Annotated in this window: 49 protein-coding genes, 2 pseudogenes and 1 riboswitch (1 of these 52 running past the window's edge); of the genes and pseudogenes, 31 read left to right on the top strand and 20 right to left on the bottom strand. The window is 60.9% G+C overall.

All coding sequences use genetic code 11. From position 1 onward, the window contains the following. From cyoE to ABIN98_RS14010, 6 genes are all read left to right on the top strand, one after another. Positions 1-875: the 3' portion of a heme o synthase gene (gene cyoE, locus ABIN98_RS14035; protein WP_346910875.1), read on the top strand. It extends 64 nt beyond the left edge of the window; the window shows 875 of its 939 coding nt (coding positions 65-939); its start codon lies beyond the left edge, outside the window; its stop codon occupies positions 873-875. Positions 876-882: 7 nt separating this feature from the next. Continuing rightward, entirely contained in the window at positions 883-1,038 is a 156-nt protein-coding gene (locus ABIN98_RS14030; protein ID WP_346910873.1) for a hypothetical protein, read from the top strand. Positions 1,039-1,046: 8 nt separating this feature from the next. Continuing rightward, positions 1,047-1,661 carry a cytochrome c oxidase assembly protein gene (locus ABIN98_RS14025; RefSeq protein ID WP_346910871.1) on the top strand — a complete coding sequence of 205 codons (615 nt, stop codon included), beginning with the start codon at positions 1,047-1,049 and terminating at the stop codon, positions 1,659-1,661. Between the two features lie 50 nt (positions 1,662-1,711). Next, positions 1,712-2,584, top strand: coding sequence for a cytochrome c oxidase subunit 3 (locus ABIN98_RS14020; protein WP_346910869.1), 873 nt, complete (start codon positions 1,712-1,714; stop codon positions 2,582-2,584). 102 nt (positions 2,585-2,686) lie between these two features. Continuing rightward, positions 2,687-3,079: a DUF983 domain-containing protein gene (locus ABIN98_RS14015; RefSeq protein WP_346910867.1), complete on the top strand. Its 393-nt coding sequence runs from the start codon at positions 2,687-2,689 to the stop codon at positions 3,077-3,079. A gap of 58 nt (positions 3,080-3,137) precedes the next feature. Continuing rightward, the gene (locus tag ABIN98_RS14010; protein WP_346910886.1) at positions 3,138-3,845 is read left to right on the top strand and encodes an SURF1 family protein; all 708 of its coding nucleotides are present in this window, start codon (positions 3,138-3,140) and stop codon (positions 3,843-3,845) included. A gap of 58 nt (positions 3,846-3,903) precedes the next feature. Here the strand turns inward: ABIN98_RS14010 and ABIN98_RS14005 are convergent, their stop codons facing one another. Further along, positions 3,904-4,386: a peroxiredoxin gene (locus ABIN98_RS14005; RefSeq protein WP_346910865.1), complete on the bottom strand. Its 483-nt coding sequence runs from the start codon at positions 4,384-4,386 to the stop codon at positions 3,904-3,906. A gap of 99 nt (positions 4,387-4,485) precedes the next feature. Further along, on the bottom strand, positions 4,486-5,316 hold the full coding sequence (locus ABIN98_RS14000; RefSeq protein ID WP_346910863.1) for a protein-disulfide reductase DsbD domain-containing protein: 831 nt from the start codon (positions 5,314-5,316) through the stop codon (positions 4,486-4,488). A gap of 191 nt (positions 5,317-5,507) precedes the next feature. Between ABIN98_RS14000 and ABIN98_RS13995 the strand changes: the two genes are divergently transcribed. From ABIN98_RS13995 to ABIN98_RS13975, 5 genes are all read left to right on the top strand, one after another. Continuing rightward, positions 5,508-6,104, top strand: coding sequence for a YqgE/AlgH family protein (locus tag ABIN98_RS13995; RefSeq protein WP_346910861.1), 597 nt, complete (start codon positions 5,508-5,510; stop codon positions 6,102-6,104). Between the two features lie 166 nt (positions 6,105-6,270). Further along, positions 6,271-7,677 carry a threonine synthase gene (thrC, locus tag ABIN98_RS13990; protein ID WP_346910859.1) on the top strand — a complete coding sequence of 469 codons (1,407 nt, stop codon included), beginning with the start codon at positions 6,271-6,273 and terminating at the stop codon, positions 7,675-7,677. Between the two features lie 36 nt (positions 7,678-7,713). Further along, complete coding sequence (locus ABIN98_RS13985) at positions 7,714-9,153, top strand: M16 family metallopeptidase (protein WP_394701503.1); 1,440 nt, start codon at positions 7,714-7,716, stop codon at positions 9,151-9,153. Next, positions 9,039-9,656, top strand: coding sequence for a GNAT family protein (locus tag ABIN98_RS13980; RefSeq protein WP_346910884.1), 618 nt, complete (start codon positions 9,039-9,041; stop codon positions 9,654-9,656). Before ABIN98_RS13985 ends, ABIN98_RS13980 begins: the two co-directional genes overlap by 115 nt. Before the next feature lie 58 nt (positions 9,657-9,714). Next, the gene (locus ABIN98_RS13975) at positions 9,715-12,597 is read left to right on the top strand and encodes an EAL domain-containing protein (protein ID WP_346910855.1); all 2,883 of its coding nucleotides are present in this window, start codon (positions 9,715-9,717) and stop codon (positions 12,595-12,597) included. Between the two features lie 22 nt (positions 12,598-12,619). Here the strand turns inward: ABIN98_RS13975 and ABIN98_RS13970 are convergent, their stop codons facing one another. The 4 genes from ABIN98_RS13970 to ispH are packed head-to-tail and all read right to left on the bottom strand — an operon-like array spanning position 12,620 to position 16,003. After that, positions 12,620-13,546, bottom strand: coding sequence for a diacylglycerol kinase family protein (locus ABIN98_RS13970; RefSeq protein WP_346910854.1), 927 nt, complete (start codon positions 13,544-13,546; stop codon positions 12,620-12,622). After that, complete coding sequence (gene rnhA / locus ABIN98_RS13965) at positions 13,543-14,022, bottom strand: ribonuclease HI (RefSeq protein WP_346910852.1); 480 nt, start codon at positions 14,020-14,022, stop codon at positions 13,543-13,545. Before rnhA ends, ABIN98_RS13970 begins: the two co-directional genes overlap by 4 nt. Continuing rightward, a complete protein-coding gene (thrB, locus tag ABIN98_RS13960; RefSeq protein WP_346910850.1) occupies positions 14,019-14,984 on the bottom strand; it encodes a homoserine kinase in 966 nt (321 codons plus the stop codon). The genes rnhA and thrB overlap by 4 nt, the downstream gene beginning before the upstream one ends. An 8-nt stretch (positions 14,985-14,992) precedes the next feature. Continuing rightward, positions 14,993-16,003, bottom strand: coding sequence for a 4-hydroxy-3-methylbut-2-enyl diphosphate reductase (gene ispH, locus ABIN98_RS13955; RefSeq protein WP_346910849.1), 1,011 nt, complete (start codon positions 16,001-16,003; stop codon positions 14,993-14,995). Positions 16,004-16,322: 319 nt separating this feature from the next. Here ispH and ABIN98_RS13950 point away from each other — a divergent pair, with 319 nt between their 5' ends. The 6 genes from ABIN98_RS13950 (at position 16,323) to gcvPB (ending at position 22,372) form a co-directional block, all read left to right on the top strand. After that, positions 16,323-16,952, top strand: a complete 630-nt coding sequence (locus ABIN98_RS13950) for a hypothetical protein (RefSeq protein ID WP_346910847.1) — start codon at positions 16,323-16,325, stop codon at positions 16,950-16,952. 147 nt (positions 16,953-17,099) lie between these two features. Continuing rightward, a riboswitch (glycine riboswitch) is annotated at positions 17,100-17,191 on the top strand. 186 nt (positions 17,192-17,377) lie between these two features. Beyond that, positions 17,378-18,532: a glycine cleavage system aminomethyltransferase GcvT gene (gcvT, locus tag ABIN98_RS13945; protein WP_346910845.1), complete on the top strand. Its 1,155-nt coding sequence runs from the start codon at positions 17,378-17,380 to the stop codon at positions 18,530-18,532. 27 nt (positions 18,533-18,559) lie between these two features. Continuing rightward, a complete protein-coding gene (gene gcvH, locus ABIN98_RS13940; RefSeq protein ID WP_346910843.1) occupies positions 18,560-18,931 on the top strand; it encodes a glycine cleavage system protein GcvH in 372 nt (123 codons plus the stop codon). A gap of 2 nt (positions 18,932-18,933) precedes the next feature. Then, positions 18,934-19,419 carry an OsmC family protein gene (locus ABIN98_RS13935; protein ID WP_346910842.1) on the top strand — a complete coding sequence of 162 codons (486 nt, stop codon included), beginning with the start codon at positions 18,934-18,936 and terminating at the stop codon, positions 19,417-19,419. 17 nt (positions 19,420-19,436) lie between these two features. Continuing rightward, a complete protein-coding gene (gene gcvPA / locus ABIN98_RS13930; RefSeq protein ID WP_346910840.1) occupies positions 19,437-20,783 on the top strand; it encodes an aminomethyl-transferring glycine dehydrogenase subunit GcvPA in 1,347 nt (448 codons plus the stop codon). Then, the gene (gene gcvPB / locus ABIN98_RS13925; RefSeq protein WP_346910838.1) at positions 20,780-22,372 is read left to right on the top strand and encodes an aminomethyl-transferring glycine dehydrogenase subunit GcvPB; all 1,593 of its coding nucleotides are present in this window, start codon (positions 20,780-20,782) and stop codon (positions 22,370-22,372) included. The genes gcvPA and gcvPB overlap by 4 nt, the downstream gene beginning before the upstream one ends. A 226-nt stretch (positions 22,373-22,598) precedes the next feature. Here the strand turns inward: gcvPB and ABIN98_RS13920 are convergent, their stop codons facing one another. Beyond that, the gene (locus tag ABIN98_RS13920; RefSeq protein ID WP_346906329.1) at positions 22,599-23,540 is read right to left on the bottom strand and encodes an IS110 family transposase; all 942 of its coding nucleotides are present in this window, start codon (positions 23,538-23,540) and stop codon (positions 22,599-22,601) included. A 267-nt stretch (positions 23,541-23,807) separates the two neighbouring features. Then, entirely contained in the window at positions 23,808-24,395 is a 588-nt protein-coding gene (locus ABIN98_RS13915; RefSeq protein ID WP_346910836.1) for a hypothetical protein, read from the bottom strand. 279 nt (positions 24,396-24,674) lie between these two features. On the opposite strand from ABIN98_RS13915, the pseudogene ABIN98_RS13910 reads away from it, so the two are divergent. Both ABIN98_RS13910 and ABIN98_RS13905 read left to right on the top strand, forming a co-directional pair. Beyond that, positions 24,675-26,547 (top strand): annotated as a pseudogene (locus tag ABIN98_RS13910) (feruloyl-CoA synthase). Continuing rightward, positions 26,547-27,746 carry a thiolase family protein gene (locus ABIN98_RS13905; protein ID WP_346910832.1) on the top strand — a complete coding sequence of 400 codons (1,200 nt, stop codon included), beginning with the start codon at positions 26,547-26,549 and terminating at the stop codon, positions 27,744-27,746. Before ABIN98_RS13910 ends, ABIN98_RS13905 begins: the two are co-directional and overlap by 1 nt. A gap of 280 nt (positions 27,747-28,026) precedes the next feature. On the opposite strand, the gene ABIN98_RS13900 is transcribed toward ABIN98_RS13905, so the two are convergent. Continuing rightward, positions 28,027-29,139, bottom strand: a complete 1,113-nt coding sequence (locus tag ABIN98_RS13900) for a C4-dicarboxylate TRAP transporter substrate-binding protein (protein ID WP_346910830.1) — start codon at positions 29,137-29,139, stop codon at positions 28,027-28,029. 304 nt (positions 29,140-29,443) lie between these two features. On the opposite strand from ABIN98_RS13900, the gene ABIN98_RS13895 reads away from it, so the two are divergent. From ABIN98_RS13895 to ABIN98_RS13875, 5 genes are all read left to right on the top strand, one after another. Beyond that, complete coding sequence (locus ABIN98_RS13895; protein WP_346910828.1) at positions 29,444-29,929, top strand: MarR family transcriptional regulator; 486 nt, start codon at positions 29,444-29,446, stop codon at positions 29,927-29,929. A 137-nt stretch (positions 29,930-30,066) separates the two neighbouring features. Continuing rightward, positions 30,067-30,675 (top strand): hemerythrin domain-containing protein, encoded by a 609-nt coding sequence (locus ABIN98_RS13890; protein WP_346910826.1) that lies wholly within the window; start codon positions 30,067-30,069, stop codon positions 30,673-30,675. Between the two features lie 7 nt (positions 30,676-30,682). After that, on the top strand, positions 30,683-30,805 hold the full coding sequence (locus tag ABIN98_RS13885) for a hypothetical protein (protein WP_346910825.1): 123 nt from the start codon (positions 30,683-30,685) through the stop codon (positions 30,803-30,805). Between the two features lie 97 nt (positions 30,806-30,902). Then, entirely contained in the window at positions 30,903-32,183 is a 1,281-nt protein-coding gene (tyrS, locus tag ABIN98_RS13880; RefSeq protein WP_346910823.1) for a tyrosine--tRNA ligase, read from the top strand. 154 nt (positions 32,184-32,337) lie between these two features. After that, complete coding sequence (locus ABIN98_RS13875; protein WP_346910821.1) at positions 32,338-33,492, top strand: IS4 family transposase; 1,155 nt, start codon at positions 32,338-32,340, stop codon at positions 33,490-33,492. Positions 33,493-33,682: 190 nt separating this feature from the next. On the opposite strand, the gene ABIN98_RS13870 is transcribed toward ABIN98_RS13875, so the two are convergent. The 5 genes from ABIN98_RS13870 to ABIN98_RS13850 all read right to left on the bottom strand — a co-directional run bounded on the left by ABIN98_RS13870 (position 33,683) and on the right by ABIN98_RS13850 (position 36,779). After that, positions 33,683-33,826, bottom strand: coding sequence for a hypothetical protein (locus tag ABIN98_RS13870; protein ID WP_346910819.1), 144 nt, complete (start codon positions 33,824-33,826; stop codon positions 33,683-33,685). Positions 33,827-33,848: 22 nt separating this feature from the next. Next, positions 33,849-34,070, bottom strand: a complete 222-nt coding sequence (locus ABIN98_RS13865) for a hypothetical protein (protein WP_346910818.1) — start codon at positions 34,068-34,070, stop codon at positions 33,849-33,851. 220 nt (positions 34,071-34,290) lie between these two features. Continuing rightward, positions 34,291-34,497: a cold-shock protein gene (locus ABIN98_RS13860; protein ID WP_394701501.1), complete on the bottom strand. Its 207-nt coding sequence runs from the start codon at positions 34,495-34,497 to the stop codon at positions 34,291-34,293. Positions 34,498-34,824: 327 nt separating this feature from the next. Next, positions 34,825-35,964: a site-specific DNA-methyltransferase gene (locus ABIN98_RS13855; RefSeq protein ID WP_346910816.1), complete on the bottom strand. Its 1,140-nt coding sequence runs from the start codon at positions 35,962-35,964 to the stop codon at positions 34,825-34,827. A 131-nt stretch (positions 35,965-36,095) separates the two neighbouring features. Further along, entirely contained in the window at positions 36,096-36,779 is a 684-nt protein-coding gene (locus ABIN98_RS13850) for a DNA-3-methyladenine glycosylase I (RefSeq protein WP_346910815.1), read from the bottom strand. A gap of 242 nt (positions 36,780-37,021) precedes the next feature. Here ABIN98_RS13850 and ABIN98_RS13845 point away from each other — a divergent pair. The 5 genes and pseudogenes from ABIN98_RS13845 to ABIN98_RS13825 all read left to right on the top strand — a co-directional run bounded on the left by ABIN98_RS13845 (position 37,022) and on the right by ABIN98_RS13825 (position 44,479). Continuing rightward, positions 37,022-38,071 (top strand): annotated as a pseudogene (locus ABIN98_RS13845) (IS110 family transposase). A gap of 506 nt (positions 38,072-38,577) precedes the next feature. Continuing rightward, positions 38,578-40,056 carry an AMP nucleosidase gene (locus ABIN98_RS13840; RefSeq protein WP_346910880.1) on the top strand — a complete coding sequence of 493 codons (1,479 nt, stop codon included), beginning with the start codon at positions 38,578-38,580 and terminating at the stop codon, positions 40,054-40,056. 490 nt (positions 40,057-40,546) lie between these two features. Then, positions 40,547-41,593, top strand: coding sequence for an IS110 family transposase (locus ABIN98_RS13835; RefSeq protein WP_346910813.1), 1,047 nt, complete (start codon positions 40,547-40,549; stop codon positions 41,591-41,593). Between the two features lie 529 nt (positions 41,594-42,122). After that, positions 42,123-42,614, top strand: a complete 492-nt coding sequence (locus tag ABIN98_RS13830) for a MarR family winged helix-turn-helix transcriptional regulator (RefSeq protein WP_346910811.1) — start codon at positions 42,123-42,125, stop codon at positions 42,612-42,614. After that, positions 42,611-44,479, top strand: coding sequence for an FUSC family protein (locus ABIN98_RS13825; protein ID WP_346910809.1), 1,869 nt, complete (start codon positions 42,611-42,613; stop codon positions 44,477-44,479). Before ABIN98_RS13830 ends, ABIN98_RS13825 begins: the two co-directional genes overlap by 4 nt. A gap of 820 nt (positions 44,480-45,299) precedes the next feature. On the opposite strand, the gene ABIN98_RS13820 is transcribed toward ABIN98_RS13825, so the two are convergent. Then, positions 45,300-46,391, bottom strand: coding sequence for an MBL fold metallo-hydrolase (locus ABIN98_RS13820; protein ID WP_346910808.1), 1,092 nt, complete (start codon positions 46,389-46,391; stop codon positions 45,300-45,302). A 304-nt stretch (positions 46,392-46,695) separates the two neighbouring features. Between ABIN98_RS13820 and ABIN98_RS13815 the strand changes: the two genes are divergently transcribed. Together ABIN98_RS13815 and ABIN98_RS13810 are read left to right on the top strand one after the other, a co-directional pair. Next, a complete protein-coding gene (locus ABIN98_RS13815; protein WP_346910806.1) occupies positions 46,696-47,478 on the top strand; it encodes an AraC family transcriptional regulator in 783 nt (260 codons plus the stop codon). Positions 47,479-47,818: 340 nt separating this feature from the next. Continuing rightward, positions 47,819-52,234 (top strand): ATP-binding protein, encoded by a 4,416-nt coding sequence (locus ABIN98_RS13810; protein ID WP_346910805.1) that lies wholly within the window; start codon positions 47,819-47,821, stop codon positions 52,232-52,234. Positions 52,235-52,303: 69 nt separating this feature from the next. Here ABIN98_RS13810 and ABIN98_RS13805 read toward each other — a convergent pair whose 3' ends face one another. The 5 genes from ABIN98_RS13805 to ABIN98_RS13785 all read right to left on the bottom strand — a co-directional run. After that, on the bottom strand, positions 52,304-53,509 hold the full coding sequence (locus tag ABIN98_RS13805; protein ID WP_346910803.1) for an ABC transporter permease: 1,206 nt from the start codon (positions 53,507-53,509) through the stop codon (positions 52,304-52,306). Beyond that, positions 53,509-54,195, bottom strand: coding sequence for an ABC transporter ATP-binding protein (locus ABIN98_RS13800; RefSeq protein ID WP_394701502.1), 687 nt, complete (start codon positions 54,193-54,195; stop codon positions 53,509-53,511). Before ABIN98_RS13800 ends, ABIN98_RS13805 begins: the two co-directional genes overlap by 1 nt. 58 nt (positions 54,196-54,253) lie before the next feature. Beyond that, positions 54,254-55,600, bottom strand: coding sequence for an efflux RND transporter periplasmic adaptor subunit (locus tag ABIN98_RS13795; protein ID WP_346910799.1), 1,347 nt, complete (start codon positions 55,598-55,600; stop codon positions 54,254-54,256). A 357-nt stretch (positions 55,601-55,957) separates the two neighbouring features. Continuing rightward, positions 55,958-56,443 carry a bacterioferritin gene (gene bfr / locus ABIN98_RS13790; RefSeq protein ID WP_346910797.1) on the bottom strand — a complete coding sequence of 162 codons (486 nt, stop codon included), beginning with the start codon at positions 56,441-56,443 and terminating at the stop codon, positions 55,958-55,960. Positions 56,444-56,838: 395 nt separating this feature from the next. Next, positions 56,839-57,350 (bottom strand): 2OG-Fe(II) oxygenase (locus ABIN98_RS13785; protein ID WP_346910795.1); only part of this gene is annotated, 512 nt, incomplete at its 5' end.

Below are 57,350 nucleotides of genomic sequence, written 5' to 3'. Positions count from 1 at the left end.
GATCGGTCGGCGACTACATCGCGCTGTTGAAGCCGCGTGTCATGTCGCTGGTGATCTTCACGGCCTTCGTCGGCATGATGCTCGCGCCTGGCCAGATTCATCCGGTTCTGGCGGGCGTAGGCCTTCTGTGCATCGCTATCGGCGCCGGCGCCTCCGGAGCGCTGAACATGTGGTATGATGCCGATATCGACCGCATCATGTCGCGCACCCAGAAGCGTCCGATACCCGCAGGCAAGATCACTCCGGACGAGGCCCTGGCATTCGGCCTGACGCTCTCGCTCGGTTCCGTCCTGACGCTTGGTCTCGTGGTAAACTGGTTCGCCGGGGCCTTTCTCGCTTTTACGATCTTCTTCTATGTGGTGATCTACACCATGTGGCTGAAGCGCTCCACGCCGCAGAACATCGTCATCGGTGGCGCGGCCGGCGCTTTCCCTCCGATGATCGGCTGGGCGGCCGTGACCGGCAATGTCAGCCTGGAAAGCCTGGTCCTGTTCCTGATCATCTTCATGTGGACGCCGCCCCATTTCTGGGCGCTGGCTCTGTTCAAGAGTGGCGACTACCGGGCCGCCGGTATCCCGATGATGCCGGTCGTGGCGGGCGAATCATCCACCCGTACGCAGATCCTCGCCTATGCGGTCATCCTTGCGCCGATCGTGGTCAGTCCGTATCTGCTCGGTTTCGCGAGCCCGGTATATGGCGCCGTGTCGTCTGTCTTGAGTGCCGTGTTCGTTGCGCTCGCCTTCAACGTCTGGCGGAAGCGCGAAGGCGACGCCGCGCGCAAGGCCGCGGTTCGGCTCTTCAGCTATTCGATCCTTTATCTCTTCCTGATTTTCGCTCTTCTTCTTGGCGAAAACCTTCTGGCACGGCTGGTCTGAGGTGGTCATGGAAGACAATGGCGTGAAATTGACCGAGAAGCAGCAGAAGAACCGTCGATCGCGGTCGATCGCGATCGCGCTTGTGCTTGCCGCGCTGGTTGTTCTGTTTTACGTGGTCACCATCGTGAAGATGGGGCCTGACGTTCTCACCAGGCCTTTGTGAGGATCGATATGACCAACCGCCCCGCCCCACAGTCTGATCAGTCTGCGCGCCGGAACCGGATCGTCGGTCTTGTCTGCTTTGGCCTGTTCGTCTCGATGATCGGTGCGGCCTACGCCGCGGTCCCGCTTTACCAGCTTTTCTGCCAGGTGACCGGCTATGGCGGCACGACCCAACGGGCCGAAGCCGGCTCCGATGTGATCATCGACCGTGAAATCACGGTTCGGCTCGACGGCAATGTCAATCCGGGATTGCACTGGACGTTCAAGCCCGAGATAAAGACCGTCAAACTGAAAATGGGCGAAACGGCCCAGATGATCTATCTGGCCACCAATGATGCGGACCACCGGACCATCGGCACGTCGGTTTTCAATGTCACGCCGAATGAGGCCGGATCCTATTTCAACAAGATCCAGTGCTTCTGCTTTACCGAGCAGGCTCTCGAGGCAGGCGAAACAGCGGAAATGCCCGTTGTCTTCTTCGTCGATCCTGAAATGGCGAAGGATCCGAATCTGACACACGTGAAGGAAATCACGTTGTCATATACATTTTACCCGGTCGAAGAACCGGTTAAACCAGTTGCGGCGCGGACCCAAAATGGTCCGGTCGCGGAAGATAGGCTATAGAACCGTGGCGATGGACGCGACGGTATTTGGGAACTCTGGGGAGCACGCCTATGGCTGAGGCACACACCAAAAATCACGACTATCATCTGGTCGAGCCCAGTCCGTGGCCGTTTACCGGCTCGGTCGGCGCTTTCGTTATGGCCATTGGCGCCATTGGCTGGATGAAAGGCCTTCAGGACAAGGAATTCTCCATTTTCGGTATCGACTTGACCGGCTGGGGTATCTTTGCGGTTGGCCTGCTGATCGTGCTCTACACCATGTTCGGATGGTGGCGTGACACGATCCGTGAAGGCGGGGAAGGCCATCACACGCGCGTCGTTTCGCTCCATCTGCGCTACGGCATGATCCTGTTCATCGCTTCGGAAGTGATGTTCTTCGTTGCGTGGTTCTGGGCTTATTTCGACGCGTCCCTGTTTTCCGGAGAGGCGATCCAGTTCACCCGCGCCGAAGTGACCGGCGGCCATTGGCCCCCGGCAGGTATCGAAACCTTCGATCCCTGGCACCTGCCGCTGCTGAACACGATCATCCTGCTGACCTCGGGCACGACCGTGACCTGGGCCCACCACGCGCTGCTGCACAACGATCGCCAGGGCCTGAAATGGGGCCTGACGCTGACCGTCCTGCTTGGCGTTGTGTTCACCATGACTCAGGCATTCGAATACGCACATGCTGCCTTCGACTTCGGCGGCAACATCTATGGCGCGACCTTCTTCATGGCGACCGGCTTCCACGGCTTCCATGTGATCGTCGGTACGATCTTCCTGCTGGTCTGTCTGATCCGTGCTTTGAACGGCGGCTTCACCCCCGAAAAGCACTTCGGCTTCGAAGCCGCAGCCTGGTACTGGCACTTCGTTGACGTGGTTTGGCTGTTCCTGTTCGCCTCCATCTACGTCTGGGGTGCGGGCGTGCCTGCCGCCCACTGATCCGGGCACAAGAGAAATTGCCAGGCGCCCGGTCCACGCAAAGGATCGGGCGCTTGTCGTTTGACAACACAGTTCGAAACGGTGGGGGCCGGTCGAAAGCTTATGAAAGGCTCAGACGTGACAGATAAAGCCCATTATCCGCCGGTCAACCCGATCTCAGCCGGTCTGTCCGGACGCTGTCCCCGTTGCGGCCAGGGAAGGCTGTTTTCCGGATTTCTCACCATCGCAAAGTCCTGCCGCAACTGCGGTCTGAACTTCGACTTCGCCGACAGCGGCGACGGTCCGGCCGTGTTTGTCATCATGATCGTCGGGTTCATCATCGTCGGTCTGGTGCTCGCCGTGGAACTCGCCTTCCAACCGCCGATCTGGGTTCACCTCGTTGTCTGGCTGCCGCTGACGGTCATTCTGGCGGGAGGTGTTCTGCGCCCCCTGAAGGGTGTCCTGATCGCCATGCAGTACAAGCACAATGCCGAGGAGGGCCGTCTTGACCAGTAAGACGGCCGTTGGAAGTAGCAGTCCTTTCAGAAAATTACTGTGGCCCTTTCTGGCGACGGTGTGCGCGTTGGCCATCCTATTGAAGCTCGGTTTCTGGCAGCTCGATCGTCTGGCCTGGAAGGAAGCCCTGATCACCAAGGTCGCCGAGGACCTTCGGCTCGATCCGGTGCCCGCTCCGGGGCCGGATCGCTGGCCGGCAATGGACATGGAAGACGCCGATTACCGCCATGTCATGACCAGCGGCCGGTTTCTGGAGGGTGCTGCGCTGTACTATATCGCGCTCTCTCCGGCGAAAGGCCGATATTCCGGACCGGGATACTTCGTCTACAGCCCGTTTGAGACCGGTGACGGCTGGCTTGTCATGGTCAACCGGGGTTTTGTTCCGCAGGATGCGCCCACGGAGGTCAGGTCGGCCGCCTTGACGCCGCCGCCTGGAACGATGCGTATCGAAGGCGTGTTGCGCCGGTCCGAAAAACCGAACTGGGCGACCCCGGAAACCGATGTGAAAAACCGGACCTGGTTCGCGCGGGACACCGACGACATGGCCGCCGTGCTGGGCGTGCCGGACGAGAAGATCGCCCCGTACAGCATCGATCTGGACGCGACGTTTACACCGGCCTCGGGCCTGCCCCAGGCCGGCGAGACGATCGTGAAGTTCAAGAACGATCACTTGGGCTATGCCTTGACCTGGTTCGGCCTTGCCGCGACCCTGGTCGGTGTCTTCCTCACCTATGCGGTGAGCCTCCTCGGCCGAGCGCGGGCATAAAAAAACGGGGACGCTTAGGTCCCCGTTTTCAATTCGGACGAACCGTCTGGTTTATGGTTCAGGAAAGCGCCTCAAGAATGGCGGCTGCACCGGACTGGGTCACTTCCCGGCCGTCTTCGGTGCCCAGATAGGTTACGACGCCGTCCTTGGCAATCAGCGCGAACCGTTGGGCGCGGGTGTGGCCCAGGATCGGCGCTTCCATCGACAGGCCGATTTCCTTGACGAAGTCGCCGGAGGTATCGGACAGGAATTCGATCTTGCCGTTGGCGTTGGTCGCCTTGGCCCATGCGTCCATGACGAACAGGTCGTTGGTCGCAAGCACGGCAATGGTATCGACACCCTTGGCCTTGATGGTGTCGCCATGTTCCACGAAGCCGGGCAGGTGGTTCATGTGGCAGGTGGGCGTGAAGGCGCCGGGCACGGCAAAGAGCACGACGGTCTTGCCGGCGAAGACGTCGTCCGTGCTGGTTTCGCCCGGGCCATTCGCCGTCATGTGATGAAATTTGGCCTGCGGAATTTTGTCGCCGACTTTGATGGTCATTCAGGTATCTCCCCAAGTGTCTGAAGTCAGTAATACGACTTAGGGCCTGGCATGGCCTACGTCGAGGTCCGATGCGAATAAATCTGTATCGACGAGCTGCTAATTCAGCAGGTCCGCCGAGAGTGCGTGCCGGCTTTCCACCGCTTTGTCGCCGTCGACAAGAACGAGCGTCAGATCGGAGCCTCCGTCGGTCCGCGCCAGCCCGTTGGTCGAAAGCGTCCAGACCGCCGTGCTTCCAACCCGTGACTGAAGGGCAGGGACGCCGATATAGGAGCCTTCCGGTCCTTCGGCAAAAAGCCCGGGTTCAGATGTGTCCGGATCGACCTTGGCCGTGATCTTCAAAACCGGAGCGTTCTTGCCGGGCTCACTCGCAATGGAAACGATCCCGGAAGCAGGTCCTTCTACAGTTTGAGGCACCAGCGCCAGGTCACGGTCGATCAGCAACGCGGAGACCTTGTCTTCAGGGGCCGTCGGTTCCAGCGTGAGGTCGAACTCCCCGTCGCCGGGCACGCAGATATCCTTGCAAATCCCGAAGAACAGGGATGCCTTTAACCGCACAGGGGCTTGGGGATCCTTCGGCGTAATCAGGATCGGCAGCACGACGTTCTCGTCATAGACGATCGAGGTGGAAAAACCGTCGTTGTAGCGTCCGGGTGCCGGATAGCTGACCTTCGTCCCGGCAAGGTTCTGTGAGCCGGAAAAATCGAAGGTCGGCGGAACACCGGCCTCGCCCGGATAACGCCAGTATGTATGCCAGCCGGGGTCTAGGGAAAATTCCAGGCCCGCGCGATAGGCTCCGTTTTCCAAGGGGCCTGACGTTATCAGCCTTACCGCGCCGCCGGTGACAGAGACCCAGTCCGTGGTCGCTGCCTTAACGGGCTGGCTTGCAAGCCAAAGTGAGGCGAAGAGGAGGAAAAGTCGGGTTTTCATGATCGAATATCTACACCATGGGACAAACGGCGTCACGGGAAGGCTAAACGCAATCCGGTCATTTCGGTGTGACAGAGACGTGAGCACATTGCATGGTCGAACCGCGTCGGAAGGCGTTAACAATCGCGATGGAACAGGTTAGGGTGACGTCGCGCGCTGGAGTTTGGGAGTGATCAACCGGTGAGGTGTAGATGACGGATCAGTCGACCGCGGATTCTCTTGAGGGGCAGCTGTTGGTTGCCATGCCGAACATGATGGACGGGCGGTTCGATCACTCCGTTATCTATCTGTGCTCCCATTCCGAACAGGGAGCGATGGGTCTGATCCTGAACCAGATTGCTCGTCACCTGTCCCTGGAGGAACTGCTGATCCAGCTCAACATCCTCGATGACGAAACTGCGATCCGTCTGCCGTCGAAAATCCGCGAGATGAATGTCCACAAGGGGGGGCCGGTCGAGGTCGAACGCGGGTTCGTGCTCCACAGCGACGATTTCGTCATCGAACGCTCGACGCTGTGCATCGCCGACGGCATCTGTCTGACGGCGACCCTGGAAATCCTGAAGGCCATGGCCGAAGGCGGCGGGCCGGAGCAGGCGATGCTTGCGCTCGGCTATTCCGGCTGGGCGCCCGGGCAGCTTGAGAATGAAATCCAGGCGAACGGCTGGCTCACCTGTCCGGCAAACCCGCAGCTCGTTCTCGATCCGGTCTATGACGACAAATGGCAGCGCGCGCTGATGTCGATCGGTATCGATCCGGCCATGCTGTTCGGCGACGCCGGTCACGCCTGAACCGGGAAGGGCCAATTCTTCAAACGAAAAATCCACTGTCGGGGTCAACTTACCCCTGACAGGCCTATGGTTTTGTTTTAAATCCGGCAAAGTTTGATTTAGGGTGAGCGAAAACCGGAAGCGCGTTGTTTCCGGGACGAAAGAGAGTTTGGAGGCAATTGGCGCGGTGAGATATTTCAGTACGCGTGGCGAAGCACCTGTCCTTGGATTTTCAGACGTTCTTCTCCAAGGCCTGGCACGGGACGGCGGGCTCTACCTGCCGGAATCCTGGCCGAGCTTTGACGCGGCCAAGATCGCTTCCTTTGCCGGTAAGCCTTACGCGGATGTTGCGTTCGAAGTCATCGCGCCCTTCGTCGGCGACGCCGTTCCGGCCGACAAGCTCCGCAAGATGATCGCGGACACTTACGCGGAATTTCGCCACGAGGCCGTAACACCGCTGGTGCAGATCGCACCGAATGCCTTCGTCCTGGAACTGTTCCATGGCCCGACGCTCGCCTTCAAGGATGTGGCGATGCAGTTCCTCGGCCGGATGATGGATCATGTCCTGACCGAGCGGGGCCTGCGGGCGACCATCGTGGGCGCCACGTCCGGCGACACCGGCGGTGCCGCCATCGAGGCCTTCCGCGGACGGGAACGCACGGACGTCTTTATCCTCTTCCCCGACGGCCGGGTATCGCCGGTGCAGCGGCGGCAGATGACGACGCCGTCGGAAGCCAACGTCCATGCCCTGGCCCTCAGCGGAAATTTCGACGACTGCCAGACGATCGTCAAAGGCATGTTCAACAACTTCGCCTTCCGCGACCGGGTGGCGCTGTCCGGCGTGAACTCGATCAACTGGGCGCGGATCCTGGCGCAGATTGTCTATTATTTCGTTTCCGGCGTGGCCCTAGGCGCCCCGCACCGCCCGGTGTCCTTCACCGTTCCGACCGGCAATTTCGGCGATATATTTGCCGGCTATGCCGCCATGAAAATGGGCCTGCCGGTGGAGAAGCTGGTGGTGGCGACCAACGTCAACGATATTCTGGCCCGCACGCTGGAGACCGGATCTTACGAAATGCGCGGGGTGACGGCGACCACGTCTCCGTCCATGGATATCCAGATTTCCTCCAATTTCGAGCGCCTCCTGTCGGAAGTCTACGGTCATGACGGAGAGGCCGTGCGCGGGCTGATGAACCGCCTTGGTCAGTCCGGCAGCTTCACCATTGCCGACGCTCCGCTGGCGAAGATCCGGGAACGGTTTGCCGCCGGGCGCTGCGACGAGGCAGAGACGGCTGCGACCATCGCCGACACGTTGAAGGGCAGCGGTTATTTACTCGATCCGCATACGGCAATCGGGGTCCATGTCGCCAGGGATCATGCCCACGACGGCGTGCCCATGATCGTGCTCGGCACGGCGCATCCGGCGAAATTCCCGGATGCGGTGGAAGCAGCCTGCGGTGTCCGGCCGGAACTGCCGGCCGAACTTCAGCCGATGATGACGGCGGAAGAGCGCCAGCAGGTCCTTGCGGCCGACCAGTCGGCGGTGGAAAGGCATATCGAGACCCATGCCCGCGCCGTACATAGCGGGGTTTGATTGATGGAGGTCCGGACAAGCACACTTTCAAATGGCATGACGGTCGTCACCGACCGGATGCCCCATTTGAAGACGGCAGCCCTTGGGGTCTGGGTGAGAACCGGATCCAGGGCGGAGAACCTGGACCAGAACGGCATTACGCATCTGCTGGAACATATGGCCTTCAAGGGGACCCTGTCCCGGTCGGCGCGCGAGATCGCCGAGCAGATTGAGGCGGTCGGCGGCGAACTGAATGCCGCCACCAGCATAGAGCACACCAATTACTACGCCCGGATTCTGGCCGAAGACCTGCCGCTCGCAGTCGAGCTTCTGTCGGATATCCTGCAGAATTCCACCTTCGATGAGGAGGAGCTGACGCGCGAGAAGCACGTCATCCTGCAGGAGATCGGGGCCGCGCACGATTCTCCGGAAGATCAGGCCTTCGACCTGTTTCAGGACACCGCCTGGCCGGATCAGGCCATCGGCCGGCCAATCCTCGGCACGCCGGAGACGGTCAAAGGGTTCAGCCGGGACGCCTTGAACCATTATCTTCGCTCCCGTTATCGCGGACCGGACATGATCCTGTCCGCCGCCGGTGCCGTTGACCATGATGTCCTGGTCGCCCTGGCCGAGGAAAAGTTTACCGCTATCGGCTCCGAGCCGGCGGAAAACGGAACCCGGGCCCAGTATCGGGGCGGCGAACAGAAGCTGCAGAAGGATCTGATGGAAGCGCAGATCCTGATCGGCTTCGAGGGTAGGCAGTACAAGTCGCCGGACTATTACGCGATCCAGATCCTGGCCTCCGTGCTCGGCGGCGGAATGTCGTCCAGGCTGTTCCAGGAAATCCGCGAAAAGCTGGGTCTGTGCTACGCGATCTACAGTTTCCACTGGGCGTTCTCCGACACCGGCCTGTTCGGGCTGCATGCGGCGACGAGCCAGGAAGACATCGCCGAACTGATGCCGGCGATCGTCGATGAACTGAAGTCGGCCTGCGAAACGGTCACCGACGAAGAGGTCGCCCGGTCCCGTGCCCAGATCAGGGCAGGTCTGATGATGGCGCTGGAAAGCCCGGCAGCCCGGGCCGGACAGATCGCCCGGCAGATCCTCGTCCATGGCCGCACGCTGACCCTTGAGGAAATTTCCGAAAAGATCGAAGCCGTGACGGCGGCCGACATTCGCCGCGTGGCTCATGAAACATTCACCGGATCGACGCCAACCCTGACGGCCGTCGGCCCGGTTGGCGATATAATGAGTGCTCGAAGAGATTTCACAACGGCTGAACGCACCGCTGTTGAAAGCGGTATCGATGTAGGGCGCGATCTCATTCAGGAGGTCGAGGTCCAGGAAAGGGGACGTCAGGCATGTCACTCTTGCGCTCCACGATCGCGCTGGAAGCCGAGCCCCGCATCGAATCGAGCACCCACTATCTGCGCCCGCCCGTCATCGGCGACTTTCGCGCCTGGGCCGAACTCAGGGCCGCGAGCCGCGAATTCCTGAGACCCTGGGAGCCCCTGTGGCCGAGAGACGACCTGACAAAGTCAGGTTTTCGCCGCCGCTTGAGGAAATACGCCAGGGACCGGCGTGACGGACGCAGCTATCCCTTCTTGTTGTTCAGTATGCGAACAGGCGAACTGCTCGGCGGCCTGACACTCTCCAACATCCGCAGGGGCGTGTGCCAGTCCGCCACCATGGGGTACTGGATGGGTGCACCCTTCGCCGGAAACGGCCACATGAGCCATGCTGTCAGTCTGGTCCTGCCCTACTGCTTCGATGTCCTGGGGCTGCACCGGGTGGAGGCCGCCTGCCTGCCCAACAATGACCCTTCCATCCATCTCCTTCAAAAAGCCGGATTTCGGCGCGAAGGCTATGCCCGCAAATATTTGCTGATCAACGGTAAATGGCAGGATCATCTTTTGTTTGCCTGTCTTGCCGAAGATCATGCGCTTGCTTGCGAACCGCCCATCATGTCGGGTGGGAGAACAATGAAAGAAATCTTGTGACATGCGGCGCAACCCGATACTCATTCGGCCCATGTCAGAATGGATACCGGAACGGCTCGTGGGCATTCGTAAATTTCTTGCCGCATTACTCCTTGGATTGATTGGGTTTTTTGTCACCGCACCGGCATGGGCGGTGGAGCCGATCCCGGTGCCGATCGATGCCGATGCCCTCGACCTGACCAATATGGTCGAAATTCATGCCAATGCCGGTCCGCGGCTGCAGGTCTCCACCGCGCCGGGCGCCGACGGGATCGTGCGCCGGATCGAGGTTGCCTCCAGGGACGGTGAGAACAAGAGCTGGGCGGTTTTTGCGCTCGCCAACACCAGTGACGAGCAGATCGACCGGCTTCTGGTCGCGCCCTATTTCCAGCTGGTCGGCTCCAAATTGTTCTGGCCGGATCTCGGCTCGTCGCGGATTACGGCGATCACCCCAAGCCAGGGGATCGCGCCGACACGGCAGAAGAGCCTGGAGGCGGACGTCTTCCTGGTGACGCTCGATCCGGGCTCGGTCGTGACCTTCGTTGCCGAACTGACGTCACCGAACCTGCCGCAGTTCCGCCTCTGGGAGCCGGACACTTATACCGAGAAGGTGAACGCCTACACGCTCTATCGCGGCATCGTGCTCGGCATTTCCGGGCTACTGGCGCTGTTTCTGACCATTCTGTTCGTGGTCAAGGGGACGGTGATGTTCCCGGCGACCGCAGCGCTTGCCTGGGCGGTACTGGCCTATCTGTGCATCGATTTCGGCTTCTGGAACCTGGTGTTCAATCTGCAGGAGGGCGGGGACCAGCTTTACAGGTCCTACGCGGAGGTGATGCTGGCCGCCAGCCTGATCATCTTCCTCTATGCCTATTTGAACCTGAACCGCTGGAACATTCACTATTCGCACCTGGCGCTGACGACGCTGGTCCTGCTGCTCGGCCTGATCGGCGTCGCGGTCTGGGATCCTTCGGTCGCTGCCGGCGTCGCCCGTCTGGCGCTGGGGATCATCGGCGTTCTCGGTTTCATTACGATCATGGTGCTCGCCTTCCAGGGCTACGACCGGGCGATCATGCTCATCCCGACCTGGTGTCTGCTGATCGCCTGGCTTGTCGGCGCGGCCATGACGATCACCGGGGCACTGGCGAACGACATCGTGCAGCCGGCCCTCGGCGGCGGGCTTGTCCTGATCGTACTTCTGATCGGCTTTACAGTGATGCAGCACGCCTTCGCCGGCGGCGCCATCGCCCAAGGCCTGATTTCCGATGTGGAGCGCAGGGCGCTCGCGCTGACGGGCGCCGGCGACATCATCTGGGACTGGGATGTGGACCGGGACCGGATCTTCACCGGGCATGAGGTGGAGGATCTCCTCAACCTGCGCCACGGCACACTCGAAGGGCCTGCCCGTGACTGGCTGGAAGTCCTGCATCCCCAGGACCGTGACCGGTTCCGAGCCACTCTGGACGCGGTGATCGACCAGCGCCGGGGCAAGGTCGTCCAGACCTTCCGCCTTCGCTCCGAAGACGGCCATTTCCGCTGGTTCCGTCTGCGCGCCCGGCCGATCATCGGGTCCGACGGCGAAGTGATCCGCTGCGTGGGCACGCTGCTGGACGTGACCGAGGAAAGAACCGCCGAGGAACGCCTGCTCCACGACGCGGTTCACGACAATCTGACCGGGCTGCCGAACCGGGAACTGTTCATGGACCGCCTGCAGGCGGCCCTTGCCAATGCCCGGGCGGACGGCAACAGCAAGCCGGCGGTGATGATCCTGAACCTCGACCGGTTCAAGCAGGTCAACGACAGCATCGGCCTGTCCGCCGGCGACAGCATTCTGCTCACGGTCGCCCGGCGTCTCGTGCGCATGATCGGCGAACAGGATACCCTGTCGCGCATCAGCGGCGACCAGTACGGCCTGCTCGTGCTGTCGGAGCCGGAACCGGACCGGATCGTTGCGCTCGCCGACGGTCTGAGAAAGGCGGTCCGCTCGCCGATTACCTTCGGCGACCGCGAAATCTTCCTGACCTGCTCCGTCGGCATCTCGCTTTACGAGGACGAAAAGCAGACGTCTGAAGACCTGATCACCGACACGGAAATCGCGCTCAATCATGCCAAACGGCTGGGCGGCGACCGTCAGGAGGTCTTCCGTCCGATCCTGCGCCCGCTCGGCAAGAACGTCATCGACATGGAAACCGACCTGCGTGAGGCGATCCGCAAGGAAACGCTCGGGGTCTTCTATCAGCCGATCATTCGCCTGGAAGACCGGACAATCGCAGGCTTTGAAGTGCTCGCGCGTTGGAACCACCCGAAGCGCGGCAAGATCTCACCCGCCGAGTTCATTCCCGTCGCCGAGCAGTCCGGCCTGATCAACGAACTCGGCATGTACATGCTGGAAAAGGGCGCACACCAGCTCGCATACTGGCAGCGGGAGAACGCGATGCCGCGGCCGTTGTTCGCATCGGTCAATCTCTCGTCCAGGCAATTGCTGAAACACGATCTGATCAATGACGTAAAGGCGGTGCTGTCACGCTCTTCGCTGGCGCCGGGAACCTTGAAGCTGGAACTGACGGAATCCCTCGTCATGTCCAACCCGGAATATTCCGCCAAGGTTCTTGAGCGGCTGCGTGCACTGGGGGCGGGCCTGTCGCTGGATGATTTCGGCACGGGCCATTCGTCGCTGTCCTACCTGCAACGGTTCCCCTTCGACACGATCAAGATCGACCAATCTTTCGTGAAGCCGAACGGCAAGTCGGCACGGCCCGTCCTGCTCAGGACGATCGTCGCCATGGGACACGATCTCGGCATGTCGGTGGTGGCCGAAGGCGCGGAAAGCGAGGCGGACGCGCTGGAGCTTTACCAGCTCGGCTGCGAATACGCCCAAGGCTTCCACTTCGGCCAGGCCGTTTCCGCGGACGAGGCGAGCAAGCTGCTGCGCCGTCAGCCGGCGGAAGCCCACACGGCCTAAGCCGCCTTCATCGAAATTTGCCTCAGGGAACGATGATCGCGAGATGACCGGGAGCCGGTTCGATCTCGACCGGCGTCGTCCCGAACGGATCGCCGTCTATCTGCACGGGGACCGGGCGATTGGCCAGGATACGCGCACGCTGGAAACTGCGGACCGTGACGCCCTTGGCCTTGTGAACCCGCCCCATTAGCAGGGCCAGCCCGAACCGGAAACTGGAAAGCGGGTCGTCCTTCTCCAGCATGAGCAGTTGCAGACCGGCCTTCGTCACGGATGCGTCCGGGCTGATGACGAAGGGACCGCCGTAGAAACGGCCGTTGGTCGCAACCGCCAGTTTGCCGTGCAGTGTCTCGCCGTCGATCTCCGCCGTCAGGTCGCTGGTCTCGCGGGTCAGGCCGATCCGGATGGCGGTGATCACGTACGCCAGCTTCCCGAGCCGGCGTTTCAGCGCCAGCGGGATGCCGTGGACGACTTCCGCATCGAAGCCGGAGGACGCCATCAGAACGAAGGGGTGGCCGTTGGCAAGACCTGCATGCAGCGGCTTGGTCCGCCGCCGCAGGATCGCGCCCGCAATGGCGCCGGAGCGTCTCGGCAGGCCCAGTTCGCAAGCCAGCACATTGGCCGTGCCGAAGGGAATGACCGCAAGGTCGGGCGGGGCCGGATTGGATTGGAAACCGGCCAGGGCCTCGTTGATCGAGCCGTCGCCGCCGGCAATGACGAGCAGACCGACGGCCAGTTTGGGATCGGCGCAGACCTCGCCGATCTCGCCGGCATGGGTGGTCAGATGCAGGGTGACCTTGCAGCCACCGGCCTGAAGTTTCTCTTTAACCTTGGCGAGCAGCTTCGGGCGATATCCCCCCGCGGTCGGGTTTGCCATGATCAGGACATCGCAGTGCGCTGTCCGGAGGGACGCGGCGGGGGACGGCCGGTCGTTGCGCCGGAAGAACCTCAAGAAAGATCCTCCGCCAGTTCGGCAGTCCCACCCGGTTTGAATGGCGCCATTCCCATTCTGGCAAGCTCGTCGGCACGCTCGTTTTCCGGGTGCCCGGCGTGTCCCTTGACCCAGTGCCAGGACACGTCATGGCGCAGGCGCGCTTCGTCCAGAGCCTGCCAAAGGTCGGCATTCTTCACCGGTTTCTTGGCTGCCGTCCGCCAGTTCTTGCGTTTCCAGCCATCGAGCCACTCGGTGATGCCGCTGCGCACATAGGTCGAATCCGTATAGAGATCGACGGCGCAGGGGCGCTTGAGGGCATTGAGCGCTTCGATCGCGGCGGTCAGTTCCATGCGGTTGTTCGTTGTCTCGCCAGCGCCGCCGGAAAGCTCCTTCTCGTGCTCGCCGAACCGCAGGATCGCCCCCCAGCCGCCCGGGCCCGGGTTTCCCGAACAGGCTCCGTCCGTGTAGATGGTCACTCTGTTTGGTGCGCTCATATATCCAGTCCGTAGGCGCCGGCATTGTCGACGCTCTGGTGAAACCGCAGTTTCTTCAGGTATTCACGCGGATCCTTCGGCGTGACGAGGGCGCCTTCTGGAACGCTGAGCCAATCGTAAAGCCGTGTCAGCAGAAACCGCAGCGCCGCCCCGCGCGCCAGCAGAGGCAGGACGTCGTATTCCCGGTCGGTGAGCGGACGGACCCTGGAATAGCTGTTGAGCAGGGCGCGCGCCTTGGTCACGTTGAACGCGAGATCCGGCTCGAAACACCAGGCGTTCAGGCAGATCGCTACATCGTAGGCGAAGGCATCGGTGCAGGCGAAATAGAAGTCGATCAGGCCGGACAGCTCGTCCGACAGGAAGAAGACGTTGTCGGGAAACAGGTCCGCATGAATGATCCCCGACGGCAGATCGGACGGCCAGTTCGCTTCCAGGAAATCAAGCTCCCGGGTGATTTCCGCTTCGAGGCCGGGCACGACCGTATCGGCGCGGCCGTCGCATTGCAGAAACAGCGGGCGCCAGCCGTCGACGCTCAACGCGTTTTTGCGCGTCATCCCGAAGTCGGCGCCGGCCAGATGCATCTGGGCCATACCCTCGCCGAGCGCGCTGCAATGCTCCGGCTTCGGCCGCCTCACCCACATGCCATCCAGAAAGGTGACGAGGGCTGCGGGGCGGCCCGCGAGCGTGCCGAGCACCTCACCTTTGTTTGTCTGGACCGGGGTCGGGCAACTCAGTCCCTTGGTCGCCAAATGCTGGAGCAGGTTCAGGAAAAACGGCAGATCGTTTGGATCCACCCGCTTCTCGTAGAGCGTCAGGATATAATAGCCACTTTCCGTGTGAACCAGGAAATTGCTGTTTTCGACGCCCTCGGCAATGCCCTTGAAGGAGAGCAGCTTGCCGATGTTGTAAGTGTCGATGAACGCGGCGAGCTCTTCATCCGCGACTTCTGTGTAAACGGCCATTCTTCGGTCTACTCTGCTGCCGCGTCTTGAGCGCTGTTGTGAGCGCCCGCCACATCCCGCAATTCGCGGGGCAGATTGAACGCGATGGTTTCCTCGGCTGTCCGGACGGTCTCGACGGAAACGGCAAACCGGTCCGCGAATGCGGCAATCACTTCTTCAACGAGGGTTTCCGGCGCGGACGCGCCGGCGGTCAGCCCGAGGGAGGAGATCGCGCCGAACCGGCTCCAGTCTATGTCGGTGGCGCGCTGGATCAGCATGGATGTCTTGCACCCGGCCCGCTCTGCCACTTCGCGCAAGCGTTGGGAATTGGAAGAGTTGGGGGCGCCGACCACGATCATGGCATCCACCTTGGGCGCAATCGCCTTGACCGCTTCCTGGCGGTTTGTGGTGGCGTAGCAGATGTCTTCCTTGTGCGGCGCGACGATATCGGGGAACCGCTGGCGCAGGATGTCGACAATACCGGCGGTGTCGTCGAGCGACAGGGTCGTCTGGGTGATATAGGCCAGCTGGCGTTCTGTCTTCGGCTGGAACGCCTTCGCATCCGTCTCGGTTTCGATCAGCGTCACCGTTCCTTCCGGCAACTGGCCCATCGTACCGATGACTTCCGGATGGCCCGCATGGCCGATCAGCACGATCTCGCGGTCCCGGCGGAAATGGATTTCTGCTTCCTTGTGGACCTTGGAGACCAGCGGACACGTGGCGTCGAGATAGAACATGTTCCGGCTGCCGGCATCGGCAGGAACGGATTTCGGAACACCGTGGGCGGAGAAGATCACAGGACGGTCGGTGTCGCCTGCCGGGATCTCGTCCAATTCTTCGACAAAGACGGCGCCTTTCGACTTTAGGCCGTCCACGACGAACTTGTTGTGAACGATCTCGTGGCGCACATAGACCGGGCTGCCGTATTTCTCCAGGGCCAGTTCCACGATCTGGATGGCCCGGTCGACGCCTGCGCAGAAACCGCGCGGCGCGCACAGAAGCACGGTCAGTTCAGGCTTTGCGGCTTTATGTTCGCTCATCGTTTCCTGGCCCGGTTTCTCACATAGTCTACGGACAGCATCCCATTTCGGCGAGCCGGTATCTGGTGACAGACCCGTAGAGCATTGCCGCCGTAATGGTCAAGCCGCTTTCGCCCCCGGCCGCAGACAGAAACACGGCCTCTTTTTGCGGCCTGAAGCCGGTGTGGCGCACCTGGCCTGTGCTGGCCTGTTGTCGGTGCGCAACAGGGGGCAGAACATGAGCCGAACCGCACATGCGCGCCTCAGTCTCGCCAATGTTTCTCTCTCCTGCTATGAAGCAACGCCAAAAGGCAGCTAATTAGACAGGTGATCAATGAAAATGGGCGTCAATGCCTCCTGGCTCAAAGCCGTAATGGCCGGCACGTTGTGCGCCGGTGTCCTGAGTGGGTGCATGGGTGGCGGTTCGGATGAACTCGCCGGCAGCGGTGCCGCAGGGCAGGCGCAAACAGGCAACACCCGCGGAACCTTCGCGACGATCGTGGCCGGCGGTCAGCAGCCGATCCAGGTCGATCCGGACGCGTTCGCGACGAAGGTCTATTGCCCGCCGATCCAGCTCAAGCCCGATACGTATCTCATTTCGAAATACGCCCGCGGCAAGGAGAACGAGCCGGAAGGCCTGCTCTATCAGGCGGCGGTCGAAGAATGGGCCAGAAGCTGCACCCGGGAGGGAGCCGACCAGACGCGTATCAAGATCGGTTTTTCAGGTCATGTGACGCCGGGACCTGCCTGGAAGGGCGGAGAGGTCGACCTGCCGATCCGTGTGGCGATTCTTCCTCCTGATGAAGGCGAAGCCCCGATCCTCTCGGAGTTGCTTGCCGTTCCGGTCACGATCGGGGAGGGGCAGCCAAGCGAAGCCTGGACCCTGGTCGAGAACAAGTTCCTCGTTCCGCAGAATAAGCAAATGAAGATTGTCTTCGGCTTCGATGAGGGCCGTAAGAAAGGCCGGTAAAACCCCGGCATGGTCCGAATGTATAAGGTCGGGTTATTGACAATAAGCAGGCCTCAGTGAACAATCCCGGCACTGGCTCGGGTCGTTAGCGAGCCGCCGGAATGGGTAGCGGGAAACCTTTGCGAAGGATGCTCGCCGACCGTTTCAAAAGCCCAAGCGGGAGAGACCGGGTGAAACAGACCGGAGCCGAAGGAGCAACCGCCCCGGAAACTCTCAGGCAAAAGGACCGCTTGGACATCGACGCTCTGGAAAGCAGTTTTCCGCCCTGGCCTCAATCGGGACGGAACGGCTCACCGAAGGAGTAACCGTTTTTGCCGGCAGACAGGCCGGCAGGACGCGGGAAATCTCTCAGGTACTCGGACAGAGGGGGTGCAAAAGGACGATGCGAATCGTCATTTGCGCACTCTATAACCCGAGGAGTTCACATGGCTGAACCGGACGTCCCAGGCGACTTGAAAAGAACGCCACTTTACGATCTTCACATCGAACTCGGTGCGCGCATGGTGCCTTTCGCCGGCTATGAAATGCCGGTGCAATATCCAAGCGGCATCATGAACGAGCATCTGCACACGCGTGCGGAGGCAGGCCTGTTCGATGTCTCCCACATGGGTCAGGCGATCCTGCATGGTCCGGATCACGAGACCACGGCCCGCGCGCTTGAGGCGCTGGTGCCTTCCAACATGCTGGAACTCAGCCGGGGCAAGCAACGCTACACGGTTCTGCTCAACGGCGAAGGCGGTATCGTCGACGATCTGATGGTCACGCGACCGCTCTCCGAGGAGCGTGACGGCCAGTTGTTGCTCGTGGTCAACGCCTCCCGCAAGGATGTCGACTACCCGCTGATTGAGGCCGGGTTGCCGGAGAATGTCCGTCTGGAGATCCTGGAGGACAAGGCCCTGATCGCCGTGCAGGGGCCTTCGGCCGTGGAGGTTGTCGCGGCCCACGCGCCGGTGGCTGCGGATCTCGCCTTCATGTCCGGCGACTTCATGGAATTCGACGGCATTGCCTGCCATATCGCCCGCGCCGGCTACACCGGCGAGGACGGGGTGGAAATGTCCGTGCCGGCCGGTGCGGCTGAGCCGATCGCCCGTGCGCTGCTGGCTGACGAGCGGGTGAAGCCGATCGGGCTTGGCGCACGTGATAGCCTGCGTCTGGAAGCCGGTCTCTGCCTTTATGGCCATGACCTCGACGAAACCACCTCGCCGGTCGAAGGGGCGATCACCTTCGCCATGCAGAAACGCCGGCGCGAGGAAGGCGGTTTTCCGGGTGCGGAGCGCATCCAGGCGGAACTGCGCGACGGACCGGGGCGCCTGCGCGTCGGCCTGAAGCTGGAGGGCAGGGCGCCCGCCCGCGAGGGTGCGGAAATCCGCCTGCCCAATGGCCCGACCGTCGGCACCGTCACCTCAGGCGGCTTTGCGCCGAGCCTCGGCGCGCCGATTGCCATGGGTTATGTCGCCGCCGAACATGCCGCCGTTGGAACGAAGCTTAATCTGGTCGTGCGCGGCAAGGACCTGCCTGCGGAAGTCGTCGACATGCCTTTCGTGCCGAACCGCTATTATCGCAAACCGAAAACCACATAATCAACTTCCAGAACTCCGGGATAAAACATGACCACCTATTACTCCAAAGACCACGAATGGATTTCCGTCGACGGCGACACCGCCACCATCGGCATCACCGGCTATGCTCAGGAACAGCTCGGCGATGTCGTTTTTGTCGAGCTGCCTGAAGTGGGCAAGGTCCTGACCAAGGGCGACGAAGCCGCCGTCGTGGAATCGGTTAAGGCCGCCAGCGAAGTCTATGCCGCCGTCGGCGGTGACGTCGTCGAGGCGAATGATGCCCTGGTCGACGAACCGGCCAAGGTCAACGACGACCCGGAAGGCGCCGCCTGGTTCATCAAGGTCAAGCTCGCCGATGCCGGCGAACTGGAAGGCCTGATGGATGCGGCCGCCTACAAGTCCTACGTGGACACCCTCTGATCATGGCCGGACACCTCTACACCGCTGAAGTCGTCTGGCGCTGCGAGGGCGACTTCGCGAAGGGACAGTATTCCCGCGGTCACCTGTGGCGTTTCGACGGCGGAGTGGAGGTGCCGGCCTCGGCATCGCCCTCCGTGGTGCCGCTGCCCTATTCGAAGGAAGCCGCCGTCGACCCGGAAGAGGCCTTCGTGGCTGCGCTTTCGTCCTGCCACATGATGAGCTTCATCGATCTGGCCCGCCACGCCAAGTACGTCATAGACAGCTACACGGATAAGGCGGAAGGCGTCATGACCCGGATCGGCCGCGGCCGGATGGCGGTCACCAAGGTGACGCTCCGGCCCCAGGTCACGCTGCGGGCCGATAAGATGCCCGATCCGACCTGGTTCGAGGACCTCCACGAGAAGGCGCATGAAATCTGTTTCATCGCCAATTCCGTCAAGACGGAGATCGTGATCGAGCCCGAACCGCTGCGTCTCGTTTCTCCCTAACTTAAAAGAGCTGCACCATGCGCTATCTGCCCTTGAGCGATACGGACCGCGGCGACATGCTGGCACGTATCGGCGTCGACACGATCGACGACCTGTTTGCCGATGTTCCCGAAAAAGCCCGTTTAAACGAACTTCTCGACCTGCCGCGCCGCGCCGGCGAACTTCAGGTCGAACGGCAACTGTCGACCCTGGCGGCGAAAAACGTCGCCGCCGGGTCGGTCCCCTTCTTCGTCGGCGCCGGTGCCTACAAGCACCATGTGCCGGCAACCGTCGATCACCTGATCCAGCGGTCGGAGTTCCTGACCTCCTACACGCCCTACCAGCCGGAAATCACCCAAGGCACACTGCAGTACCTGTTCGAGTTCCAGACACAGGTCGCACGCCTCACGGGCATGGATGTGGCCAATGCCTCCATGTACGACGGCTCGACCGGCACGGGCGAAGCCGTGCTGATGGCCCACCGGGTGACACGCCGCAACAAGGCGGTCCTGTCCGGCGGGCTTCATCCGCAATATCGCGACGTGGTCGAGGACATCTCCGGCATGGCCGACGATACGGTCGTCTCCCTGCGGGCGGATCCGACCGGCACGGAGGATATTCTCGCCCAGATCGACGACGACACCTCCTGCGTCGTCGTTCAGTCGCCGTCCTTCTACGGCCAGCTGATCGACCTGAAGCCGATTGCCGAAAAGGCCCATGCCCATGGCGCCCTGCTGATCGCCGTCTTCACCGAGGTCGTGTCCCTCGGCCTGATCGAACCGCCGGGGGCGCAAGGCGCCGATATCGTCGTCGGCGAAGGCCAGTCCATCGGCAACGGCCTTAACTTCGGTGGGCCTTACGTGGGCCTCTTCGCCACCAACCAGAAATTCATCCGTCAGATGCCCGGGCGCCTGTGCGGCGAGACGGTCGACGCGGAAGGCCGGCGCGGCTTCGTGCTGACGCTTTCGACCCGCGAACAGCATATCCGCCGGGAAAAGGCGACCTCGAACATCTGCACCAACTCCGGACTCTGTTCGCTCGCCTTCACCATCCACATGTCGCTCCTGGGCGGCGCGGGGCTGAAGAAGCTGGCGCGGATCAACCACGCCAATGCGGTGAAGCTGAAGAAGGACCTGTCGGCGGTGCCGGGCGTAGAGGTTCTGAACACCGCCTATTTCAACGAGTTCACCGTCAGGCTGCCGAAACCCGCCCACGACGTGGTCGAGGCGCTCGCCGAAAAAGGCATCCTCGGCGGCGTGCCGGTGTCGCGGCTCGTGCCGGGTGACGCGTCGCTTGAAAACCTGCTGGTGGTAGCCTCTACGGAAGTGAACACCGACGAGGACCGCGCGGCCTTTGCAAGCGCGCTGAAGGAGGTGCTGGCATGAGCATGAACACCCAAGGCCGCCCGACGGCCCCGGGCGAAGCGGAAACCAGCTACCGCCCGAAGACCTTCACCGGCAATCGCGGTCTCGACATGGAAGAGCCGCTGATCTTCGAATTCGGCCATTTCGACACCATGGGCGTCGACCTGGACGAACCGCAAGACTTCGCGCCCGAGCTTGGGCAGCACGCCCGCGTGGCGGAGCTGGAATTGCCCGGCCTCGCAGAACCGGAAGCCATGCGCCACTACGTGCGCCTGTCGCGCAACAACTATGCGATCGACAGCGGGCTTTATCCGCTCGGCTCCTGCACCATGAAGCACAATCCGCGCCTCAACGAGAAGATGGCACGGCTGCCGGGCTTCGGCGACATCCATCCGCTGCAGCCGCTGTCCACGGTTCAGGGTGCGGTCGAACTGATCGACGAACTGGCCCGCTGGCTGATGGTCTCCACAGGTACCTCCGCCGTTGCCATGAGCCCCAAGGCGGGCGCCCACGGCGAGCTGTGCGGCATGATGGCGATCAAGGCGGCGCACAAGGCCGCCGGCCGTGATCCGAAGATGGTGCTGGTGCCCGAAAGCGCCCACGGAACCAACCCGGCAACGGCGGCGCTCCTCGGCTACAAGGTCGTGTCCATCGATGCCAAGGACGACGGCACGGTGGATCTGGCCTCCGTTAAGGCGACCCTTGCCGAGCATGCCGGCAACGTGGCGGCGATCATGCTGACCAATCCGAACACCTGCGGGCTGTTCGAGCGCGAGATCATCGAGATTGCCGACGCGGTCCACGCGGCGGACGCTTACTTTTACTGCGACGGGGCCAACTTCAACGCCATCGTCGGCAAGGCGCGGCCAGGGGACCTCGGCGTCGACGCCATGCACATCAACCTGCACAAGACCTTCTCCACGCCCCACGGCGGCGGCGGTCCGGGCTCCGGTCCGGTGGTCCTGTCGGAACGGCTCGCGCCGTTCGCGCCGCTGCCCTTCATCCGCAAGACGGACGACGGGCCGGTGCTGGTCGAAACGGAAGCGGACACGCTCGAAGGCGAGCAGCCTTTCGGCCGCATGACCGCCTTCCACGGCCAGATGGGCATGTTCGTGCGTGCGCTCGCTTACATGATGAGCCACGGCTCCGACGGGCTGAAACAGGCCTCCGAGGATGCGGTGCTCAACGCCAACTACGTCCGCGTCGGCCTGCAGGACCTGATGAGCCTGCCCTTCGGCGAACGGCCCTGCATGCACGAGGTCCTGTTCGACGACAGCTTCCTCAAGGACACCGGCGTCACCACCCTCGACTTCGCCAAGGCGATGATCGACGAGGGCTACCACCCGATGACCATGTATTTCCCGCTGGTCGTCCATGGCGCCATGCTGATCGAGCCGACGGAATCGGAAAGCCGGGCGGCGCTCGACCTGTTCATCGCCACCATGCGCGATCTGGTCATGAGCGCGCAGCGCAAGGAAACCGACCGCTTCTCCGGCGCTCCCTACCTTGCCCCCCGGCGCCGCCTGGATGAGACGGCCGCCGCCCGCAAGCCGGTCCTCAAATGGACCCCACCCGCCCCGGCGGAGGTCACCCCGGCCGCTGCGGAGTAGGGACATCCCGAACGAAAGTGAGAAAGCCCGGTCATACGATCGGGCTTTTTTATTGCCAAGAAGCCAACACCATCCTCTCGAAGTCATCCCGGAAAAGCCGTCAGGCTTTATCCGGGACCGGCGAGCCTCTGCGCTATCGGTCTGGTTTCGATCTTCAACGACAGACCTCGGCTCCCCGGTCCCGGCTCTCCGCTTACGCTCCGGCCAGCAACTGTATCGCGACCTGTCAAGCAGATTGCTCTATAAAGGGCCGATTTTCGCTGATCATGGCGTTTAGGGCCAGGAGCAGTTTGCGAGCAACGGCGATACGGACCTTCTTTGTTTGCTTGCCGGCGTCTTCGAGACGCTTTGCAAAGGCGGCAAATGCAGGATGCTTGGCCGCGTGCCGAGCAGCCAGGAAGAGGAGCGTGCGGAGCTTTCGGCGCCCACCCCAGATGCGCCTCTGTCCTCGCCATCGGCCGGAATCGCGTGACAACGGCGCCAGACCGACCAGTGCGGTGATCGCCTTGGCCGAACGCCTGCCCAATTCAGGTAGAAAGGCAATGAGGCTGGCGGCCGTCACCAGAGCCACTCCGGGGGCGGAAGACAAAAGACGGGCGACATGCTCGTGCTCGGGATGGGTCTTGAGATGGACCTTGATCTGCTGCTCATAGGCCGCGACCCGGTCCGAGATTTCGATGAGGAAGGTCTCCATCTCGGCCCGGATCGCCGCATCGTCCACCTGCTTGAGGCGCGTGGCCTCCTGTTTGCGCATGGTGACGAGCTGGTTGCGCCGGTCGATGAGACTGCGCAAAGCCTGGCGTTCCGGTGCGAGCGGCTCGGCCGCGGCAAGAGGGATCCGGCGGGCATATTCGGCCAGCATGGCGGCATCAACGCGGTCGGTCTTGGCCAGGAAACCTGCAGCCTTGGCGAACTCGCGCGCCTTGCGCGGATTGGCCCGGTGGTAGGCAAGCCCCGCCTTTTCCAGCGCCGCCATCAAACGGCGGTCATAGACGCTGGTGGCTTCGAAGATGACGAACGCCTTAAGCTGGCGTGCTCTCTTCACGATCGATGCCACGCCGCTGGTATCGTTAGGGATCCGGCGGCGCCAGACTGTGGGCCAGCCGTCGGTATCCAGATAGTCTTTCGAGATGTCGATGGACAAAATGGAGTGTGGTAGAGTGCTCATCGCCCGTCCTTGTCCTGCGAGACGCCGCCAATCACGGCTCTCATGCAACTGTTCGGGATGACTAGGGTACGCGAGCGGACGCCACGCTGGCCGACGGTTCTTACCAACCGGGGATGACTCGGCGCTCCGCTCGCTCCCATTCACACCCAACTCACCAAACTAAACAAGCCGGGTGCCTCGATAGACAGGGATGACGATGGAAAGGGCAGGTATTGTCTGCAGTTTGTAGGCTTGTGGTCAGTCGACCTGGCTTTCTATTGTGTCCTGTCAAAGTCTACCGATGCTTTGATGCATTTTAGCAACGAATGGGTTTCCGGGGCTGGCAGCATTGTAATAAATTACGTCGACATTCCAGTTTGGATGATTTTCATCCAGGGTTTTGAAAAGTTGGTCCGAGTATTTCCGATATCGCTTCATCATTTTGGCAATCGCGGCATCAGGATCATTCAAATCGCGCTTTTTCAGGCAAGCCGATGGCCCCATGAAGATTTGCCATCTGCTGCCAAAAGACAAACTGTACACGTCACAAGGGTATCGGAATACGGCCTCTGTCCAGTCCCTGGCATCGCATCCCGAATTCAAAAGACTTACCAATTCCGGAGTGCTTCGGGATCGTTTGATTTTGAAGAAAAATTGCCGGTTGGAGGGCAGGTAGGAGATTTCGAACTGGTCGACGTACTTCGACGTATCCTCGCGGATAAGGTGTCTAAAATACATCTGGTTATGCGGGTCCCAGCCGGTTTCATAGATCGGATGGTCCACAAAGCCCCGGGATGCCTCCATCTCCGCGATCTGTTCGGCGACGCCCAGAAAGATTTGCTTGTGCGGGCTTCTTCTTTTCTTCGTTTGCGACATGCGTGTCGGTTCGGCCTTTTGTTTGCCTGAGTCCGGCGCCTTGATCGACGCGGTTGTGCAACGCCAAGGGCTCTCGTATTCCGCATTTCTAACAAGCCGTTCGTTCGATGGAAATAAAGGAATTCCGTCCGAGTGAACGTATTTTTATGAGACGGGCCATCAGACGATCGAACCCCGCCAGAAAGTCCTTGCATTCAGACCCTCTCCCGGACAATAGTTTACAAGGAAAGTAAATCGAGACGCGCCGGGGGGAGCCGGAGCGTCTGGGAGGAGAAGAGAATGAGCACCTGGTCCGGAAGGCGGGGCGAACCCTTGTTCGCGCCGCCAAGTGTTGTGAAGTCCGTGCAAACCTCGGGCGCGATCCTGCTGGAAAGCAGCATCCCCCTGCCGGCCTACGAACGCTGCGTTGGAGAATGGCTGGTGCGCTGGGCGGAGGAGCGCCCCGACACCACCTTCCTGGCCGAACGGGATGCCGACGGCGGCTGGCGTAAAGTCAGCTATTCGCAAGCCCTGACCCGTGTGCTCGGGCTCGCCGGCTGGTTGTTATCGACCAGCGCCTCACCGGAGCATCCGGTTCTGGTCCTGTCGGAAAACACCGTCGACCATGCGCTGCTAGCCTTGTCCGCCATGCATGTGGGTGTGCCGGTCGCCACGGTTTCGACCGCCTATTCGCTGCTGTCGCAGGACCATGCCAAGCTGAAAGCCATGGTCGAACTGGTCGACCCGTCCGTGATCCACGTCTCCGACCCGGATGTCTATGCCGGCGCCCTTGATGCGATCGACGATCTGCACGACGCGGTTGTTCTGGTCGGGAAGGCACCGGAAAAGACAAGTCGTAAGGTCCAGCTTCTCCAGGAGGCCGATCTGCCCGAGGCCTCTTCTGCCGTCTCATCTGCATTTCATGGCATCGGCCCGGATACGGTCGCCCGGCTGCTGTTCACGTCCGGCTCGACCGGCACGCCAAAGGCGGTGATCAACACCCAAAAGATGGTGACGTCGAACCAGGCAGCGAACCTGGCCGTCTGGACCTTCCTGGAACAGAACCCGCCGGTGGGTCGTGGACTGGCTGCCGTGGTCGCATACCTTCGGCGCGAATTTCACCTTCAATGCTGTTTTGAGCAATGGCGGTTCGCTTTACATCGATGCCGGCAAGCCGGCACCGGGCCTGATCGACCGGACCATCGCCAATTTCAAGGACGTGAAGCCGACCCTCAGCTTCAACGTTCCGCGCGGCTACGATCTTCTGGCGCAGGCATTGGAAAAAGACGCGGAGTTGCGCGAGGTCTTCTTCAATATGGACCTCGTCATGAATGCCGCCGCCGCCCTGCCGACGACGGTCTGGGAAAATCTCAAGCGGCTCAGCCGCGAGACGATCGGGCGCGAGATCCCGATCGTCGGCTCCTGGGGCTCCACCGAGACCGCGCCGCTTGCCACCCACTGTCATTTCCAGGTGGAGAACATCGCCAATATCGGCCTGCCCGTGCCCGGCGTGACGCTGAAGCTGGTCCCGAACGGCGACAAGCTGGAGGTCCGCGTCAAGGGGCCCGGCGTGACGCCCGGCTATTACCGCCATCCCGAACTCACCGCCTCGGCGTTCGACGAGGAGGGGTTTCTACATCATCGGAGACGCGGTCCGCTTTGCCGATCCGGAGGATCCGTCGAAGGGGCTCTTCTTCGACGGCCGGGTGAGCGAGGACTTCAAGCTGGCGTCGGGAACCTGGGTCAGCGTCGGCGAACTGCGCGTTGCCGGGATCGATGCCCTCGCACCCCTGGTGCAGGACGTTGTCGTGTCCGGTCACGGCCGGGACGAAATCGGCTTCCTGCTCATTGCCAACGAAGCAGCCTGCCGCGCCAGTGCGGGCCTGGCCGCCGATGCGCCTCTGGCAGATGTCCTGGCATCCGAGGCGGGTGCGCGACCGGGTCGCCGAAGGCTTGCGCAGTCTGCAAGGCGCAAGGAGGCGGCTCGTCCCGCTATGCCACGCGGGCACGGTTCCTGCTGGCACCGCCCAACCCGGATGCCGGAGAAATTACCGACAAGGCCTATCTGAACCAGCGCCAGATCATCGCCAATCGCGCCGCTGATGTGGAGGCGTTGTTCGGCGACCGGCCGGGTGAGTTTATCGATCTCAAGCCGGCAGAGGTGCCAGCCTGATGAACGCCTATATTCCTTACGGCGCCTACTGGAGCACGCCCTTTGCCCGCTGGCAGGGCGAGTTCGCTCATCTGCATTCCATGGAATTCGCCGCCCATGTGGCGCGCGAGGAACTGGAAAAGCGCAAGCTTCCGCTGAGCGCTTTCGACTATGCCGCCTACGGCATCACCGTCATGCAGAACCGCAGCTTCTACGGTCTGCCGTGGTTCACCGGGTTGCTGGGCGCCGAACACCTGCCCGGACCGACCGTGAACCAGGCCTGTGCCACCGGCGCACGTCTTGTCGCGACGGCCGCCGGCGAATTCGCCATGGGAACGACGGCAACCGCGCTGCTGGTGTCCGGCGACCGGACCTCCAACGGACCCCATGTCTATTATCCCGCGCCCGAGGCGCCGGGCGGAACGGGGGTGAGTGAAAACGTCGTACTCGACAGTTTCAACGTCGATCCCTTCGCCCGCTGCGCCATGGTGGACACGGCGGACAACGTCGCCCGCCGCGAGGGTATCGACACCGCCGAACAGCACGAGCTGACGCTCTACCGGAATACCCAGTATGCTGAGGCGCTGAAGGACGACCGCGCGTTCCAGAAACGCTACATGGCTGCGGAATTCGCTGTCCCGGATGCCCGCTTCCGCAAGACGGTGAAGACCGTGAACGGCGACTGCGGCGTCTATCCGGCGTCGGCGGAAAAAATGGCGGCGCTGAAGCCTGTCCGCGAGGGCGGCAGCGTCACTTTCGCTGCCCAGACCCATCCGGCGGATGGCAATGCTGGTCTCGTCATGACCGCCGACCCGGGCCGCGCCCGCGAGCTGTCGTCGGTGTCCGGTGGCCCGGAGGTGCAGGTGATTGCGGTCGGTCAGGCGCGGGTGGAAAAGGCCCACATGCCGGCCGCCCCCATCGATGCGGCCCGCAAGGCGCTGGAACTTGCCGGACTGACCATCGCCGACATGGCGGCGGTCAAGTCGCACAATCCCTTCGCGGTCAACGACATCGCCTTCGCCCGTGCCTTCGGCATCGACTGGAGGATCATGAACAACTACGGCTGTTCGCTGATCTGGGGCCATCCGCAAGGCCCGACCGGACTCAGGGCGATCATCGAGATGATCGAGGAACTGGAAATCAAGGGCGGCGGCTACGGCCTGTTCCAGGGCTGCGCCGCCGGCGACTCCGCCATGGCCGTCATCCTGCGCGTGGGGTGAGGCGGCGCAGTTGCCAGCGGACTCTAAACAATAAAAGGCTCAACCGCTTGTTCCCCGTCTCCCCCCTTGAGGGGGAGATGTCCGCGTGAGCGGACAGAGGGGGGTACCGGGCCTCTCTGCAAATAACAACGTCGAGATATGAAGCCAACGCTGTCACCCCCCTCTGTCACCTTCGGTGACATCTCCCCCTCAAGGGGGGAGAGGGGTGCAGGGGGCAGAGCTGCGACAAGAAAAAAGGGCGGCCGTCGTAACGGCCGCCCTTGTTGTTATGATCCGGATCTCAAAGCCCGTAGGTCGAATAGTCGACCTTGGACCAGACTTCTTCCTGAACCTTGGCCGCGATGGCGTCCGGGTCGGAGCCGGTTTCGGCGACAATCCCGTTCCACTTGTCGACGAGTGTCAGGAACTGCTTCACCATGGCGTCGGCTTCCTTGATGCCGTCACGCTCTGCGTAAAGCTTGGCGACGGCTTCGGCATCCTTGGCCGCATAGGCCTTGACCGCCTCGGCCATTTCGGCCGAAGGCTCGGTGAATTTGATCCCGGCCTTTTCCGCCGCAGCCGTTGCGGCCGCCGTCAGTTCGTGTGCCCAGCGTTGGGTGGTGTCCGCATTCGCCCGGTTCGCCGCCCGTGCCAGGGCCGCCCGGTCTTCCGGCTTCAGGCCGGCCCAGGTCGGGCCGTGCACGGTGAAATAGGACGTGGCGTGATAGGTGCCCAGGTTGATGGTGTTGATGTCCTTGGTGACTTCGACCAGCCGGAAGGACAAGAGGTCGCCGTAGGATGTGGCGGTGCCCTCGATGGCCCCCTGTGACATGGCCTCGAAAGTTTCGCCGACCGGCATGCTCACCGGCACCGCGCCGAAGGCTTCGGCAAAACGGGACCAGGGCGATCCGCCAGAGCGCAGCCGGAGGCCTTTCAGGTCTTCCAGGCTCGTGACCGGCTTGGTCGTCAGCAGGTGATAGATGTCCGTCGAGCCAGAGCCCAGAAACACCACCCCGAAGTCTTTCATCTCCTTCTGGCAGGGCTCGCAGGTCACGACGAACTCGGTCATCGCCGCGCCCATCGCATCTGGAGACGTCCCAACCAGAGCGACTTCGGACGGAATGCTGATATAGAGGAAGTCTGCCGGGAAATAGAGCGGCAGCAGCAGCCCGACCTGGGTGACACCGGCCTGCAGCGCTTCCTTCATCTGGCCGAGGCTGACGACTTCCGGTCCGATCAGGGTCGCGGTTAGTGCGCCATTCGATTCTTCCGGCAGATATTCAAGCAGATGTGCATAGCCATGGCTGTAGGCGGGGTGTGCGGACGGAACGCCGGGCGATACCCGGAGATCTTCCGCCTGGGCCGAAGCCGCAATACAAGCCGCGGCAACGGCGCCGATCAGTAGCCGTTTCATGTAATTCCTCCCTGTTGTCGTCTCTGGCCGCTTGGTTGGGTTTTTATCGAATGCGGTCGCAAAGTCCTCCGGAGCGTAATCGGAAAAACTTCACAGGTAAACTTAAATCGATGGTAGAAAACTGTCTTCGTGAACTAAAAGCTGGCCGGTGTTGCTCGGGACGGGCAGGGGCGGTAGACACTAACGAATAGCGGCTTCAGGGTCGCGGATTGAGGAACGGGTCCTGCTTCGGCTCCGGATACGCGATCAGTCTCGCGCGTCTGTCGGTCGGCCTTCGGAAGGGACCGCAATCGAGACGGTGAGCATGCAAGAGAATCTCAAATCCGACGCGACCTGCGAAGAAAGATCCTACGGCGGACTGGAGAACATGTCCGGCTTCCTGATTTCGCTGGCCCAGGCGCACGTCTATAACCATTTCGGCGAGGAGCTGACCCCCAAGGGCATGCGCCCGGCGCAGATTTCCGCCCTGATCCTGATCCGCGAGAACCCCGGCATCCGCCATGGCGAGCTTGCGGAATTACTAAAGCTCAAGCTGGCCTACACCACCAAGCTGATCAAGTCGTTCGAGGCCGACGGATGGGTCCGCAGGGAACAGTCGGAGGAAGACCGGCGCGCGATCCAGCTTTACCTGACGCCGGAAGGCGCTGCCTTCGTCGATGCCATGAAGCCGGTGCTGACGGAAAGCGACGCCGCGCGTCCGAGCGGCTTGAACGCCCGCGAAACCCAGCAGCTCATGCGCCTTCTCCGAAAGTATCTCGGCATGGACGCCGCCGGGTCTTCCGCGGGTTGAGGCAGTCGTATTTCGGGCCGTTTTGATGTAATCTGTCTATCACGGTATCGAGGGGCGTAGCCGGTCCGGCTACGTGCTCCAGGTCTTTGTCCGGCAGAGACGATCCGGACACGATCCGCCCGGAAGCGGAGAGAGCCATGAACCAGAAAGCAGTCAGCCCGGCGGAAGGCCCGTCAGATTTGTCCATGCGGACCGGTCTGCCGGACGAGTGGCTCTATCTCCTGAAATCCCACCCGCGCGAGGGCTGGCAGGCGCATCACAATCTTGGACCGCTGACTGAGTTCTGGCTGGCCCGGCACAACGGGTTTCGCGAAATGGGTGGCGTCCTGGACGTGGCACTGACGAAGTTTCGGGAAGGCGAGGTGGAGGCCCAGCCTTTCGCCCGACATTTCGCCAGCAACCTGCAGCACTTCCTCACCGGACTGCACCATCATCACATCATCGAAGACAATCACTATTTTCCCGTGTTCGTGGAAGCCGAGAAACGGCTCCTGCCGGGGTTCGAGCTTCTGGAGAACGATCACGAATGGCTGGACCATCGGATCGGGAACATGGTCGAGAGCGCGAACGCCTTTTTCCAGGCGCTGGGCGAAGGTGATCGTGATGCGATCCTGAGAACGGCTGAGACCTTCGGGATGGCCAGCGACCGCCTGCTCGGCGGCCTCATGCGCCACCTGGACGATGAGGAGGATCTGGTGGTGCCGCTCATCCTGGACCGGGGCGAGGAAGAGCTCGGCATCGGATAAGGTTGCAATGCCCTCGGTACAGCCGCTTGACTTCTTCGCCGCCGTCGCGCATCTAAGCTCCATGAGCAACGAGATCTTCGCCCTTAACGGATTTTATTACTACGTCACCGACATATCGGCGGCTGCGTAGGATCTTGTCTCATTGAACGAACCCGAAAAAGCCGCCGCGTCAGGCGGCTTTTTGGTTTGAAAGGGCACCTGGCGGGCCGATCCCCAGGAAGCCGAACATGACCACTCACATGATTGAAGCCGGAAAGCCGGCAACGAAACTCAAATCCGAAGCAGCCCAGGTGCTCTTCGAACGGGGCCTGATCAACCAGTGCACCGACATCGAAGCGCTGGACGAGGCGCTCAGCAAAGGCTCGGTAACCGCCTACGCCGGCTTCGACGCCACGGCGGCAAGCCTTCACGTCGGCCATCTGATGCCGCTGATGACCCTGCGCTGGCTGCAGAAGCTCGGCCACCGGCCGATCATCGTCCTGGGCGGCGGCACCAGCCAGGTCGGCGACCCGAGCTTTCGCAACGACGCCCGCCCGCTTCTGGATCGGGAACAGATCGATGCCAACATCGCCGGTATCCGCCGCTCGGTGGAGCGACTCGTCGACATGCGCGGGCCGGACGGTGCGCTTATGGTCGACAACGCCGAATGGCTCACCGAATTCCGCTTCCTGGAATTCCTGCGCGACTACGGCAGCCAGTTCACCGTCAACCGCATGCTGACCTTCGACAGCGTGAAGTCCCGCATCGAGGCCCAGCAACCGCTGACCGTGCTGGAATTCTGCTACATGATGCTGCAGGCGGTGGATTTCCTGGAACTGGCGCGGCGCCACGACTGCACGCTCCAGATCGGCGGCTCCGACCAGTGGGGCAATATCGTCAACGGCATCGAGCTCGGTCGACGCTGCGACGCGCGCCGCCTGTTCGGCCTGACCGTCCCGCTGCTGACGACGGCGGCCGGAACCAAGATGGGCAAGACTGCGGATGGCGCCGTCTGGCTTCACCCGGAGCACCTGTCGTCCTTCGGCTTCTGGCAGTTCTGGCGCAACACGGCGGATGCCGACGTGCCCCGTTTCCTGCGGCTCTTCACCGAACTGCCGATCAGCGAGGTGATCCGCCTGTCGGAGCTTCAGGGCGCCGAACTCAATGAGGCCAAGAAGATCCTGGCGACCCAGGTCACCGCCATCGTCCACGGACCGGACGCGGCCCGCGCGGCCCTGGAGCAGGGCGACGCGCTGTTTTCCGGAACCGGAGAGATCGCCGATCCGACCCACAGGATGGAGCTTCAAAGGCTCGCCGACGGCCTTGGCCTGTTGGAACTGATGGTCAGTGTCGGCTTCGCCGCCTCCAACGGCGAGGCCCGCCGCCTGGTCGAAGCCGGCGGCGTCCGGCTCAACGGTCAGATAGTGGACGATCCCCGCCGCCGGATTACCAGCGACGACCTCGGTGCTGAGGAACGCCTATCCCTGGCCGTCGGCAAGAGGCGCAAGGCGCTGGTGGAATTCGGGTGAGATGAGCAAGCTTCACCCGAAACATCCGCCTCCGTCATGCCATGGTCAAGCCCACTGCTGTCCGGTTTAAAAAACTGGCCTGAGTGCATGACATTGATTCTACTCGGTTTCAGACGTTTCGCGGCGTTCTGGACACGAGCAGGAGATCAATGTCATGCGGCACTACAATAGCGTTTTTCATCAGGTTCAAAAGCTTGTTCCCTGGGGTGTGTTCGACAGACTGGTGGACAAGCACCGTGCTGATTACCGCGCGCGTAAACTGACGGCGAAGAGCCAGCTTCTAGCGCTGCTGTTTGGCCAGCTTTCCGGTGCGGTGAGCCTGCGGGAGATCGAGGCCGGACTGGCGAGCCAGCAGGCCCGGCTCTATCACGTCGGAGGGCGCTGTGTGGCGCGTGCGACGCTGGCCGATGCCAATGCCCGCCGGCCTGCGGCTCTGTTTGCCGATCTGTTTGCCCATATGGCGGCAAAGGCTGGTCGGCTTACCCGCCGTCACATAAGCGATGCTGTGCGCATTCTCGATGCGACGCGCGTTGAGGTCTCCTCCTTAAGCGGTGGATGGGCCGATATGGTCAGCGGGCATCGGGCGGTCAAGTTGCATGTCACCTACGATCCGCTGGCAGACGTTCCCGTGGAGCTGGCTATCACGGGTCAGAAGGTCACGGACCTCACTCCCGCAAAGGAGGTCGAGCCAGAACCGGGCATGACCTATGTCTTTGATCTGGCATATTATGACTTCGCCTGGTGGGCGGACCTCGACGCCAAGGGGGCTCGTTTTATCACCCGGCTCAAAGCCAATACCCATCTTGAAGTGCGCGCACAAAACGCTGTGCCGGAGCGAGGAGCAATCCTCTCCGACCGTATTGGCCTGTTGCCCCGACGCATGGCCCGCTCGCGCAAAAATCCCTTCCAGAATCCGGTGCGCGAGATCTTGGTGCGTATCTCTACCGGCAAGATCCTGCGTCTGGTGACCAACGATCTGGATGCTCCGGCCGAGGAAATCGCGGCCCTCTACAAGCAGCGCTGGCAGATCGAGCTGTTCTTCAAATGGATCAAGCAGAACCTGAAAATCCAACACTTCCTGGGCAACTCGGAAAATGCCGTGCGCATCCAGATCTTCGTGGCTCTTATCACCTATCTCCTGCTGCGCATGGCCCAGGCAGGTCAGAAGGCTGTCAAACAACCCATCGCATTCATCCGTCTCGTCCGCCTCAATCTCATGCACAGACGGCCCATCAGCAATCTCAAACAAACACAACAAAGACACCAAACTGACAACCGACAGATGTCTCTATTCCAGCCTGTGTTTTAAACCGGACAGCAGTGGGTCAAGCCATGGCATGACGGAGATGCCGGATCAGGAGGAAAGGGAGGGGGCGCCGACACGCAGGCCTCGTTAACACAAAAGCGCCCCCGGCCGGAGCCGGAGGCGCTGGTAGCGTTCGAATAGGGGTGCCGACGTGGGAACCTGGTTGGTCAGCCCGTCAGGAAAAAGTACCGCCTCAGGACTTGCCTTTGCGACCGGCAGTTTCCCGGTTCTTGATTGCTTCAACCTGAGAGCCGAAGGCGACGGGTGCCGCTTCGACCTTTTTCGGTTGCTTGGGTTTTCTCTTTTCGCGGTTGCCGCGCATTTGGCCCTTGGCCATTGACCGTTCCTTCCAGGGAGTATTACGCGGACTTCCAGAACGAAGCGGCGTCTGCGTTTTCGAGATTGTCTTCGGTCGTGACCCGTTCGTGGCGCTCGTTGTCGCTGCGAATACGGTACTGAAGCAGGTCGTTGCGCTCAGGCAGGGTCGCCACGACGCGGAACGTTTCAGCCGGACCGGTCGACTGCCGGCGCCAGCCGGTCATGCGGACCTGTTGTCCGATTGAGTATCGATGAAGTGCCATTTCAGATTTTCCTTGTGCGGGGTGAAGCCGCGGCCTTGGCAGATCTTGTCGCACCCAATAGGAGGTAGGTCAGATCTATGCCATAAGGCCCGCAGCGACGGAGTCGCTGCGATGGGGGGTACCGGGCGGCGGCGCAGTGTCGCTGCCTGCCGCCCGATAAGATCGTGGTTTGGATCCTGTCACGCCCTTTGCGGGGCGTGCCGGAGATCAGCCGGTTAAATCAGGCGGCCTGGAGGCCGGTCGCGTTAAAGCGGCCGCGGGCATCCTGCTCGACGCTGAAAGTCAGCTGCTGGCCTTCGACCACGGTTTCGATGCCGGCGCTCTGCAGGGCGCTGATGTGGACGAACACGTCCTTGGCACCGTCGTCAGGCGTGATGAAGCCAAAACCGCGCTGGCTGTCGAAGAATTTTACAGTTCCGTTTTTCATGATTTTTTCCGAATTAACGCACTTGCGGAGAAAAGGTTTTCTCCGCTTCCATTGCGATAAATTTTATGGATTTGTACAGATAATTCGATATTTTACGTCGAAGTAAACGCTGGTCCAAAATAATTTATGACGAATACATAGGTGGTATCGGGTAAATAATCCATCTTTATTTTTTGAAGAAAAAGTATTTTTGCGATTTTTTGCGTAAAAACTCTTTGAAAACAGGGCTGTTCCGGCCAAAAAAATAATTCAAATCTGAAAATAAAAACGCCTCCGGCTTTCACCGGAGGCGTGAGGTTCGCGGGGAAGTCGCGAAAGCCGTCGTGCTTATGCCTGCAGACGGGATCTGATTTCCTTGCGCAGCTCGTCGATCGGCGAGCGGGCGCGGCCTTTCTTCACGTGCCAGAAGGTCCAGCCGTTGCAGGCCTCCTGACCTTGCACCAGCGCGCCCACCTTGTGGATCGAGCCGGTGTGGTCGCCGGACTTGAGCGAACCGTCGGCGCGCACGATGGCCAGATGTTTGCCCTTGGAACAGGAAAGCTCGGTGCCCGGTTCAAGTAGACCGGATTCCAGCAGGGTGCCGAAAGGAATGCGCTTTTCCGCGCGCTTGCCCTTCTGCATTTCCAGCGAGACGCCGGAACCGGCCTCAATCGCTTCGATCCGCGCGGTGGCGGCGTCGATGTAATCCTGTTCCCGCTCCACGCCGACGAAATGCCGGCCGAGTTTCTTGGCGACGGCCCCGGTGGTGCCGGTGCCGAAGAACGGGTCGAGCACGATGTCGCCCGGCTGGGACGAGGCGGTCAGCACCCGGTAGAGCAGGGATTCCGGCTTCTGGGTCGGATGCACCTTCTGCCCCGCGTCGTCCTTCAGCCGTTCCGCACCGGTGCACAGCGGCAGGTGCCAGTCGGAGCGCATTTGCAGATCATCGTTGAACACCTTCAACGCGTCATAGTTGAAGGTCGGCTTGGAGTCCTTCGACTTCGTCGCCCAGATGATCGTCTCATGGGCGTTGGTGAAGCGCTTGCCGCGGAAGTTCGGCATCGGGTTCGACTTCAGCCAGACGATGTCGTTCATGATCCAGAAGCCGAGATCCTGCAGGATCGCGCCGACGCGGAAGATGTTGTGATAGGAGCCGATCACATAGATCGAGCCGTTGTCGGTCATCACGCGGCGCACGGCCATGAGCCAGGCGCGGGTGAAGGCGTCATAGGCCTCGAAGCTTTCGAACTGATCCCAGTGATCGTCGCAGGCATCGACCTTGGACTGGTCGGGCCGGTGCAGATCGCCGCCGAGCTGAAGATTGTAGGGCGGATCGGCAAAGACCAGATCCACCGACTTCGAAGGCAGCTTCTCAAGGGCGGCAACACAGTCGCCCTTCAGGATCGTGTCGAGCCAGGCGGCATCGCCGGCCGGCTGATGGGACGGGTGGGGTGCCACGGCGGACACCCCGGTACGCAGTACTCTCATTGCGACGCAATACCTCACGCAATTTCGAGTGTCATGGTTACCGGGTTTGGTAAATCAGCGGTTAAATCGCGAAAAAGAAAAATACCGTAATTTCAATAGTTTGTTTACACTGGTAAAAGCTTTACGAGAGGTTAATCGACTGTCCCGACGGAAAAGGCCAGAATTCTGCTGATTTCGTTCAGGTTGTGGCCGGAGGCGGCTTTCCATTCGTTAAATGCGGCCTGGATCGCGGCCAGATTTTTTTTCGACAGGGCATCGTTTTCGATGACGCCTTCACGGATCAGGGCATTAACCACGTCCTTCGACAGGATGAAACTCTCCTTGCCCATGAAGCGCAGCGCATACTGCCCGGTGTTGCCACCGAGCCGGCTGCCGCGTTTCTTCAGAAGCTCCATCAGCCCGGTCTGGTCGGTCACTGGATAATCGGCGAAGAAGGCGGCCGCACTGCCGTGCTCCTTGGCGAGGTCGCAGATGAACCGGGCATTGTCCGCAACGGAGCGGATCTTGCCGCCGTTGCGCACGATGCGCGTGTCCGACGCCAGCTGATCGTAGAATTCATCCGGCTGGAAGGCGAGGAACGCCGGGTCGAAACCGTGGAAGGCTTCCTCGAACCCGTCCCACTTGGCATCGATCACCTTCCAGTTGAACCCCGCCTGGAAGATGCAGCGGGTGAACATGGCAAGCCACCGGTCGTCGCCGACCTCGCGCAGCTCCGCTGGCGTCTTCGGCTGATGACCGCTGAGCAGGTCCGCAAGACCCTCCGCCCCGCCCTTGCGGGCTCTGGCGAGGTCTTCGATCTGGCTGAATAAACGCATGTGGGCCCTCCCTGAAAGCAACAGAATAGCAGCCTGCCAGGCTTGCCATCCAGAGGTGTTTCTCTTCCCCTGCTTGTCATCCCGGTTTGACGCGTCAGCGGCAAGACCGGGATCCAGTACTCCGTGTGGCCCGCGATCGGAAAAGATGGCTGGCGCTCCAGATTACTGTTGGGGTGGACGGCCCCTACGGCATCGATGTGCCAGAATGAGGTTGTTAAAGATCTCAAACGATGGAGCCGTCCATGAAGAATATTAGCCGCGTTGGAATGGATACGTCCAAGTCTGTTTTTCAATTGCATGGTGTGGATGCTGGGGACCATCCGGTGTTGAGCAAGAAGCTTCGCCGTCGTCAGGTTCTCGACTTTTTTTGCCGGGTTGCCTCCGGCGCAGGTGGGCCTTGAGGCCTGTGGAGCCTCGCATTATTGGGCTCGGGAGTTACGGAAGTTGGGGCATGAGGTCGCGCTGATCCCGCCGCAATACGTCAAGCCCTATGTGCAGCGGAGCAAATCGGACGCGGCGGACGCGGAAGCGATCTGCGAGGCGATGAGCCGTCCGAAGCTGGCCCGGACCTTCGTGCCGGTGAAAAGTCCAGAGCAGCAAGCTGCGCAGATGCTGGCGAAGCTGCGAGGGCAATTCCTTGGCCGGCGTACGCAGCTTTCCAATTCGATCCGCGGCTTTGCGGCAGAGTTCGGTCTGGTTGCCCCGAAGGGCCTGTTCCAGCTTGACCGGCTTGTCGAGCGGATCCGCGCGGACGAGACGCTGCCGGAGATGGCACGGGATATGTTCGAAAACGCTGGTCCGTGACTACGCGCGAGTGGACAAGGAGATAGCCGATCTCAACGCAAAACTGCGAGAGCTTCACCGTGCCGATGAACTCAAGCCAGCGGCTGGCCGGCATCCCGGGCATTGGTCCGGTTGGTGCGACCCTGCTGGCGATCAAGGTGAGCAACGCGCATGCCTTCAAATCGGGGCGCGATTTTTCTGCCTGGCTCGGCCTGACGCCGAAAAACCATTCCACGGCAGGCAAGAACCGGCTCGGTGTGATCACCCGCGCCGGGGACGAGATGCTGCGCGCCACCCTGGTTGCCGGCGCAAGCGCCGTTCTGCTGCAGTGCCGGCAGGGGAGGATCAAAACGCCCTGGCCCTGGTTGGAGAAACTGTGTCGTCACAAGCCGCACAAGCTGGCTGCCGTCGCGCTCGCCAACAAGCTGGCGCGCATCGCCTGGAAGCTGATGGTCAGCGGCGAAACCTATCACCCGCAGTCACCGCAAGAGCAACCGGGACTCGCCTGACGATCGACAAAACACTTGCCCCGGCCAAAGACAGGCTGGCGCGACAGAGGAACTTGCAAGGGAAGATGAGAAGGTGTGTTCGGTCGAACCGAGGCGGATGGGAAATACCGTGGGATCCAGTGGCGGCTTCAAGGCCGATATCGCTGTACTGTTTGGATCCCATCCGCTGCGGAACCCATCTTGGCCAGCGGCAAAACGGCCGCAAAGCAGGCCGTACATATGACCGCAAGCGATCCGGAACACCTGCCAACTTCAACCTTGCAACCACGGGGCCGTCCACATATGGATCCCAGCCTTCGCTGGGATGACAATGGAGTGTATGCGACTGCCGTGCCTTTACACGGCAGTCGAGATAGAAATCCAAAAAATTCTTCCGTCCGTGAAAATTTTTTCAAAATTCCGTGGCAGGGTCATTGACGGGACAAGCGAACATGCGATCCTGAGCCCACAACGATAACAACAAGGAGACGGTCTTGTCCGACACATCCGGCTATTTCAGAGCCCCGGTGACGCGCCCGGTGGAACTGGCGCCTGCCCATGCCATTGAAGCTTTCACGGACGCGGGCAAGGCGGTCGACCGGCTGATCGAGATCTTCGAGGCCAACACGGAATTCCTGCGCACTGCGTTCTATCGGCATCTGGAAGGTGAACCGCTGCAGGGCCGCGTTCGGGCGTTTTATCCGCAGGTGCAGATCTCCACCGAAAGTCACGCCCGCCTCGACAGCCGTCTCTCCTACGGCTTCGTCTCGCGCCCCGGTGTTCATGCCACGACCGTAACCCGCCCGGACCTGTTCCGCTCCTATCTGACTGACCAGATCGATCTGCTGCTACGCAACCACGACCGGCCGGTGATGATTGGCGATTCCGAGATCCCGATCCCGCTGCATTTCGCGTTCTACGACGGCACCCATGTGGAGGGCGGGGCGGCAGCCGCCAACTTGGACCGGCCGCTGGCCGACGTCTTCGATCTGCCGGACCTGTCCTTGATGGACGATGCCATTGCCAACGGCACCTACGAGCCGACCGACGGTATCCTGCCGCTCGCTTCTTTCACGGCACCGCGGGTGGATTATTCCCTGCACCGGCTGCAGCACTACACGGCGACGGCGGCCGAGCATTTCCAGAACTATGTGCTCTTCACCAACTACCAGTTCTATATCGACGAATTCTGCCGCATGTCGCACCAGCTGCTGGCCGATCCGGACAGCGGCTACGAGGCCTTCGTCGAGCCGGGCAACCTGATCACCCGCGCCGGAGAAACCGCGCCGTCATCCGGGGCGGAGCTTTCCAAACTGCCACAGATGCCGGCTTACCACCTCAAGCGCAAGGGAAGTGCGGGAATTACCATGGTCAACATCGGCGTCGGCCCGTCCAACGCCAAGACCATCACCGACCATATCGCGGTGCTTCGGCCCCACGCCTGGCTGATGCTCGGCCACTGCGCGGGTCTCAGGAACAGCCAGACGCTGGGCGACTACGTGCTGGCCCACGGCTATGTGCGCGAGGACAATGTGCTCAACCAAGATCTTCCCGTGTGGGTGCCGATCCCGCCGTTGGCGGAGGTGCAGGTGGCGCTGGAGGACGCGGTGGCGGAGATCACCGGCTACGACGGCTACGAGCTGAAGCGGGTGATGCGCACCGGCACCGTCGCCTCCATCGACAACCGCAACTGGGAGCTTTGGAACCAGAGCGACCTGGTCAAGCGCTTCTCGCAGTCGCGCGCGATCGCGCTGGACATGGAATCGGCCACCATCGCCGCCAACGGCTTTCGCTTCCGCGTGCCCTACGGCACGCTTCTGTGCGTCTCCGACAAGCCGCTCCACGGCGAACTGAAACTCCCCGGCATGGCGACCGATTTCTACAAGCGCCAGGTCGCCCAGCACCTGGAAATCGGCATCCGCGCCCTGGAAAAGCTCCGCGGCATGCCGAGCGATCGCCTGCATTCCCGCAAACTCCGAAGCTTCGCCGAGACGGCGTTTCAGTAGGGGGAAGGGGGCGGAGGCGCATTCGACCCGCCGTCGTTGGCCACACGCTCCAAGTAACCTTTCTCAATGGGCTACAACATTCACACATTTCATTTCCACTCCAGCCGCACCGGGTGGATCGGGATGTGTGGCGAGGTGGATTGGATCACCCGGACTTCGCCGTGTGATGACGCAGTGTGTTTGGGTAAGCCTTGCCATTCCCCCGGTGTCATTGCACGGCGAAGTCCGGGCAATCCACTCTCATCGGGCAAATGGCAGGGAGGGCGAAGATGTTTGAATCCAGTAGACCACAGGGAGAGGGAGTTTTGGCACAGCCTCGCCACTCGCACAGTTGTCATCCCCGACAAGCGAAGCGCGATCGGGGATCCAGTACCCCGTGTCCTATCCTTTCAAACAACAGGCCTCACGGAATACTGTTGGGGTGGACGGCCCCTACGGCATCGATGTGCCAGAATGAGGTTGTTAAAGATCTCAAACGATGGAGCCGTCCATGAACAATATTAGCCGCGTTGGAATGGATACGTCCAATTCTGTTTTTCAATTGCATGGTGTGGATGCTGGGGACCATCCGGTGTTGAGCAAGAAGCTTCGCCGTCGTCAGGTTCTCGACTTTTTTGCCGGGTTGCCTCCGGCGCAGGTGGGCCTTGAGGCCTGTGGAGCCTCGCATTATTGGGCTCGGGAGTTACGGAAGTTGGGGCATGAGGTCGCGCTGATCCCGCCGCAATACGTCAAGCCCTATGTGCAGCGGAGCAAATCGGACGCGGCGGACGCGGAAGCGATCTGCGAGGCGATGAGCCGTCCGAAGCTGGCCCGGACCTTCGTGCCGGTGAAAAGTCCAGAGCAGCAAGCTGCGCAGATGCTGGCGAAGCTGCGAGGGCAATTCCTTGGCCGGCGTACGCAGCTTTCCAATTCGATCCGCGGCTTTGCGGCAGAGTTCGGTCTGGTTGCCCCGAAGGGCCTGTTCCAGCTTGACCGGCTTGTCGAGCGGATCCGCGCGGACGAGACGCTGCCGGAGATGGCACGGGATATGTTCGAAACGCTGGTCCGTGACTACGCGCGAGTGGACAAGGAGATAGCCGATCTCAACGCAAAACTGCGAGAGCTTCACCGTGCCGATGAACTCAGCCAGCGGCTGGCCGGCATCCCGGGCATTGGTCCGGTTGGTGCGACCCTGCTGGCGATCAAGGTGAGCAACGCGCATGCCTTCAAATCGGGGCGCGATTTTTCTGCCTGGCTCGGCCTGACGCCGAAAAACCATTCCACGGCAGGCAAGAACCGGCTCGGTGTGATCACCCGCGCCGGGGACGAGATGCTGCGCGCCACCCTGGTTGCCGGCGCAAGCGCCGTTCTGCTGCAGTGCCGGCAGGGGAGGATCAAAACGCCCTGGCCCTGGTTGGAGAAACTGTGTCGTCACAAGCCGCACAAGCTGGCTGCCGTCGCGCTCGCCAACAAGCTGGCGCGCATCGCCTGGAAGCTGATGGTCAGCGGCGAAACCTATCACCCGCAGTCACCGCAAGAGCAACCGGGACTCGCCTGACGATCGACAAAACACTTGCCCCGGCCAAAGACAGGCTGGCGCGACAGAGGAACTTGCAAGGGAAGATGAGAAGGTGTGTTCGGTCGAACCGAGGCGGATGGGAAATACCGTGGGATCCAGTGGCGGCTTCAAGGCCGATATCGCTGTACTGTTTGGATCCCATCCGCTGCGGAACCCATCTTGGCCAGCGGCAAAACGGCCGCAAAGCAGGCCGTACATATGACCGCAAGCGATCCGGAACACCTGCCAACTTCAACCTTGCAACCACGGGGCCGTCCACATATGGGTCCCGGCTCTCCGCTTCGCTGCGGCCAGCGGACGCCACGCTGGCCGACGGTTCTTACCAACCGGGGATGACTCGGCGCTCCGCTCGCTCCCATTCACACCCAACTCACCAAACTAAACAAGCCGGGTGCCTCGATAGACAGGGATGACAGCCGCGGGGTGGGGCACCCCCCCACATCCACGCATGGCTGGCTTGCAGGAAGATAGTTTGCAATGCCAATTATTTTGAGGCACACTTATTCGCATGATCTCAAATGCATCCTCTCCCAAGGCCCTCTTCGGCTTTCAGTTCGTCACGCTCTCGCGCCGCTGGCGCAAGGTGATCCATGCGGAACTGGCCGCCACCGGCCTGACCGACGCCACCTGGACCCCGCTCGTCTATCTCGACGCGGGCGGTGACGGCATCACCCAGAAAGCCCTGGCCGAACTCGTGGGGCTCGACACATCCACGCTGGTGCGCCTGCTCGACATTCTGTCTGAGCGCAAACTGATTGAACGTCAGGTCGACCCGAACGACCGGCGCGCGCGCCTCATCGTCCTGACCAAGGCCGGCCGGGTGGAAGTCGCCCGGATCAAGGCGCAGCTCATCGCGGTCGAAGCGGAACTGCTCTCCGGCCTGGATGAAACGGAAGTGGCGGTGATGCTGCGGGCCTTCTCGAAAATCTCCAACAAGGTCGAGGCGGCTTTGGTTGAGACCGCCCTGGGCGAGGCGTCCCCTGCGGAGGCAGCAGAATGACCGCCAGGTTGTCCGCATACGGGTTCGATCCCGCACGTCTGGCGTTTGCCTTTCGCACCGCCATCGCCGCCTCCATCGCCTTCGTCCTCGGCTGGCTGATCGGGCTGGAGCATCCGCAGTGGGCGGCCATGACCGTCTGGGCGGCCTCCCAGCCCACGCGCGGCCAGCTTTGGGAAAAGAGCCTGTTCCGCGTGCTCGGCTCCATCGTCGGCACGGCGGTGGGCATCGGCCTCGTGGTCGCCATGCAGATCCATCCGGCGCTGCTGATCGTCGGCCTGGCAACCTGGGTCGGCGCCTGCACCTGGGTCGGCAACCTGCAGCGCGGCTTTGCCGCCTATGGCACCGTGCTCGCCGGCTACACAGCGGCCATGGTGTCGCTGCTGGACGCCGCCCATCCGGACCACGTCCTGAGCCTCGGCGCCGATCGTCTCGCCACGGTCCTGACCGGCGTTGCCGTCGCCACCCTGATCGGCTCGCTGTTTGCCCCGGCCATGGAAACCGGTCGCCTGCGTCAGCGCGTTCAGGACCTGCTCGGTGAAATGCTTGCCCATGCGGCACGGACGGCGCAGGTGCCGGACGAACGCGGCCGCTTGCTGGCGGAACTCGCCGCGGTCGAGGAAAGCCTCGATCCACATGGCGCCGGCTCGCTCCGCAGCCGCCAGACGATCCGCTCGACCCGCGCGCTCCTGATAGCCGCGACACCGCTTCTGCTCTGGACCCACGGGGATCGCCAGCCCGCCGGCTTCCGCGAGTTTCTCGCCGACGCCGCCGCCGCGATCGCCGGAAAAGACCTGGCCGCCGCACGCCGGGCACTGAAATCCGCCGCCGCCCTGGACGGCGTCTCGCCCCGCTTCATCGACACGCTGCAGGCGCTGGAAAGCGCCCTCGACGCCTGGCACGAAGGCCCGGAACCGGCGAAGGCGAAACCCGCCCGCAGGATTCTGCACCGGGACTGGGTCGGCGCGCGCGAAGCGGGCCTCCGGGCCTTCGGGGCCCTTATGGTCTTCGGCATTCTCTGGCTTGCCACCGGCTGGAGCGTTGGCGCCTTCATGCTGCTCGGCCTGTCGGTGATGATCTCGCTGTTTTCCACCTTCGAGAACCCGTCGCAGATGATGCGCTCCGTCTTTGTCGGCCAGCTCCTGGGCGTCGCAGGCGCGCTGGCGCTGCGCTGGCTCGTCTGGCCCTGTGCGCAGGCCGAATGGCAGATGATCGGGCTCACCCTGCCGTTCATCCTGATCGGCCCGCTCCTGATCGGCCACAACAGGACCGTCGCCGTCAGCTTCGACTACAATATGGTGCTGATGCTCATGTCCCAGCCGCACTGGCCGCTGACCGGCACCTTCGACGCCTCGCTGGCCGCAGGCCTTGCGGTCGTCGCCGCGCCGCTCGCCGCCATGCTCGCCTATCTGACGATCTACCCGGCCAATCTGAGGCGCCGGATCGACACGGTGCGCGAGGCGATGCTGCACGACCTGCACGATCTGGCCGCCGATCCGAAGGCGCTCGACCACCGCCTGCACTGGCAGGCCCGGCTCTATCACCGCACCCTGCGCCTGATCCGCCTGTCCGGCCGCTCCGCAAGGGCTCAGGGGGAAGCGGAAGGCGCGGCCCTTGCCGTGCTTAATCTTGGCCACACGGCCATGTGGTGCCACCGCATCAGCCGGGACGAGACCAGGCCCGCCGCCGAGCGCCGCTTTGCCCGCTCGCTGCTCGCCCGCCTGTCCCAGAACGCGCTGAAGCCCGCCCGTGCCCGCAGCATCCTGTCCCGCCACGGCATCCGCCGCCCCGGTCCGGAAGCGGCCCTTTTCCGCGATGCGCTCGCCGGGCTGGAAACCCTGTCCGGCCTCCCGCAAAAAGCGGCGTGACTGGACGGTCGGCTGGCGCCCATTGCCGTTCGGCTTAGAGACACGCGATGGCCTCCCCACTTGTCATCCCGGTTTGGCGCGGTAGCGGCAAGACCGGGATCCAGTACCCCGTGTGGCCGGCGAGTGGAAAAGACAGCAGATTCAATAGATTACTGGATCCCAGCCTTCGCTGGGATGACAACACACTCTTGGGTCAAGCGGATTGCCACAGTCAGTCAAACTTAAACCGGACAGCCGGCGCCCGGAGATCTCCGGTTTACCGGCGAATGTGTTGAAAACCCGGGCTTATCCGCTTGTATTCCTCTCCCCCCTTGAGGGGGAGATGTCTCCGTCAGGAGACAGAGGGGGGTATAAGCCTCTCGGAAAATTCGGCTTTCAGAAAATGCGGCACCGTTTCACCCCCCTCTGTCGGCTCACGCCGACATCTCCCCCTCAAGGGGGGAGACGGGAGGGAGCGGAACTGTTTTTCGTATCCGCTTTAATTCGGAGCAGGAAAACCCGCGATATGTCAAACGCTTGTCGAAAGAATTCGTAAGTAGACCGGACAGCCGGCCGGCGCCCATTGCTGTCCGGCTTAGAGACACGCGATGGTCTCCCCGCTTGTCATCCCGGTTTGGCGCGGTAGCGGCAAGACCGGGATCCAGTACTCCGTGTGGCCGGCGAGTGGAAAAGAAAGCAGATTCAATAGATTACTGGATCCCAGCCTTCGCTGGGATGACAACAAACGCTCAGATCAAGCGGATTGCCATATTCAGTCGAACTTAGGCCGATCAGCCGGCCGGCGCCCGGAGACCTCCGGACGCCGGGCGCATTCTCCTCATCAGTGCATGATGTAATAGAGGATCGCCGTCTCGCAGTGGCTGTCGGCGTAGATGTCAACCACCGACAGGCGCTCCGACCAGCGGTCGATGATCTCGGCGGCACATTCGTTGCGCATGCTTTCGATCGCCATGCGATAGGTCAGGTTGTCGTTGGCATAGTTGGTCGCGGCATGGATCTCGCCGAACCTCTGGTACATGGTCTCCATCCTGGCGAGCACCGTGTCGCGCACGTCAAAGGCATAGTCGCGGTTGTCGATCACGTCCTGCCGGGTGCCGAGGATCGAGATATGACCGGGCAAGAGCATATCGAAATCGTAATCCAGCAGCGTGTCGAACACCGTCAGATAACGCCCGAAATCGGCCGTCGCGCCGAAATTCATGAACGGCACCTCGCCCGGCGTGATCGTGTCGATCGCGATCAGGAACTTGAGCTGCGGCAGGTAGGCGATCACGTCCTCGTCCTCGGAATGGTAGGACGTCGCGTCGAGCCGGATGTCGACCCCGCCGGGCTTGAGTTCCAGATGGTCCTCGAAGGTGCGCGTCGGCGCCATCACGCCCGCATAGCCATCGCCTTCCAGACTGTCGGCAACGGAGCGGGACGTGATGACCTCGAGCCCCGGCACCCCGGCGAAGACACCCGCGCCGCCGATGTGGTCGGCGTGGTCGTGGCTGTAGATCAGCGTGGTGATCTTTTTGCCCGATGCGTTCTGCGCAATCGCCGCCGGCAGCCGGTCGGCGAAGCTCGGCGGCGCGTCGAACACGACGATGCCGTCGTCCGTCACCAGAAACGCCGACTGGTAGATGCCGTCCGTGACGTAGAACAGCCCCGGCTTGACCTCCTGTACGGCGAGGCCGGTCTCCGGATCGAGCGTGGGCTTGCGCGCCACCGTCTTTGCCAGTTCCGGCGCGAAATTGCCGAAATAGCTCGGGCTCGTCGGGTCCATGCTGACCGTATCGGCCGTGTGGCCCTTGAGGGTGTTGCCGGGATTGGTTGCAGTTTTGGTTTCAGTCTGGGCGGCGGCGCTCATGGCAAGCCCGGAAACGATCGCCGCGATCGTCCAGGCGGCAAGCCGTGTGGTGATGAGTTTCATTGGTCCTGGTCCTCTTCGAAAGTGCGGTGTCGCAACCTTTCTGCGACCCGGCGGCAAAATGACCGCGGACCCTCCTTTCGCCCATGGTCGCCAGTTCCAAAAGCATTTGTGATCGTCTAATCTGCCCTCATGTCGGCGATTTTGAACATGCTGGAAGGGACACGGGCGCGCGATGCGTTTGCCCTGAGAGCAAGCATGTCCGCGCCGTGGTCGATCCTTGTTGAACCGGAATCGCCCCTGACCCTGCTTGCGGGGGTGAAGTCGACGTTCTGGCTGCTTTCCGGTGATAGTGGGGCCGACGCCAGTGCCCCCGTCGAAATCCGCCCCCGGCGATATCGCGATCACCCGCGCCGAAACCCGCTACATCATCGCCGACACGCCGGATCGCGCGCCCACGGTGACGATCTTCCGCGGCCAGGACTGTCGCGACAAGGACGGCAATTCGGTCAGCGAACGCATGCTCCACGGCGTGCGCACCTGGGGCAACGATCCCGCCGGCGACACCGTCTTCGCTGTGGCGGCCTACGAGAACCTCAGCCGCACCAGCGACCGGCTCAACGCCGTCCTGCCGCCGGTCCTGGTGATCACCCGCGAGGAGTGGCGCTCGCCGCTGGTGGACCTCCTGTGCGAGGAAATGATCCGCGACGAGGACGGCCAGGCCGCCGTGCTCGACCGGCTGGTCGACCTTCTTCTGACATCGGCGCTGAAGGCCTGGGCCTCCCGGCCCGACACCGCCTCCGCGCCCGACTGGAAATCAGACGGCGACCCTGTCGTCACCCGCGCGCTCAAGCTCCTCTATGCCGAACCGGCCCGCCCCTGGACCATCGAGAGCCTGTCGGACCGCTGCCACGTGTCGCGCGCCACGCTCGCCCGCCGCTTCCGCGAGGTCGTCGGCGAACCGCCGATCACCTTCCTCACCAACCACCGCATGGCACTCGCCGCCGACCTCCTCCAGCACCGCGGCCAGACCCTGGCCACCATCGCCGCCCAGGTCGGCTACACCGACCCGTTTGCCTTCAGCGTCGCGTTCAAGCGGAACCGGGGCAGTAGCCCGAGTGATTTTAGGGCTGCGGCGGCGGGGGGATGATGGGGGGACTGAGAGAGGAGGGAGGGTGTAGTCGCGGAAATGCAAAAACAAAAGCTGTGTCAGTATCAAGGCCGAACAAGGAAGTAAGTTTTAAGTAGTGGATGAAGGCGAAAACACGCTTTCATTTCGGTTGTATGCTAATTTAGAATACCTTCTCGAATTGAATTTTGAGGCCATAGTTCGTTGGTTTTGAAATGTAGTTCAATATTTGGCTTTAAAATCGTGATGAACGAAGACTTTAAAAAAATAAAATCAAAGAAATTGAGTTCGCTTATTTTCTATTTTCGATTTCTCACTTGTCGGCGAAGATAGATGAGCAGTCACTTCCCCACTGTCGATTTTGCAAAAATCCGCCCCGCTCAACGGCCGCCAAGCAGACGGTTTTGAGGAGCTTGTTTGTCAGCTAGCTGCTCTCGAAAAGCGACCGAATAACGCCGAGTACTTTCGCAAAGGAAAAGGGCGCGATGCGGGATTGGAGTGTTTCGTTAGGTTTGCTGACGGCGCTGAACACGGTTGGCAAGTAAAGTATTCTTGGTCTTTTGATGCAAATCTAAAGCGTAGCCTCAATAAATCCTTAGAAGCTGCGATCAAAAAGCATCCAAATCTAGAAGTGATTACGGTATGCTTACCTTTTGATCTTTCTGACGCACGTGGGGCAAAACAAACACCGCTCGCAGAATTCATCGAATGGCGAGACAGTTGGGTTGCCGAAGTTGGAAAAGAGGGGCGTCATCTTGATATTAGGTACTGGGGTCAAGCGCAACTTCTGGAACGTCTAACTTCCGATGACCCCAATCGCTCAGGTCGTATTCTTTATTGGTTTGACACTACAATACTTGCACTAGATTGGTTTAAGGAGCAGTTTGAACGAACCCTATTTTCGTTAGGCGCACGCTACACACAAGAGACTAACGTAGACGTTCCTGCAAGGCGGTCGCTATTAGGGCTCTCACGGAATCCTGAATTATTACGGGAACTTGCGGCTAAACGGAAATCTGTCCGAGATGCTGCAAATGATATGCTCCGTTCTTGCAATCTCGATGAAGCGCAAAAAAGCGCTTTTCAGCAAATAGCTGTAGCTTTCGATGCTGTTGAAGACCTTGCCGGAGCAGAATGGCCAACAGAGAAGTGGTTGCAAGAAGCTAAAGTAGCGTTGGAAATATGTGAACAATTCTTTCATTCTTACCTAAGGCAAAAATGGCAATCAGAGGAAGATTCATCCTGTGAACAACCCAGCGAAAACATGGGATCCGCATCCCGTCGAGCTGCGGAAATTTTCAGCTCACTTGTAGAGTTTCTGTCTGATAAAGTTTGGAATCTTGCTTCAGCTTCTTCAGTTCTTGTAACTGGAGAGGCCGGGGCAGGTAAGTCACATTTGATAGCGGATGCATGTGCAGCGCAAATAGAAAAAAGTCGCCCCGCTCTAATTTTTCTTGGTGGTACACTTCAAGACAAAGAAATATGGCCACAAATTTTAGAGCAATTGGGATTACCGCATAGCTATACGCGTGACACTTTCTTAGGTGCGCTAGATGCTGCTGGAGAAGCTGCTGGCGTTCGGGCGCTGCTTTGCATCGATGCTATCAACGAACGCCACGGAAGAGACATATGGCCGGATCGCCTCGCTATGTTTCTCCATGATGTTTCTAGATTTCGAAATATTGCTCTCGTTTTGTCGTGCCGGTCTACTTATCTTCCGATTTTAGTGCCGCCACAAATAGATGAGACACAGCTTCCTCGGCTTGAGCATCGAGGTTTTTCAAATCGAGATGCGCGAAACTATCTTAAACTTCGCGGGATATTTCTTCCTGACCATCCGTTTTTAGAAGACGAGCTTCGTAATCCGCTTTTTCTTAAGACGTGTTGTGACGCGCTTGACCATAAGAACGAAAAGCGTTTTCCCAAAGGTCTACGTGGCGTAACAGCGGTGTTTGACATGTTCCGCTCTGCGGTCTGCGATATGCTTGAGCGTAAACTACGATTAAATCCGCGGCGCCAAATTCCAGATCGTGCAATTAAAGCACTGGCGAGCGAAATTCGCGATACTAAAGACCCTTATATTGCCTTTGGGCGCGCTGAGGAGATCGTGGACGCCATATACGCTAACCAGGGAAATTTGGCTGGAGATCTTCTATTCCATCTGGAAAGTGAAGGCGTGCTTGCAATAGAACCGCTACTAGCGGAGGGGCAAAGACAGGACTACGTGCGTTTTACGTTTGAGCGGTTTGGCGAACATGTTGCAGCGTCAGCGATCCTCGATGACACGTTGGATAATGCCACTTTAGATACACTGGATGCTGAAACTCCGCTCGTTCAAGCATGCGTTTCAAAGGAAACCCCTTGGGGTGTTCTTGACGCATTGGCGGTGCAGCTACCAGAACGTACTGGAGCAGAATTACCAGACCTAATCGGTCAATTTTCCAGTAGGTGGATTGTTTTAAGATCTGTTTCGCCTGCGACAGTTAGCGTCCGCGCCCCCCAAAGTGTTACGGAACGAACTCTGGAGCTACTCGAAAAACATCATGGTGAGAGTGCTCCTATTGATATTCGCGTGCGCCTATCGCTTGATGCGTCAAGTCATTTTGACGCGCATGAGCTACATCGGAATCTCATTGCGAAGCCGATGGCCGAAAGAGACGCTCAATGGTCAATCTATGTTGCTCTTAATACAGATGACAATATTGAACACAGTAACTCTCCGCTGAATGACCTAATTGATTGGGCGCTCGAGACCCGTCGCGATGAATTAGATCCAAAAACTGCGGAATTGGCAGCAATAACTCTGACGTGGTGCTTAACGACTTCAAGCCGAAGTGCTCGTGACCGCGCAACAAAGGCACTGATTGCGCTGTTAGACGCCCAACCTTTGGTCGGAGTAAAGCTATTTAACATTTTCGATAAAGTTGACGATCCCTATGTTGGTGAGCGACTAGCCGCAGCTATATACGGTGCTGCCCTTCAATCCGCATGGGATGATTTTCAACTATCGGAATTGGCGCAAGAGGTAGTCGGTCTATTCTTTGTTCACGGTCGACTCCCACTTGATATTCTTTGGCGAGACCACCTTTCCTCGTTATTGAGTTTAGCAAATGCTAGAGGCTGTAAATTAGACATCTCCGAAAGTATTTCGACAGAACCGCCTTTTGAGAGTACTTGGCCTCTTGAGTACGTCCCTGACCAAAAAATCGCTGACTATACAAGAACATATCGCAACGGCTACGTATCAACTGACGAGATAGTATCGTCAACGGGCGAACATGGGGATTTTGCGAGATATATTATTAAGAATGTTATCGGCGGTTGGGCTGCGGCTCCTCGGGGGACCGAATCTCTGCCGACAGATGAAGACATGTATTGGATTTGGAAAGCCGAATTCGACACATATGCAACCCCTGAAATGCGGGACCTTCACGATCAGATTAACGATCTCCGGGCGAAGGACAATGCGTGGGCATATGCGGGAGGAGAAACTGCTGAGCGCTATAAAAAGTTAGAAGCACAGTTCGAGGAAGTTTTAGGGACTGATCGATTTGAACGATATCGTACTATGGCGAACCAATGGCGACCTGGTTCCAAGCGCTGGAGTACGAAGTATCCGGCGGAATTCAATTTTCCTTGGGCGCGGCGATGGGTTTGCATGCGCGCACACGAACTGGGGTGGAGCGAAAATCTACACGGACAATTCGACTCTTATTGTGGGCATGGCCGACAGAGCCACAGGCAAGAGCGAATTGGAAAAAAATATCAATGGATTGCTCTTAGAGAGCTAATGGCTCGAATATCAGACAACTGTTCGGCTGCAAATGGTGAATGGATCGAGCAATATGCTGAGACAATTAGGAGCCTTCGCGATATTGACCCCTCCCATTTGATAGATGGAAGTTCTGATTGGGGATGGGCCTCTTTTGAGGATACAACTTTTTGGATGCCAGCCGTCCTCAAACCGGCAGCAATGCCGATTCAGCAGGCAAGTGACTGGTTGAGGAGTGATGCTGATTTCCTCAATACCCGCACATTAATAGAACTTGCCCCCGATAGCGAAAATCGTCTCTGGTTACCCTTGTGCAGTTTTCAGCACTTTCGCCGTTCCGGCACGACGCAAGAGACGTCAAACGTTAGCCGTACGACTTGGATGCGGCTGAATTGCTTAGTGGTTCATGAAGATAATGTGGACGACGCTATCGACCATTTAAAAGGTAAAATATTGCTCGATTCGTATGCACTTGGGCTAAGTGATGACCGCGCCTCAGAGGTATTTCTGGGTGAGCACGGTTGGCGCAATTCTTCTCATTTAGGGTGGACTCAATACTGGGGGGGAGCTTGGAATAGTCCAGCTCCAGTTGAGGCTCGGGGCACAACAGTTAAGTTTTTACAGGAGTCTGGTCATTATGATTTGAGCCTACGCCAAAATATTTCAGTTGAACTTCCTGCTCCGTGGCTGATGAATATTCTCAATCTTAAACTAGTGGACGGTCGAGACGTAATTTATGCGAACAATGAGAATAAAATAATTTACTTCGATCCATCTATTAGATTTGAAGGGCCGAGTACTGCGCTTATTGCCAGAGAAACTTTTATATCAATGTGCGTTAAAGAACGCATCCGACCGATATGGGTAGTTGGAGGTGCTAAGGAAGTCTACGTCGAAAGCGGAGAGGAATTTGGTAGGAGGAGCTTTACGACGATATGGACTATGGAAGCGGAAAAAATAGTATGCATGGCCCGTGCTTTCGAAAAGGAAGGTCGCCTTGCTTGATGTGATTGGCATCTAAATGGCTAGTTTTTTGTGGCAGTTCCATGAAAGTAACAATTTCTCCTTCCCCCCTCACTCATGCCTTAACGCCTCGATCGGATCCAGCCGTGCCGCCCGCCGTGCCGGGAAGAACCCGAACAGGATGCCGACGGCCGCCGAAAAGGCGAAGGCGATGATGACGATTTTCCAGTCGAGCATGAAGGGGATGTTCATGGTGCTGGAGGCGAGCAGCGCCAGGCCGAGGCCGCCGAGGATGCCGACGATGCCGCCGAACATGGACAGCACCACCGCCTCCACCAGGAACTGCATCAGCACCTGGGAGGCCTGGGCGCCGATGGCAAGCCGGATGCCGATTTCCCGTGTGCGTTCGGTGACCGAGACCAGCATGATGTTCATGATGCCGATGCCGCCGACGAGCAGGCTGACGCCGGCGACCGCGCCCAGAAGCGCGGTCATCATGGCGGTGGTGGAGGTCAGCGTCTGGGCGATCTGCTTCATGTCGCGCACGCTGAAATCGTCTTCCTCGTTGCCGGTGATGCCGCGCCGCTCGCGCAGCAGGCGCTCGATGTTGCCCTGGACCTTGGAGGTCTCCACGTCGTCCTTGGCCGAGACATAGATGGTGGAAATGTTGGTGTTGCCGGCGATGCGCCGCTGAAAGGTGCGCAGCGGCATCAGGACGACGTCGTCCTGGTCGGTGCCGAAGCTCGACTGGCCCTTGGCCTGCAGGGTGCCGATCACCTCGCAGGAGACCTTGTTCACCCGCACCCGCTGGCCGATGGGGAAGATCGGGCCGAACAGTTCCTCGCGCACCGTCTGGCCGATCAGGCAGACCGCCCGGCCGCTGCGGACCTCGCCGCCCAGGAACTGCCGTCCCGAGGCGATGGTCCAGTCCTGGGCGATGAAGAAGTCGTTGTCGCTGCCGATGACGGTGGACGAGCGGCTTTCCGTGCCGACGATGACCGTGCCGGAGGTCTGGGCGACCGGGGCGACCGCCTTGACCCCGCGCAACTGGGCGCGAAGGGCCTCGACGTCCCTGGCGTTGAAGGCCTTGGCCTCCGCGCTGGAGCGCCCCGGTCCGAACTGGCCGGGGCGGACGAACAGCAGGTTGCTGCCGAGCTTGGAAAGGTCTTCGGCGACCTTGCTCGTGGTGCCGTTGCCGATGGTGACCATGGCGATCACCGCGCCGACGCCGATGACGATGCCGAGCACGGTCAGGAACGAGCGGAGCGCGTTGCGCCGGAGCGCCTGGAGGGCGAGGCGGAAGGTTTCCCAAAGCATCAGGCGGGCTCCGCCTGGTGGCCGTCGGTCTTGATCTTGCCGTCCTGGAAGCGGACGATCCGGTGGGCATAGGCGGCCATGTCCGGCTCGTGGGTCACCATGATGACGGTGATGCCTTCCTCCTCGTTGAGCGCCTTCAAAAGCTCCATGATTTCCAGGCTCGTCTTGGTGTCGAGGTTGCCGGTCGGCTCGTCCGCCAGAAGCACCTTGGGCGAGGTGACGATGGCGCGGGCAACGGCCACCCGCTGCTGCTGGCCGCCGGAGAGCTCGGCGGGGAAGTGATGCTCGCGGCCCTTGAGACCGACGTGGGCCAGCGCGCGCATGGCAAGCCGGCGCCGCTCGGCCGACTTGGTGCCGCGATAGATCAGCGGCAGTTCCACGTTCTCCACCGCGGAGGAGCGGGCGAGCAGGTTGAAGCCCTGAAAGACGAAGCCGAGATAATGCCGGCGCAGCAGAGCGCGCTGGTCGCGGGAAAGCTTGCCGACGTCCACGGTCTTGAACAGATAGGTGCCGCTGGTCGGCGTATCGAGACAGCCGAGGATGTTCATCGCCGTCGACTTACCCGAGCCGGACGAGCCCATGATGGCGACGAATTCGCCCTCGCGGATCGTCAGGTCGATGCCGTCGAGCGCGCGCACCTCCGCCATGCCGGTGCCGTAGATCTTGGCGACGGTCTTCAGCCGCATCACCGGCTGGCCAAGGGGAGGGGTAGAGTTGAGGTTAGGGGCGTCCATTACCGTCGCCTCAGCTGGAAGACTGGGCGTCGACGATGATCCTGTCGCCGGCGGCAATGTCGCCCTTGACGATCCGGGTCCGGCTGCCATCCGTGATGCCGATGGTGACCATGACCGGCACCGCCTTGCCGTCGCGCAGCACCCAGATCTCGCGCTCGTTGCCGATCGGCTCCGGCCGGCTCGCCTGGGAAAAGCGGGGCGGGTGCGGCATCAGCTTTTGGATGAAGTTGCGGTTGTCCTTCGGCGCATTGGCGCTCGGCGGAATGTAGCGCAGGGCCTCGTTGGAAACGGTCAGAACGCCGTCTTCCTCCTGCACCTTGATTTCCGCCGTCGCGGTCATGCCCGGGCGAAGCAGCAGTTCGGAATTGTCGGTGGTCAGCACCGCCTTGTAGGTGACCACGCCCTGAACGATTTCCGAGCCGAAGCGCAGTTCGCGGATCACCGCGTCGAAATGGCGGGACGGATAGGCATCCACGGTGAAGACGGCGGTCTGGCCTTCTTTCACCTTGCCCACGTCGGCCTCGTCGACATCAACCTGCACTTCCATCTTCTTCAGGTCTTCCGCGATGGTGAACAGCACAGGCGCCTGCAGCGAGGCGGCGACCACCTGGCCCGGATCCACGTCGCGGCTCAGCACCACGCCGTCGATCGGCGAGCAGATGCAGGATTTCTTCAGGTCGGTTTCGTGAAGCCTCAGTTCGGCGCGGGCGGCGGTCACGTCGGCCTTGGCGCTTTCCAGGGCAGCCAGCGCCCGGTCCTGGGCGGCCCGCGCCGTCTGAAGTTCAAGCATGGAAATGATCTTGCGTTCCTCGAGCGAGACCTTGCGCTTGTAGTCCTCTTCCTTCTCCACCACGGTGGCTTCGGCTTCCGTCACCCGGGCAAGGGCCGCGTTCAGCTTGGCCTTGGAGCTTTCCACGGTTGCCTTCAGCTTGTCCGTATCCAGTTCGGCCAGCTTCTGCCCCACCTTGACCTGCGAATTGTAATCCACGTCGACGGTGCGCACGATGCCGGACAGCTCGCTGGAAATCTCCACCTGGTTGGTCGGCTCCACCGTCCCGGTCGCCGTTACCAGAACGACGATGTCGCCTGTGGTGGCCGCATCGGTGGTGTAGCTCAGCCCGTCGGTCTTGTCCCCGGCGCCGAGATACCGGTAGCCGCCGAAGCCGACCCCGGCCACGATCGCGAGGAGCACCGCCCACTTGACGACCCGCTTCGCCCGGCTGCCCGCCGTGGGCGTGACGCCCAGAACGGTCTCGATATCGTCGCTGGAACCGGTTTGGCTATTCTTGTCGAGCATGGCGCCGTCCGCTGTTGGTCTTGCCGCAAGGATATAGGCATCGGTGCCCGCGGCGGCCATGAGTTTAGTCAAACAATATTGCAGCGCGAAGGAGCAGCGGCCAAAGGGCGGCACTCGGTCGCGGGTGTGTGCGGGGCAAGGCCGCGCCTCTTGCTCCCGTCTCCACCCTTGAGGGGGAGATGTCACCGCAGGTGACAGAGGGGGGTAACAGCGGTGGCGCCATATTCAGAAGCTTCGGATTGCCGGGAGGCCGTTCACCCCCCTCTGTCCGTTGACACGGACATCTCCCCCCCAAGGGGGGAGAGAGGTGCAAGCGGCAGGGCCCTGCCACTCTCGGCAGCACTCCCATCAATTAAAAAACGCGGCCGCCGATGGCAGCCGCGTCGAAATCTCTCGATGAAAACGGAAGCTTTCCGCTCACTCGGCTTCGTCGGCCGATTCTGCCTGGAGCAGGCCGTAGCGTTCGATGCCGATCTTTTCCAGGAGTTCCAGCTGGGTTTCCAGGAAGTCGATGTGGCCTTCCTCGTCGGAGAGCAGCTTCTCGAACAGCTGCATGGAGACGTAGTCGCCTTCCTCGCGGCAGATTTCGCGGGACTTGGCGTAGGATTCGCGGGCGTCGTATTCGCCGGCGAGATCGCATTCCAGAACTTCCTTGATGTTCTGGCCGATGCGCAGCGACGAGATCTTCTGCAGGTTCGGGTGGCCTTCCAGGAAGATGATGCGGTCGACCAGCTTGTCGGCGTGTTCCATCTCCTCGATCGATTCGGCGCGTTCCTTCTTCGCCAGCTTCCCATAGCCCCAGTCGGCCAGAAGCCGGTAGTGCAGCCAGTACTGGTTGATAGCTCCCAGTTCGAGGAACAGGGCTTCATTCAGCCGGTCGATAACTTTCTGATTGCCTTTCATGGCGATGGCCTCTCCGGTTCGAGCTCGTTGGTCTGTAGTTTAGAATAATTCTACTTTTTTTGTCCAGCACAAGACTCCGATCGGCGGAAAAAAGCCTGTGCAATCTAGGGTCAGGACCCATTAATTTTGCTCATTCTGTTTGCCAGGGAGGGGTGGAATGGGCGTGAGAGCGAGTGCAGGACAGGTTATTCCTATCCAAGCTCGATTTTGCGGTCAGGCCGACCCTCCCTGGTAAACCCGAAGGGCGGGGCGTCTTTGCCTCCTGACGGCGTTAGAGATCCTTGAAAACCAAATGGTTTCCGGCGGCTCTCTGCCTTGTCAGCAGACAAAGTCACTCCCGCAGAATGTGTAAAATTAATGGGTCCTGACCCTAAGATACTACCCGGTTAAGTGACCTAACGGAAGTGCGGGCCGTGGCTCCAGCAGGTCAGGGAATAACGGGTGCCGCGCGAGACCGGGACGACCCGGTGCAGCATGAAGCTGGCGAACAGGGTGGCCGAGCCCAGGTCCCGGGGCGAGACCTTCGCCGTTCCGCCCAGCGAAATCTCAAGCTCGCCGCCCTCGTAAGCGTCCGGTTCCGACAGCTGGGTGACGATGGTCAGCTTGCGGTACCGGGCGATCGGGCCGTCGCCGATATCCGAATGCCAGTCGTAATGGCCTTCGTCCGTTTCGTCATAGGCGGCGACCTGGAGCCGCTCCTTGAATTCGGTAATGTCGAACGAAAACGTGTCCCGGTTGGCGCGCGCCACCGCATCGACGATCCGGTCCATCACCCAGCCCGCCGTCCCCTGGTCGTCCAGCCAGGAAATCTCGGCGCGGCGGATGTTGTCGTGGCGCGTGCCGCCCACCAGTCCGCCCCGTTTCTGGCGGCCGTCCTCGCTGAGCCGGATGATCTCCGTCGCCTCGG

Origin of the sequence: uncultured Roseibium sp. (assembly GCF_963675095.2) — a bacterium.
GTDB lineage: Bacteria > Pseudomonadota > Alphaproteobacteria > Rhizobiales > Stappiaceae > Roseibium.
The sequence above is the reverse complement of the archived record's forward strand: the minus strand, read 5'-3'. Positions and strand labels throughout refer to the sequence as shown.

What these genes read in the sequence shown, in the direction of transcription:
- ABIN98_RS14030 (WP_346910873.1), top strand. Translation starts at nt 883, where the DNA reads ATGGAAGACAATGGCGTGAAATTGACCGAGAAGCAGCAGAAGAACCGT.
- ABIN98_RS14025 (WP_346910871.1), top strand. Translation starts at nt 1,047, where the DNA reads ATGACCAACCGCCCCGCCCCACAGTCTGATCAGTCTGCGCGCCGGAAC.
- ABIN98_RS14020 (WP_346910869.1), top strand. Translation starts at nt 1,712, where the DNA reads ATGGCTGAGGCACACACCAAAAATCACGACTATCATCTGGTCGAGCCC.
- ABIN98_RS14015 (WP_346910867.1), top strand. Translation starts at nt 2,687, where the DNA reads ATGAAAGGCTCAGACGTGACAGATAAAGCCCATTATCCGCCGGTCAAC.
- ABIN98_RS14005 (WP_346910865.1), bottom strand. Translation starts at nt 4,386, where the DNA reads ATGACCATCAAAGTCGGCGACAAAATTCCGCAGGCCAAATTTCATCAC.
- ABIN98_RS14000 (WP_346910863.1), bottom strand. Translation starts at nt 5,316, where the DNA reads ATGAAAACCCGACTTTTCCTCCTCTTCGCCTCACTTTGGCTTGCAAGC.
- ABIN98_RS13995 (WP_346910861.1), top strand. Translation starts at nt 5,508, where the DNA reads ATGACGGATCAGTCGACCGCGGATTCTCTTGAGGGGCAGCTGTTGGTT.
- ABIN98_RS13985 (WP_394701503.1), top strand. Translation starts at nt 7,714, where the DNA reads ATGACGGTCGTCACCGACCGGATGCCCCATTTGAAGACGGCAGCCCTT.
- rnhA (WP_346910852.1), bottom strand. Translation starts at nt 14,022, where the DNA reads ATGAGCGCACCAAACAGAGTGACCATCTACACGGACGGAGCCTGTTCG.
- thrB (WP_346910850.1), bottom strand. Translation starts at nt 14,984, where the DNA reads ATGGCCGTTTACACAGAAGTCGCGGATGAAGAGCTCGCCGCGTTCATC.
- ispH (WP_346910849.1), bottom strand. Translation starts at nt 16,003, where the DNA reads ATGAGCGAACATAAAGCCGCAAAGCCTGAACTGACCGTGCTTCTGTGC.
- ABIN98_RS13950 (WP_346910847.1), top strand. Translation starts at nt 16,323, where the DNA reads ATGGGCGTCAATGCCTCCTGGCTCAAAGCCGTAATGGCCGGCACGTTG.
- gcvT (WP_346910845.1), top strand. Translation starts at nt 17,378, where the DNA reads ATGGCTGAACCGGACGTCCCAGGCGACTTGAAAAGAACGCCACTTTAC.
- gcvH (WP_346910843.1), top strand. Translation starts at nt 18,560, where the DNA reads ATGACCACCTATTACTCCAAAGACCACGAATGGATTTCCGTCGACGGC.
- ABIN98_RS13935 (WP_346910842.1), top strand. Translation starts at nt 18,934, where the DNA reads ATGGCCGGACACCTCTACACCGCTGAAGTCGTCTGGCGCTGCGAGGGC.
- gcvPA (WP_346910840.1), top strand. Translation starts at nt 19,437, where the DNA reads ATGCGCTATCTGCCCTTGAGCGATACGGACCGCGGCGACATGCTGGCA.
- gcvPB (WP_346910838.1), top strand. Translation starts at nt 20,780, where the DNA reads ATGAGCATGAACACCCAAGGCCGCCCGACGGCCCCGGGCGAAGCGGAA.
- ABIN98_RS13920 (WP_346906329.1), bottom strand. Translation starts at nt 23,540, where the DNA reads ATGAGCACTCTACCACACTCCATTTTGTCCATCGACATCTCGAAAGAC.
- ABIN98_RS13915 (WP_346910836.1), bottom strand. Translation starts at nt 24,395, where the DNA reads ATGTCGCAAACGAAGAAAAGAAGAAGCCCGCACAAGCAAATCTTTCTG.
- ABIN98_RS13905 (WP_346910832.1), top strand. Translation starts at nt 26,547, where the DNA reads ATGAACGCCTATATTCCTTACGGCGCCTACTGGAGCACGCCCTTTGCC.
- ABIN98_RS13900 (WP_346910830.1), bottom strand. Translation starts at nt 29,139, where the DNA reads ATGAAACGGCTACTGATCGGCGCCGTTGCCGCGGCTTGTATTGCGGCT.
- ABIN98_RS13895 (WP_346910828.1), top strand. Translation starts at nt 29,444, where the DNA reads ATGCAAGAGAATCTCAAATCCGACGCGACCTGCGAAGAAAGATCCTAC.
- ABIN98_RS13890 (WP_346910826.1), top strand. Translation starts at nt 30,067, where the DNA reads ATGAACCAGAAAGCAGTCAGCCCGGCGGAAGGCCCGTCAGATTTGTCC.
- ABIN98_RS13885 (WP_346910825.1), top strand. Translation starts at nt 30,683, where the DNA reads ATGCCCTCGGTACAGCCGCTTGACTTCTTCGCCGCCGTCGCGCATCTA.
- tyrS (WP_346910823.1), top strand. Translation starts at nt 30,903, where the DNA reads ATGACCACTCACATGATTGAAGCCGGAAAGCCGGCAACGAAACTCAAA.
- ABIN98_RS13875 (WP_346910821.1), top strand. Translation starts at nt 32,338, where the DNA reads ATGCGGCACTACAATAGCGTTTTTCATCAGGTTCAAAAGCTTGTTCCC.
- ABIN98_RS13870 (WP_346910819.1), bottom strand. Translation starts at nt 33,826, where the DNA reads ATGGCCAAGGGCCAAATGCGCGGCAACCGCGAAAAGAGAAAACCCAAG.
- ABIN98_RS13865 (WP_346910818.1), bottom strand. Translation starts at nt 34,070, where the DNA reads ATGGCACTTCATCGATACTCAATCGGACAACAGGTCCGCATGACCGGC.
- ABIN98_RS13860 (WP_394701501.1), bottom strand. Translation starts at nt 34,497, where the DNA reads ATGAAAAACGGAACTGTAAAATTCTTCGACAGCCAGCGCGGTTTTGGC.
- ABIN98_RS13855 (WP_346910816.1), bottom strand. Translation starts at nt 35,964, where the DNA reads ATGAGAGTACTGCGTACCGGGGTGTCCGCCGTGGCACCCCACCCGTCC.
- ABIN98_RS13850 (WP_346910815.1), bottom strand. Translation starts at nt 36,779, where the DNA reads ATGCGTTTATTCAGCCAGATCGAAGACCTCGCCAGAGCCCGCAAGGGC.
- ABIN98_RS13835 (WP_346910813.1), top strand. Translation starts at nt 40,547, where the DNA reads ATGAACAATATTAGCCGCGTTGGAATGGATACGTCCAATTCTGTTTTT.
- ABIN98_RS13830 (WP_346910811.1), top strand. Translation starts at nt 42,123, where the DNA reads ATGATCTCAAATGCATCCTCTCCCAAGGCCCTCTTCGGCTTTCAGTTC.
- ABIN98_RS13825 (WP_346910809.1), top strand. Translation starts at nt 42,611, where the DNA reads ATGACCGCCAGGTTGTCCGCATACGGGTTCGATCCCGCACGTCTGGCG.
- ABIN98_RS13820 (WP_346910808.1), bottom strand. Translation starts at nt 46,391, where the DNA reads ATGAAACTCATCACCACACGGCTTGCCGCCTGGACGATCGCGGCGATC.
- ABIN98_RS13805 (WP_346910803.1), bottom strand. Translation starts at nt 53,509, where the DNA reads ATGCTTTGGGAAACCTTCCGCCTCGCCCTCCAGGCGCTCCGGCGCAAC.
- ABIN98_RS13800 (WP_394701502.1), bottom strand. Translation starts at nt 54,195, where the DNA reads ATGCGGCTGAAGACCGTCGCCAAGATCTACGGCACCGGCATGGCGGAG.
- ABIN98_RS13795 (WP_346910799.1), bottom strand. Translation starts at nt 55,600, where the DNA reads ATGGCCGCCGCGGGCACCGATGCCTATATCCTTGCGGCAAGACCAACA.
- bfr (WP_346910797.1), bottom strand. Translation starts at nt 56,443, where the DNA reads ATGAAAGGCAATCAGAAAGTTATCGACCGGCTGAATGAAGCCCTGTTC.